The organism is Acinetobacter sp. YH12144 (genome assembly GCF_013418345.1).
Classification (GTDB): domain Bacteria; phylum Pseudomonadota; class Gammaproteobacteria; order Pseudomonadales; family Moraxellaceae; genus Acinetobacter; species Acinetobacter amyesii.
In genome coordinates, this window is sequence record NZ_VPCD01000024.1 from 1 (window position 1) to 53,289 (window position 53,289).

A 53,289-nucleotide genomic window follows, 5' to 3' on the forward strand; every position below is an offset into this window, starting at 1 on the left:
ACTCACCCGTCCGCCGCTAGAAATCGGTAGCAAGCTACCTATTCCCGCTCGACTTGCATGTGTTAAGCCTGCCGCCAGCGTTCAATCTGAGCCATGATCAAACTCTTCAGTTTAAAATCAATAGTACATATAGTGTACCAATCTTGGCTCATCAATTACTGACAAAAATTTGCTCAAATAAACTTCGAGTAATTTCTACCATCAATCAATGAAAATAATTTCGATCAATCAACCAGTAAAAATCCACACAAGTTGTTCTTCATAATCTCTTAATGATCTTTCTAACATCTCGTCAATGCTAGAAGCTGGACTTCGATAAACTCAACAACTCAACGCTTCGCGTTTCGTTCGTTTCCGTCTATCTCGTCGGTATGGTGCTCATTATAGGGCAATTTCTTACACGTGCAAGTGCTTTTCACTCACAAAGAACACGAGTGTTTTATTTTTATGCACCATTATGGTTCAAAAAAACACACTTTACTCACATAAATACATGATATTTATTACAAATATCATGTAAAATATTTTTCCTATTTTGTGTGCTTAGTTTTTTACAGGTGCTGCTTTAATCACCACACTCTGTATAACCACTGGGTTTACAGGGACATTTTGGTGCATTCCATAGTTCGCAGTTGGAACTTTTACGATTTTATCGACGATATCCATACCTTTAGTGACCTTACCAAAAACAGCATATCCCGCATTCATTGCACTTTTATTGAGAAAGTCATTGTCTGCAACATTAATAAAGAACTGACTACTTGCTGAATCAGGATGATTCATCCGTGCCATTGCCAATGTGCCGCGCTTATTGCTCAAGCCATTACTTGATTCATTCTTAATAGCCGCTTTTGTTGGCTTCTCCTGCATTTTGACATCCATGCCCCCACCCTGAACCATAAATCCAGGAATCACGCGATGAAAGATCGTGCCGTTATAAAATTTTTCTTTTGCATAGCTTTCAAAGTTTTTAGCTGAGATAGGTGCCTTGTCATTGAATAGCTCAATTTCAATATTGCCTTGAGAGGTTTTCATTTCGACAATAGTATTGGCAGCAAAACTGCTTAAGCTCACACAGCCAAGTGCTGCGGTAAATAAAATCTGTTTTAACATTTGCTAACTCTTCTGGTTGATCTCGTACTTGTTATTGACTGTATATTAGTCTTTGATGATTAAAAAGTAATTATTCTGCCATTATTAAAACGAGAACAATGATGACGCAAATAATACCGTCGGACACTGCATTGACACATTTACCGCCTTGGCAACTGCGTGGCGATGCTTTTATTTTGAATTATTGGATCTCTCCGAGTTTTATCCAACAAGCGCAGATGTTCCGTTTAGCGACATCAGCTTTGGGTCGTGTGGTTCAGGTGTTATTGGTCCGATACCATGATTCACCTGTGGGCCCTTATGACGAATTGCTGATTTTAGATCACCCTTTATGGAGTAAGAAAAGGTTAAGTTCGATTCCTAAGATTTATGTTTCGACAGATATCTCTGTCATTCATGGTCAAAAACTCTGGGGTATTCCTAAAGAGTTGGCAAAGTTTGAATGGCAACAACATGACAATGAAGTGGTCTGTACTATAGAAGTTGAACAACAAAAGATGCAGATCCGTTTAAAAAAATCACGTTTACAGCGTTCTTTCTATATTAATAGTCATCATATCCCTGTAGCGATGTTGCAAATCAGACAAGCGTGGGAAGGTAAGCGTTATCAATTTTCACCGAAGTTTCGTGGACGGCTCTCTAAACTGAAACAGGTAGAATGGCACAACACACAGGACATTTTTCCAAATTTTTCTGAAGCACGATTATTGCAAAGCTTTTATGTCCCAGAATTTAGCCTCGTTTTTCCTGCTGCAAAAATCCAAGATAAATAACCTAATAAATAAAAACCCAGTGTTTCACGTGAAACACTGGGTTTACTTTATATAAAGGAATGATTAGCTACGTTTATCCCAAAATTTACGGAACTTCGTACTGATCTCAATCACGTATTTTTTAGCTCGGTGCGAAACCGGGGTTAAATTGATAAAACCATGGGTTTGATCGGTATATTCTTGATAAAACACTTTCACCCCTTGCTGACGGAGTTTATGCGAATAAATTTCACCTTCGTCATGTAAAACATCATGCCCTGCCGTCACGATATACGCGGGTGCGATACCTGCCAATTTTCCATAGGTCGGTGAAATTAATGGATCATCCAAGGCCACTGCATGTTGTTCCGCATATAAAGCGGTTACGACATCAATATCTTTTTCAGTCAGAACCAGACCATCTTTATACGCATAGAAAGATGGGTGGCGACTCTTAAAATCCACTACTGGGTAAATTAATAGCTGAGCTTGCGGGGCAAAAACTTTTTGAGCACTGCGCTGTGCAACCGCAGTAGCAATATTGCCGCCTGCACTATCCCCTGCCACCGCAATTCGATTTTTTAGAATTTTAAACTGACGACTATTTTGATAAGTCCAAGCCAATGCATCTTCACAACTTTGCATTAATTGAGCTGGGCTGGCTTCTGGTGTTAAAGGATAATCAATACTTAAAACTTGTGTTTTGGCATGCACAGCCAATAAACGACAAACTTCATCATGCGTGTCTAAACCACCCACCACAAAACCACCACCATGATAAAACACGATCATCGGTAATTTTTTATTTGGAGCAGGATGATAATGACGCGCAAACAGCGTTGCACTTTGTAAAGGTAGACGTATATCTTGCACTTGTTTCACAAAGGTCGGCTTGGTCTTGATCGACTCCATCTGTAAATCAAATAATTTACGAGACTTCACATAGTCTTCGGTCACAAAGCCTGACTTACCTTGCTTGAGTTGAGCCGCCATCATGCATTTCACCAGCGGATCTAATTCTGGAAAAATAAACGGATAATCGAGACGTTTTGCGAGGCTTTCTTTGGCAAAGTTAGGAAGACGATCAAGTAACCGAGCAGCCGTACCTTGGCCTTTATCTTTCATATTTTTAAGTGATTCATTCAATGCAAACATGCTCTATCCTTCGAATTATGCTCTTCATACTTTCTACATGATCTAGGTCAAATGTGACCATATTCACATATAAGTCTCAACATCGACATACATAGTACAAACCTAGTTAAGCTAATCTTCTTTTATAGAGTTGTCATTGACAATTTACCCAAGTTTTATGGGTTGATTATGCTAACCCATTCTCGATAAAGGATACTCACCATGGCTAAAAAGATCATCCTTCTGTCTTTTGCGACTGCTTTTTTGGCTGTAGGCTGCGTAGCATTCCCTGAAGATGGTTACTACGATGGACGTTATGACCGCCGTTATGATAATAATGATCGACGCTATGACAATCGTTATGATCGCCGTTACGACAGTCGTTATGAACAAGACCGCCGTACATGGGAACGTCAGCAACAACAACGTAATCGTTTAGAGCTCGAACGTAGAAAGCAGCAACTTGACCAGCGTAACTGGGAACAGAATCGTAAAAATCAACAAGAGTGGGATCGTCGTAAAAACGAACTCGAACGTCAACGTCTAGAGCAACAGCGTAAATACTCTGAAGCTGAACGTCGTAAACGTGCTGAACAAGATCGTCAAAAAGTCAGCAAAGAGCGTCAGCGCTTAGAAGAACAGCGCCGTAAAGCCAGTCAAGATCGTAGAAAACAAATTGAGCAAGAGCGCAAAAAAAATATTCAAGATTTAAGAAAGGCATCAGATCAACAACGTAAAGCGGCTGAAGAACGTCGTCGCGCGTGGGAAAATCGCCGTTAATTGATGCTTTTTGCAGATCGGTTAGAAGTAAAAAGCTCATCTACATGATGGGCTTTTTTTTGCTCGCTAAAAATCGAAAAGGTAATATAAAAAGCAATAGAAAAGAAAATAGACAGAAGAGGCATCCTATCTTCTGTCTATTCTTGACTGCCTGTTGTTACAGGTCCGAGAGCATGAAACAATCTTATTGCTGAACTGTAGGTTGTGGTGCAGATTGAACTTCAGCACCTTGAGCTGATGGATCTGCTTGAACCACAGCACCCGATTGCTCTGTTGTTACAGATGCTTCAGTTGCAGACGTTACTTGTGCGGTTTCTGGAGATTCTACAGTTTCTTGAGACGTACAACCTACCGCAGCTAAACCAAAACCTAAAACTGCAACAGCGAATAAACCAATTTTTTTCATCTTCATTATTTCCTTCATTGAATCATTAAAAGCAAAGCTCAACTTTGCCCGCGTCATAATGGAAAATAATTCTGTGAAGTTCCCACCTTCTAAGTTGTACTTTGTACGAGGCACGGTACAGCTTATGAAACGTTTTATTAATCAGGCAGTTTTCATTCATTTTGAGGCTTTACATCATTTATTTAACTCAAGTGCTTTGTTTTTTATTAATAAAATAAATATAAATAGTTTTAAATAAAGCGTGATCAGAGCTTTTGAATACAACAAAGACCAACAAAACTTGCAGCTCAGTTACTTAAGTGGCTGTTTTTATAAATTTCATGCAAAAAAAAGCCTGCTTATGAGAGAAGCAGGCCATGAAAAACACATTCGAAATAAATTCGGAAACTACAGCGATAGAATCTGAAACAAAGAATACTGTGCTGATCATTTTTTGTGAAATATTTAATAAAACTGATACTAAGAGTTTTTATGTATAAATATTAACCACTATTTTTGAGGCAAAAAAAATGCTGATTCTTGGGAAATCAGCATGGAAAAGTGTTTCTAAAATCTAGAGGTAGTCACCATATCCCTCTCTCCAGTGGATATGGTCACTTCCGATAGATAAATTATGCAAATTTTCAGGCACAAAGAGAAACCGTTAAAATTTATGATGAAAATCTATAAATCCGATCAAAATGTGATTATACATTTAAATCAATAATTTATATTTTCATAGAATTTAATTTTGCAGTCGATATTTGGCTGAAAAACCATTTTTTTGAATAAAAAACTGCATTTAATCGCTGACTTCGCTTGAATTTTTATCCCCTGCCCCGATTTCTTCTATTAATCATGAATTCAAAACGCATGGCAGTTACGCATCGATGTCGTTTGAACGCACAGCTATAAGGACTGAACATGTTTAAGAACCCATTTAAACGGAGTAAATCAATGGCGACTGAGCAAAACCAAGACGCTCAAGATCTTCAACAAGAGCAAGCAGAACAGCAAACTCAAGCTGAAAACGAGCAAGCTGAAGTTTCAGTTGAAGATTTACAAGCACAAATCACCAATTTAGAAGAAAGCTTAAAACTTGAAAAAGCACGTACTGCAAATGCCGTATATGAAGCGCAAAAAAGTGTAGAGCGTATTCAACGCGAATCTGAAAAGCATAAAGACACTGTGCTGGAAAAATTTGCAAAACAATTGCTTGATTCGGTTGATAACCTTGAACGTGCCATCGCTGCGGCAGGTGATGAAAAATCAGGTTTATCTGAAGGTGTAGAACTTACACTGAAATCATTGCTCAGCACTTTAGAAAAATTTGGTGTGGTTGCTGTGGATACTGCAAATGGTTTCAATGCAGATCTTCACCAAGCTGTGGGCATCGATCCAAATGCCAAATCGAATGAAATCGGGACAGTATTGCAAAAAGGCTATAGCTTAAACGGTCGTCTATTACGTCCAGCTATGGTTATGGTTGGTGCATAAACCCAAATTTTCTGAGACGAATTAAAAATTTTAACCAATATTACTTGAAAATTTTTGATTGGCTCTCATATCGGATAACAAGTAAATCCCTTTTTATTTCCCTTTGAGAAAGGGAAGAGTTTGGGAATAAAAGAATTTTAGAGGAAACATCCAAATGGCGAAAATCATTGGTATTGACTTAGGTACTACAAACTCTTGCGTAGCAGTACTTGAAGGCGACAAAGTAAAAGTAATCGACAACGCTGAAGGCGCTCGTACAACTCCATCTATTATTGCGTATAAAGATGGCGAGATCCTTGTCGGTCAATCTGCTAAGCGTCAAGCAGTGACTAACCCTAAAAACACATTATTTGCAATCAAACGTTTGATCGGTCGTAAGTACCAAGACCAAGCTGTGCAAAAAGATATCGGCCTTGTACCTTACAAAATCATCAAAGCTGACAATGGCGATGCTTGGGTTGATGTAAATGACAAGAAACTTGCACCACAACAAATCTCTGCTGAAATCTTGAAAAAGATGAAAAAAACAGCTGAAGACTACCTTGGTGAAACAGTAACTGAAGCGGTAATTACTGTTCCTGCGTACTTTAACGATGCTCAACGTCAAGCGACTAAAGATGCAGGTAAAATTGCTGGTTTAGATGTTAAACGTATCATCAACGAACCAACAGCTGCTGCACTTGCGTTCGGTATGGACAAAAAAGAAGGCGACCGTAAAGTTGCGGTTTACGACTTAGGTGGTGGTACTTTCGACGTATCAATCATTGAAATCGCTGACCTTGATGGCGACCAACAAATCGAAGTATTGTCTACAAACGGTGATACATTCCTTGGTGGTGAAGACTTCGATAATGCATTAATTGAATACTTGGTTGAAGAGTTCAAGAAAGAACAAAGCGTAAACTTGAAACAAGATCCGCTTGCACTTCAACGTTTAAAAGAAGCTGCTGAAAAAGCAAAAATCGAGCTTTCTTCTTCGAATGCAACAGAAATCAACCTTCCATACATCACAGCAGATGCGACTGGTCCTAAACACTTAGTGATCAACGTGACTCGCTCTAAACTTGAAGGTTTAGTTGCTGAATTGGTTGCTCGTACAATTGAACCATGTAAGATTGCACTTAAAGATGCAGGTCTTTCAACCTCTGACATCTCTGACGTAATCTTGGTGGGTGGTCAGTCTCGTATGCCACTTGTACAACAAAAAGTACAAGAGTTCTTCGGCCGTGAGCCACGTAAAGACGTGAACCCAGATGAAGCTGTAGCGATGGGTGCTGCGATTCAAGGTGCAGTACTTTCAGGTGATAAAACTGACGTACTTCTTCTTGACGTAACTCCGCTTACACTTGGTATTGAAACAATGGGTGGCGTGTTAACAGCGATCATTGAGAAAAACACCACGATTCCTGCGAAGAAATCTCAAGTGTTCTCAACTGCTGCAGACAACCAACCAGCTGTAGACATTTCAGTTTACCAAGGTGAACGTAAAATGGCTCAACAAAACAAATTGTTGGGTAACTTCCAATTGGGCGATATTCCACCTGCTCCACGTGGTGTACCACAAATTGAAGTATCATTTGACATCAACGCTGATGGTATCTTGAAAGTATCTGCAAAAGATAAGAGCACAGGTAAAGAGCAATCAATTCAAATTAAAGCTAACTCTGGTTTGAGCGATGCTGAAATTGAAGCGATGATCAAAGATGCTGAAGCGAATGCTGAAGAAGATCGTAAATTTGAAGAATTAGCGAAAGCACGTAACGAAGCTGATGCACTTGTTTCTTCTGCTCAAAAAGCAGTAAAAGATCTTGGTGAACAGGTAACTGCTGATGAGAAATCTGCAATCGATGCTGCTGTAGCTGAGCTCGAAGCAGCGACTAAAGAAAACGATGTAGATGCAATCAAAGCGAAAACTGAAGCACTTCAAAACATCATTATGCCGATCACTCAACGTGCTTATGAAGCTGCACAAGGTCAAGGCGGTGCTGAAGGTTTTGATCCTAACGCTTTCCAAGGCGCTGAAGGTCAAGCTCAAAAAGCAGATGACGGCGTTGTAGATGCTGAGTTCACTGAAGTTAAAGATGACAAAAAATAATTTGTCGTTTTGAGTTAACTCGAAAGAGTGAATAAAAAAAGACCGCGCGAAAGCGCGGTTTTTTTATGTTATTTTTCATTATCTTTAAAATAAAACATAATTTACATGAAAAATTTTATCAAGCTGTTGCATTTAGCTGCGGGAATGTCCGTGATGTTGCATTATCCGATGGGTAATCTATTAATCATTCTGCCTTCAAACATACTATTATCCCCTCTCAATTATCTACAAATTTTGGGACTAGATGCGGCCTTCACACTTGGACTCCTCATAAGTTGCCTAATTTTATATATGTTTAATATTCAGCAGCGCTACACATGGAGCTTAGGATTTATCTCACTATTTATCGGCATTATTTTTTATACATTAGCTCAATGTTTTAAACTCGAAATATCGATCTATAGTTTGGAACACGTTAAAGAATATGGATTTAATTTCAAATATCTCATTGAATTGGTTTTTTTCATATTTATCTCTATAGGATTCATTCTTATTTATAAATCCAATTTACCAGCCAAATTAACTGGAAAAAAAGCTTAATGCTGTTGTTAAGACAATGCTAAAATTTCAAGATGGTATATATTTGACTATGACGTGGACAAAATTCAAGCTAAATTAAAACCCTATTATTGTGTTCATTTACTATGCGCTTTGTCTCAGCACTCATAACAGTGGGGATACTGTATTTAGCTTATTTACAGTTTCAAGTTAAATCCCATCCACAGCTTCGCTTTAATTCTGCGTGGGATCGAATATCCCATCCTTTTGACACACGATTACGCTTTCGGGTTGCTGATGTCGATCCGCGTTTTGGATTAAGCCAACAACAAGTCATTCAACTTAGCCAAGAAGCCGCAGAGATATGGCATAAAGGGACACTCAAACCGTTATTTATCTATGACCCAGATGCACAACTGGCGATCCATCTAATTTATGATGACCGCCAAGAACAATACAATGCCTATAAGCAAGTCCAAAAGACCTTAGCCGCAGATAAAGCCCGTAATGATTTATATGCCGAGAACTTAGCAAATTCGAGAAAAGGTCTGGAGATGAATGAGCAACAGCTCCGATCAAAACAAGCCATGATCCGTGCTGAAATAGTACAACTGTCGCAAGAACGTATGGGTTGGAGCCGAATCGAGCATGCGCAAGGCCCCAATATGCAACGCGTTGAAAAAGAACTTGCGCAAGTCAAAGCACAAGCGATGCAATTAGACCAAGAAATAGATCGATTTAATCAGCAAAATGATCAATTTAACCAACAAGTCTCAAGTTATAACCAGCAAATCGATCAATATAATGCGGGCGTGATACAAGCCAGTCAGCGCTTTCCTGCACGAGAGTTTCATAAAGGTGTCTTTATGGGCGATCAGATTCAGATTTATCAATTTGATGCCGAAGATGATTTACGCCTCACCCTTGCCCACGAACTCGGACATGCTCTCGGCTTATCTCACCATAATGACCCTACTGCATTAATGTACCCAATCTTGGGCGCGCAACAATTAGAAAACTTTAAACTGATGCCAGCAGACCAAAGCTTACTGTATTATCGCTAGTGTGCCCTGATCATAAAAAACCATACAATTTATAAGGATATTGCAGGATTCACCAACAAAAATCAGCATTTCATGTTATTGTTGATATGCAATAATTTCCTTATATCAATGACATCTTCCGTGGAGAGCAATGTGAGTTACTACCATATCTTAATTGAAGTGAATGACCACATCAGCACGATTGAACAAACCCGTGATATTGAACTTTTTGATATTACCGAAATTCAACCTTATCTCCATGCAGTACTTTTACCATTTTTTAATGAGCAACTCATCGAACTCGAAGACGAAAATCTTGAGTTTAAAGATGTCTTGCATTTACAAGTCAAACAAACCCTATTGCCGATCCGTGACCTCATCGAAGAAGAACAACGCCTGCTTCCGAGTGATACCGATATCACCATTACGGCTTATGAAATTTTTAATAATTATCAATTGAGTCAAGACGTGACCACAGTGATTTTAGATCTGTTAGAAGCGCTAAAATTTGAAGCCTAATATCGATTTTAAACATTAAAAAAGCCCTCAAAATGAGGGCTTTTTTATGGCTCAATTCATCATCGTGATTAGATCGAGAATGAAGATCCACATCCACACGTGGTTGTCGCATTCGGGTTTTGTACCACAAAACGAGAACCCTCTAAACCTTCAATATAGTCGACTGTTGAACCAACTAAATATTGATAACTAAGTGAATCCACCAACATTTTCACGTCTTCATTGATAAATTCAGCATCATCTTCGTTTTGGCTTTCTGCAAAATTAAATCCATATGAGAAACCTGAACAACCACCACCAGTCACATATACACGTAACATGAGGTCTTGATTACCTTCACTGTCACGCAATTGGCGTACTTTATTGGCAGCATTGTCAGTCAGCACAAGTGCTTGAGCATTCATGATGGATTCCTCTGAGTCATTGGGGTGTCTTTAAAAAGAAAAGACCATGTTTCAAGTATAACATACTCAATATATGGTCAGTCTTCACAGTTTAAAGTTAAATCAGAGTATTTTTCTCAAGATTCATTTAAAACTTATTTATAGTTTTCGTCCTGTAATGCACATTCGAAGTTTTTCGGGTCTTGTTTACAGCGGAATTGCCATAATAATTTCATCATTCGCTTGTCGTAGATATCACGTTTAGTCAAATCAATACGCGCTTCACGCATCATTTTTTGATAGCCAGCTTTGTCTGCCGTTGGAACATCCATCCAATATTTAGCTGGGATTTCTGACTTCATTTTGCCTAATATCGTGAATGCACGAGGTAATTGTGTTTTGACCCAATCACGTGATTTTTGCCCATATCCCGCTGGGAATTTATCTGGGCGAATAATGATATTACCCGTCACTTGTAAAATTGGATAATTAACAATTGCACCTTTACTACCTAAACCTTTATGTAACTCCAAGGGTTTAAACACCGCTGCAGGTGCACCAATAATATCCACCTGACCATTGTTAAATTTAGAGCCAAAATTGGTCACGTCAGCACTGACCGCTTGAGCCCCCACCTGTTGCACCATAATTTTCTGCGCTTCATCATAATCAAGCACCGCAATTTTTTTACCTGCTGCTTTAGCGACAGTATTGATACTACGGTCATTCACCAACAGGTAGGCATCACCTACAGGAATCACACCTACCACTTCATATTTACTATTGACCATGCTCTTTGCAAACGTTGGACTCGCAAGGCCTTGCATCACTTTAACCGCAAGTTTCAAATCTGGAATTGCACCAATCGCATCTAAAGAACCGGTAAAATTATTAAATTGACGACCACGCATACCTGTGACACTGATCCCATCACATTTACCGGCTTTAAAATCTTCCGCAATCACCGCTTCATTTTGACTGACGCGGAGCTCAATGTCTGCGCCCCAGTTTTTTGCCGCCAATTGGTAATCTCTCATCAGGGTAAAAACATCACCATTTTTACCCACCAAATCAAATACACACACCACTTGCTTTGCTTGAGCTACGCCATTCACCGCCATTAACGCAGCAGCAATACTCAATGCCTTTGTCCATTGTTTCATACTGACTTTCCTTGTTTTTTACTGTTTTTGTTTTAACCATTTTTTGATTTTTGGGTCATGCGGAGTATGATTAAATATACTCACAGCCCTCGATTTCAATTTAGATTACCTGAATATTTTGCTGACTCAATGGCGAAAATGACCTGTGCATTTGCGAAAAAAAGCCCGGATAAATCCAGGCTTTTTTCTTTAAATATCAGTTTATTCGCCGCTAAGTGAACATTCAAAATTGGCTTTATCGACAGAACAACGTGCCTTTTTCAATACTGACATCATGCCCGCATCATAAATGCCACGTTTCGTCATATCCATACGACCTTCACGCAATAATTTTTGATATTTGGTTTTATCTTCTGCACTTAAGTTAAGTTTATATTTCGCAGGAATACCCGCCTCTAAACGGTTAATCATCGCAATACTCTTCGGTAAATGTTTCACAAACCAATCACGAGATTTTTGACCAAAGCCTGCTGGGAACTGATCAGGACGAATAATAAAGTCCGCGGTCACTTGTAAAACTGGGAAGTTAAACATCGCACCATTGGTACCTAAACCCTTATAAATCTCTAATGGTTTGTAGGCATACGCAGGCGCACCCACCATATCGACCTGACCATTATTAAACTTCGCCACAAAGTTAGATACATCTGAAACCACAGCTTGAGCGCCGACACGTTGCACCATAATTTTTTGTGCTTCGTCATAGCCTAATACTGCAAACTTTTTACCTGCTGCTTTTTCAATTGAGTCAATTTTTTTGTCTTTGACAAAGATGAATGCTGAACCCAGTGGAGCAATACCCGCCACTTCGTATTTCTTACCACCTAGGTTGCTGACCATTTTTGCAGCATTACGTTGGTCTAATGCAAAGGTAATCGCACGTTGCGCAATTGCATTGCTCGGTGCGCCACCAAGCGCATCAATCGAACCTGCAAATTTATTGTATTGACGAGCACGCATTGCCGTCATAAATACGCCATCACATTTACCCGCTTTAAAATCATTGTCGGCTACTGCTTCATCTTGACGCGGAATTAAGTTAATTTCAGCACCCCAGCCTTTTGCTGCAAGCGCCCATTCCTGAGCCATTTGGTATGACTCACCTGACTTACCCAGTAAGTCAAATACACAGATATCTACTTTTGCTGCCTGAGCTGAACCAGCAAAGCCAATTGCAGCAAATGTAGCCAATGATAGGAGCGTTTTTTTCATTCTATTTTCCTTTCAAATCTTTTTATGGTTCAGAGGTGTCCTTACACAACGCCGATATTAAGCAAGTTAATTTAAAAAAAATAGAGCATTTACTCCATTTATTTATGTCATTTTGGCACATTCTGTTTTTTTGTGATTAATATCACTTTTTTATTTAAGGCAAAATTATAAATATAATCATCATGTTGTATGCAAAAAAGGCTTTTTGCATTTACAGCCTTTTTATGAAACTTTACAAAGAAATACAGAAAAAAGCTTATTCACCCGCCACTGAACACTCAAAATTGGTTCGCTCAATCGTACAACGTGCTTTTTTCAGTACCGTCATCATGGTGGAGTCGTAGATTCCTTGTTTGGTTAAATCCATCCGTCCTTCACGCAAAATTTTCTGATATTTCAACTGATCATCTTTGCTGAGATTCATCTTATATTTGGCAGGAATTTCAGCTTCCATGCGTTTTACCATGGCAAAACTTTTCGGTAATTGTTTAACGAACCATTGCCGAGAGGGTTCAGCAAAACCATCTGGGAATTTATTGTTACGAATAATCAGGTCTGCCGTGACATTCACCACAGGAAAATTAACCATCGCCCCAGTAGTGCCTAAGCCTTTTGAAATTTCGAGTGGCTTAAAGGCATAAGCCGGCGCAGCCACAATTTCAACTTCGGCCTGATTAAATTTGCGAATAAAATTGGAAATTTCCGACATGACTGGCACAGCGCCGACACGGTCGACCATCTCTTTTTGCGCATAGTCATAATGCAAAATGGCAAATTTTTTACCTTCAGCTTTTTCTAAATTATTGATATTGCGATCACGGACAAAAATATAGGCTGAACCAATTTGCCCAATCCCTGCCACTTCATAACTATCTTTACCTGAATTGGTAATCAGTCGCTTACTGTTCCGCTTATCTAAGACATAGGTAATGGCTTTTTGTGCGATAGTATTGTTCGGTACACCGCCAATGGCATCAATCGAACCGGCAAATTTGTTATACGCACGTGCCCGCATCGAGGTCATATAAAATGCGTCACATTTCCCTTCTTTAAAATCTTTATCGACTTTGGATTCATCTTGATATGAAATCAGTTGAACTTGTGCTCCCCATGCCTTACTGGCCAGAGACCACTCTTCCATCAGCTTATAAGATTCCCCCGCTTTTCCAAGTAAATCGAACACACAAACCTTCTGATTGGCATAGCTTTGTGCAGACATCACACCTGAAAGAAGCGATAAAATTAAAATTCCTTTTCTCATTTCTTATATTCCCAATATGTTTTATTAATCCATTTAAAACAATAACTTGAAATATTTTTTTAATACTAAAGCCCGTTCAATATACCTAAATACGTGGAATCTGTCACATTTTTTCAGATGGTTGCGATGCTTTGTTTTTTCTTTTGCAAAGCCATCCATTAGAATAGCCCCACATTCTTCTTGTTTAGTTAGTTCCATGATTCAGTTAGACCAACTTTCCATTCGTCGCGGTGGGCGTGTTTTATTTCAAAAAGCATCTATGCAATTGCATCCAGGCTGGAAAATCGGCTTAACCGGTGTAAATGGTGCGGGTAAATCGACTCTTTTTTCTGCGCTTTTAGGTGGAATGGAATCTGATGGCGGATCCTTAACTCGTCCTGCAGTATGGACCGTCGCTCATATGGCACAAGAAATCAAAGCGTTGGATATGAAAGCGATTGATTTCGTTCTTTCAGGCGATGAGGAATATTGGGATATACAACATAAACTTGAACATCCAGAACAATTAGACAATGAAGCATTGGCACACTTATATGGCCGATTTGATGAAATCCATGGCTATACAGCTCCATCCAAAGCCTCACAGCTGATGGCTGGCCTGGGATTCTTTGAACATCAGTCCCAGCTCAATGTTTCAAGCTTTTCAGGTGGTTGGCGTATGCGTTTAAACCTTGCGCGTACCCTGATGAGCCGTTCTGACCTGTTATTACTCGATGAGCCAACCAACCACTTAGACTTAGATGCGATTTTGTGGTTAGAAGATTGGTTAAAAGCTTACGAAGGCACACTGATCTTAATTTCACATGACCGTGATTTCTTAGATGCGGTGACTGATCATATTTTACACATCGAAAATCAAGAGCTGACGCTTTACACCGGTAACTATTCAACCTTTGAACGCACCCGTTCTGAGCGCTTGGCACAACAACAACAAGCCTATGAAAAACAACTCGAAACTCGTGCGCATCTCCAAAAATTTATTGACCGTTTTAAAGCCAAAGCGACTAAAGCTAAGCAGGCTCAAAGCCGTATTAAACAATTAGAACGTATGCAGGAACTTTCTGCCGCGCATGTCGATACGCCATTTACCTTTAGTTTCCGTGAGCCAACCAAAATGAGCTCGCCGCTGTTACAAATGGAACATGTCGATATTGGCTATGGTGACAAACTGATTGCCACCAATGTGAATTTACAGATTACCCCAAACAGTCGCATTGGTTTACTCGGGATGAATGGTGCGGGTAAATCAACCTTAATTAAATCCTTGGTTGGTGACCTTCCCTTATTACAAGGGACGCGCAAAGCCTCGGAACTGTTAAATATTGGCTATTTTGCACAGCATCAAATGGATGCTCTAGATGGCAATGCCAGCCCAATGTTGCAATTATCTCGAATCGCTGACAAAAAAATCAGTGAAGCGGTATTACGTTCATTCTTAGGTAGCTTTGGTTTTAGTGGCGAACGCATGGATACGCCAAGTGAAGGATTTTCAGGCGGTGAACGAGCACGATTGGCTTTAGCTTTGATTGTTTGGCAGCGCCCCAATGTTTTAATTCTAGATGAACCGACCAACCATTTAGACCTTGATATGCGTCATGCGCTAACTATGGCATTACAAGACTTTGAAGGCGCTGTGGTTTTGGTTTCGCATGAACGTCAATTGATTGCCAGTGTTTGTGACGAATTATTATTGGTACATCATGGGAAATGTCGCGAATTTGATGGTGACCTCGTGGCTTATGCCGATTGGCTGCGTCAAGCACGGATCGACATGATGAAAAATAGTCAACAAGCCCCGACTCCCATCAAATCTCAAGTTGAAACTAAACCGACGATTTCCAAAGTCGATAAAGAAGCGCAACGTAAAGAAGCTGCACGTCAGCGTGAATTGACCCGCCCGATTCGTAAAAACATTGAAAAAAATGAAGCGCAAATCAGCAAAATTCAGCCACGCTTAAACGAAATCGAGGAATTATTAGCAGACAGTGCTTTATATGAAGCCAGTCGTAAAGATGACTTACTCAAACTAATGAATGAGCAAACAGAATTAAAAGCCAAACTTGAATCTGTCGAAGAGCAAATGCTTGAATTAATGATGGAATTAGAAGAAATGGAAAGTAGTTTTGAAGCTTAATTTAAAAAGCAAAACCCTAGATTTGCATTATTAAGAAAACCTAACTTAAGCTCAAAAAATCAATCGCCGTGAAATTTAAATGTTCCACGGCGATTTTTTACTTAAACTTCACAATAATAATCACACTATAAATCTAAAAAATATTTAAAAAATCGAATGTTCATATCCAACTGGTTATTGCATCGTTAAGGCATTTCTATTCAGAAAGAATCTAAAAATTCAGCGATCGCTTTTACCCTAATTTTGTAAATGAATTCAAAAAAATATACTTCACATCAAACTCATTACCACAGTTATCCACAAAAGCCATTTTTAAATTCAAATCTTAGTTTTAAATTCATTTTTTATTTTTTAAATTCAAAATATCGAACCACCTTTTTTATGGATAAATATTTTTAAATGATGTTATCCACAATTATAAATGACTTTGATGTTGAACACTATTAAATGTGAAAATTCACAAAACTTATCCACATTTGCAAGATGGATGCATTTTATCTCCATTCACGACATCAATTTAAACTTTTTATTGTTTAAGATAAGGCAGAAGGATGGGCTTTTTTTGCCTTTAAAAAACGTAATTCTTGTATTTTCCAGGTCTGATCAAAATGCCAGATTTCCTGTATTTGCTGCTGTGTTTCGGCTAAACCAATTAAAATTTTGCACTCAGTTTGGTCACGATTAAACTCATATTCTTCAAATTCTACGTCTGGTTTTTGTGGTTTCCAAACCCCATTCTTCACTGCATGTGCAATACGTTCATAGCGGACATAATTACTTTCGACACGCCCGTCTTGCTCATAAACCACCTTAAAGTGCTCATCTTCGTATTTGGCAAGAACGGTATAATTTCCGGTAAAAAATGCATTTACCCAGATGTCACGAATGTGTTCAAGTTGATTGTCCATCATATATAGACCTCTTATTTTTAGCTGCTAAGTTCAAATAGATTTGAGCTTAGCATCAGAATAAGTCAATTTTATAAAACACAAATTGGCGATTTAATATTCGATTTTATTTAAGATAACACAAAAAAAAGCACTCCGAAGAGTGCTTTTTTGAATGATTCTGTAATCAGAATTTAGGCATCAATATCCGCATTTAACGCATTTTCTTCAATGAAAGCACGACGTGGTTCCACATCATCACCCATCAAGCAAGAGAACATACGATCAGCTTCAATCGCGTCCTGTACCGTTACTTGCAGCATGTTACGGTTCTCAGGATCCATCGTGGTTTCCCAAAGCTGCTCAGCATTCATCTCACCCAAACCTTTATAGCGCTGAATCATCATGCCACGGCGTGAGTCTTGTAAGATGTTTTGCCAAACCTGATGGAAGCTGCTCACTGGAATTTTGCGCTCGCCTTTTTGTAGGTAAGCACCTTCTTCCAATAAGGTGAACCAACTCTTCGAATTTTTGAGTAAACGCGCATATTCACCTGAACCCAATAGACCTGAATCTAACAAGTATTGGTGCGGTAAATTATGAACATAGATGGTAATACGCGGGAAATAGGTCGCTGACTTATTGCCTTCAGTATCTTCATGCTCAAACGTTTCTAAGCTTAATTCAGGACGTAAGCTAGGCTGAGTTTTCTCAATATTGGCACGTAGTTGCTCACCCCAAGTCTGTACATAGTCTTGGTTATTTGCTTGATCTAACTTAAAGCCTTCTACTGCCAATAAGCCATCCAATACACTTGCAGGATAACGTACAGTAAGACGATGCAAGCTCTTTTGAGAGGTTTGATAATCCGCAATCACACCAGCTAAAGCCTCACCACGAATGGCAGGTGCTTCTGCACTGATGTGTAATTCAAGCTCATCAATTGCATTTGAAATCAGGTAAGTCTCAAGTGCATCATTATCTTTAATGTACTGTTCTTGCTTGCCTTTTTTCAGCTTATACAACGGTGGCTGTGCAATATAAATATATCCACGTTCCACAAGTTCTGGCATTTGACGGAAGAAGAAAGTCAACAGTAGCGTACGAATGTGCGAACCATCGACATCGGCATCGGTCATGATGATGATTTTGTGATAACGCAGTTTGTCTGGGTTATATTCCTCACGGCCAATACCACAGCCTAAAGCGGTAATCAATGTTCCCACTTCTTGAGAAGAAATCATCTTGTCAAAACGTGCACGTTCCACGTTGAGGATTTTACCTTTAAGTGGCAAAATCGCTTGCATCTTACGGTTACGGCCCTGTTTTGCAGAACCACCCGCAGAGTCACCTTCGACTAAGTAAAGTTCAGACAACGCAGGATCTTTTTCTTGACAATCGGCCAATTTACCTGGCAGCCCTGCAATATCAAGCGCACTCTTACGACGTGTCATTTCACGTGCTTTACGCGCTGCATCACGCGCACGTGCTGCATCAATAATCTTACCTGCAATCGATTTAGCGGCTTGTGGGTTCTCTAAAAGATATTCAGAGAACGACTTATTCATTGCTTGCTCAACCGCAGTTTTCACTTCGCTCGACACCAATTTTTCTTTGGTTTGCGAAGAAAATTTTGGATCAGGCACTTTCACCGAAACAATTGCAGTTAAACCTTCACGTGCATCATCACCAGAAACTGCCACTTTCTCTTTTTTGAGTAAGTTTTCGCTTTCCATGTAGCTGTTTAAGCCACGAGTTAATGCAGCACGGAAACCCGCTAAATGCGTACCACCATCTTTTTGTGGAATGTTGTTGGTAAAGCAACGAACATTTTCCTGATAAGAATCATTCCACTGCAATGCAACTTCAACTCCAATCCCATTGTCCGCTTGAGTGGTGAAATGGAAGATATCGTTGAGATGTGTTTTACCTTGGTTGATATATTTTACAAACTCAGACAAACCACCTTCATAATCATAAACGTGCTCTAAATTGATACGTTCATCACGTAGGACAATTCGTACACCTGCATTCAGGAACGATAATTCACGTAAACGACGTGCCAAAATATCGACATTAAAAATCGTTTGACTGAAGGTTTCAGCACTTGGCCAGAAACGTACACGTGTACCGGTACGATCTGTCTCACCCACCACTTTTAATGGATACACGGAATCACCGTGTTTATATTCTTGCTGGTGGATTTGACCCGCACGATGAATGGTTAATTCGAGCTTGCTTGAAAGCGCATTCACCACGGATACACCTACACCGTGTAGACCGCCTGAAACTTTATAGCTGTTATCGTCAAATTTACCGCCCGCATGCAGAATCGTCAAAATCACTTCTGCAGCAGAAACACCTTCTTCTGGGTGAATGTCGGTAGGAATACCACGACCGTTATCCGATACGCTTACAGATTCATCTTCATGAATGGTTACATTGATCTCGTCACAATGACCTGCCAACGCTTCATCAATTGAGTTATCGACAACTTCAAACACCATGTGGTGTAGGCCAGTACCATCGTCAGTATCACCAATATACATGCCCGGACGCTTACGTACAGCGTCTAGACCACGTAATACTTTGATGCTAGAGGAATCATAAGCTTTTTCTATGGTTTGTTCTGTTTGAGAAGCAGCTTGATCTTCTGAACTCATGGTTTCTCCCTAGTGAAAAATAGGTCTATCCAAAGGTGGTATTTCATTGCACAACAGCCTGCACCGTACCATTTTCAACTTTGAATAATTGATAAGAAATAGATAAATCATGTAAGTGTTTTTGCACTGAATCATGGTCTAAAGTGGTAATAAAAACTTGACTACCAAGATGGCTTAAACGCTCAATTAAACGCTGTTGTGCGGTTAAATCTAATTCTGCTGTCAGATCATCTAATAATACCACAGTTTCCTTATTACAAGCATGTAGCATTGCAATCTGTGACAGTTTTAACGCCATGATCAATAACTTTTTTTGCCCACGAGAGAGCACAACATCTGCATCCCCCATAGCGGTTTTTAACCTTAAATCTGCACGGTGCGGACCATACTCAGTATAGCCACGTTCGCAGTCTTTAAAGTGCTGATTGGTCAGATCATTCAGCAGTCCTGTTTCAGCATGAAAGCCTGCACTATATTCCAATGTCACTGTTAAATGCGGCAATAATGCTTGGAGATCTTGTTGGAAATATCGCGTCCACTGTTCCACCACATTACTGCGCAGACTATGCAAGATCTCACCATAATCACTGAGCATTTTGTTCCACGGTTCTAGGTCAGACAAACTCAAATGACGTCGTGATTTCAGCAAACTATTCCGCTGTTTTAATGCCCGCGCATAATATTGCCATGCATGGTAAAACTCCGGTTCCACGTGGAACATCAACCAATCTAAAAGTTGACGTCGTGGCTTCGCACCATGATCAATAATATCGGTACTTTGTGGGTCGATGAGTTGTAGTGGTAAAATCTTAGCCAACTGCCCTTGTGTCCCCACAAGGTCGCCATTGACTTTAATCACTTGCTCGCCCGACTGCATTTTTTGCATACCAATGCGGTCTGTTGCAGACTGCGCAAAGACAACAGCGTCAGGGCTATTATTTTGAATATAGTTTTTCGGAATATGGGTTCGAAAAGAACGGCCGGTTGCCAGCAAATGTACTGCTTCTAATACAGAAGTTTTGCCAGAACCATTTTGCCCATAAAAGACATTAAACGGCTGCAACCCAGAGAGTGCAACCGTCTTTAAATTTCGAACACGTTCTACATGTAAACGCGTGATATGCATAATAATTGAGACGTCAGTCCGAATTAAACACGCATTGGCATCACAACATAGGTTTGATCTTGTTGTTGTGGATCTTGTACCAATACAGATTGGTTGGCTTCTGTCATGGTCATTGCAACATCATCACCATCCAACACATTCAGAACTTCCAATAAGTACTGTGCATTGAATGACATTTCCATCGGTGCATCAGCATATTGAATCGCGAGATCTTCGATCGCTTCATCTTGTTCAGGGTTATTGGCACGAAGTTGTAAAGTGTCCGCATCAAACTTCAAGAATACGCCGCGCAATTTTTCATTACTTAAAATCGCCACACGTTGTAGTGATTGTTTAAATACATCATGTGCAATGCGCACATTTTTATCACCACCACGTGGAATCACACGGCGGTAGTCAGGGAATTTACCATCGATCAATTTTGTGGTGAAACGTACGGTAATATCACCCTGCTCTTTATCACGGCTGGCAATGGTAATCGTTACATTTAATAATTCACGACCAATCAACAACGATAATTGCTCGTCTTCAACACTCAATAGACGCTGCAATTCACCTACAGCTTTACGTGGAACAATCGCTTGCATTGCTTGTGTCGCATTCGAGCTTGCCGCTGTTTCACACATCGCCAAACGGTGACCATCGGTCGTTACTGCACGCAATTGATTTTCATCAATTTCAAGCAAAGTACCTGTCAAATAGAAACGCACATCTTGAACCGCCATGGCAAAAGATGTTTTCTCAAATAAACGCTTTAACTCACGCTGAGTCACACCGACTTGAGTGCCTTGAGTATTTTCAGTGGTTAATAATGGATAGTCTTCTGCAGGCAAAGTACCCAATACAAAACGACTGTTTCCAGATTTTAAAATACAACGTTGATCTTCAGTAATTTGCAAATCAATCAATGCCGCTGACGGTAATGATTTACAGATATCCATCAATTTACGTGCAGGAACAGTCGTCACACCTGCTTGTAAACATGCACCTTCAGTAAGTGATGTGCTTGCAACCAGTTCCACTTCAAGATCCGACCCCGTAATGGTCAAAGCTTGCTCTGTTACCTGTACTTTGACATTGGATAAAATATTTAAGGTATGGCGACGTTCAACCGCTCCTACGACATGTGATAGAACATTCAGTAAGCTTTCTTTCGCGATTTTTAAACGCACGATACATTCCTCTAAAAACTGAAGACAGACAAAATAAATTAATTTTTTAGCAGTGTACTATGCGGCAGAATATACCGCATTGCAAGAACAGAATTTGAACGAAAAGACTTAACTTTGCAGCAGACGTTGCAAGTTTTTATAGTCCTCATTGAAGATTGGATCTTCTTCACGCAGGCTTTGTACTTTTTCACAGGCATGCATCACAGTACTGTGGTCACGATTACCAAAAGCCATACCAATTTCAGGAAAACTATCCCCTGTCAGCTCACGTGCTAGCCCCATAGCCAACTGACGTGGACGTGCATAAATGCGTGTACGTTTTGGACCAATCAATTCTTTCAGTGGAATACGGAAATACTCGCTGACCACACGCTGAATATTTTCCGTGCTGATGGTGCGCGCACGAATTGCCAACACATCTTTTAACGATTCACGCACCACATCTAGATCGATTGGGGTGCCTTTAAAACGAGAAATGGCTACGACTTTATTCAGCGCACCTTCTAGTTCACGGACATTGGCAACCACTTGTTGAGCAATAAACAACGCACAATTCCGTGGAAGTTCCACCCCATTGCTTTCCGCTTTTTTCAGTAAAATTTCAATACGGGTTTCAATATCAGGCGGTTCAACACCCACCGATAAGCCCCACGAAAAACGTGAAACCAAACGTGGATCAAGTTCAGTCAGTTCTTTTGGATAACGATCTGAGGTTAAAATGATTTGCTTAGATTCATCTAATAACGCGTTGAAGGTATAGAAAAACTCAACCAAGCTGGCCTCTTTACCCGCCAACAAATGAATATCATCCACCAATAACAAATCTAACGAACGACAGTTTTTCTTAAATTCCTCGACCTTACCTTGCTGTAACGAGCTCACAAAGTCTTGTACAAAACTTTCAGCCGTCATGTACATCACACGTGCATTCGGCTTCGCTTGCAATAATGCATTACCTACGGCTTGCATTAAATGGGTTTTACCTAAACCAGTCGGTCCATATAAAAATAACGGGTTATGCTGCGAAGCACCGGGCTGCGTCAAGACTTTACGACAGGTTTCTGCCGCCATCTGATTGGAACGGCCTTCAACAAACAAGGAAAAGGTAAATAATGGGTTAAGCTGACGCTTACGGTTATTCTTTGATGACGTCTCTTCTTTTTCTTTTTTAGGACGAGTCGGTGCCGACACTTGTGGTGTTGACTCTAAAGCTGCGGTGGTTGTTGCCGGTTGCTCAGCTGCAGATAAAATTGCACCAGGCCGTGAATCGACCAAAATCTCAACTTTACGTACCCGACCTTCAGACAACTGTTCCGCTAAAATTGAAATAAGTTCTAAATGGTGCTCTTGAATATAGCGTGTCCAATACGGATTCGGTGCATAGAGTTTTAGACTATCACCTGCATCTTCTGCCACCAGTGGGCGTATCCACATTGTATAGACATTTCCTGAAAGCTCTTGTCGCAAGCGAGTTAAGCAGTCTGTCCAAAGCATGTGAAACCCCTATTTCAGTCCATTGTACGTAAAAAAATAATTTAACCCCGCCTAAGCGGGCAGCCATTCTAACCATCTTATCCACATCTGTCATGAACAAATCAGTCGAAATCGATCAAAAAAACGCAAATTGAGTTTAAATTTAAATTTAAATCACGTGTGGATAAGTTTATCCGCAAGCTGTGGATAAATTGTAGCACAAAGTTATCCACAAACTATCAAAATTATAAAAACATCGTTATCCACAATATAATCATTTGTTTTTTAAATCTAAAAACACGTTTTCCACAAAAAATATCAACACTAATAGTAATAAATTTAAATTTTAAAATTTGAATTTATTTATAAGATCGACCCATTCTGGGGATAACTTGATGGTTAGTTTAAATTCAAATTTAAATTCATAAAAACCAATTCACAAATTCGAGATTGTGGATAAATCTGTGAGTAAACTTGAAGATAACTTAAATAATTAATATATACAATGATTTAGTTTGTGGATATTTTAATTTAAAACTTTCTGACTGATTTCTAATCCTTATATTATCTTGATGTATCACAGCCTAGATTTTGAAAGAAAGCGTGTTTTTCATTGACAGCTCAAGCAATGAGCACTAAAATCGCGAACCTTTACTGAAAGATCATTTTTGGAGTTTCGATATGAAACGTACTTTCCAACCTTCTGAGTTGAAACGTAAACGCGTTCATGGTTTCCGTGCTCGCATGGCTACTAAAGCTGGCCGTCAAGTATTAGCGCGTCGTCGTGCAAAAGGTCGTCACAGCTTAACTGTTTAATTTCAGTTAAGACTGTCAAGACTTGGGTGTTATGACAACACTTTACGGCTTTAGCACAGATGTGCGAATACACTGTGCTGCCGATTATAAAAGTGTGTTCGATGGTGCGCTTTTTAAAGTGCATCAACCCCATTTCTTATTTCTAGCAAAAATCTCCGAACAGCCGAATAGCCGTTTGGGTATTGTTGTTGCTAAGAAAAAAGTGCGCCGCGCACATGAAAGAAATCGAGTAAAACGACTTGCACGCGAAAGTTTTCGCCTGCATCAACAGCAGTCTAATGTATTAGATATTGTCGTTATGCCAAAAATGGGCATAGAGGCGGTACCGAATGCAGAGTTGCATCAGCAATTACAATTTGCTTGGCAAAAATTGCAGCGCCTTGCAAATAAGCATAAAAAAATAGCTACCTCCCCACAAGCGTAGAGATGACCAATGGTTCGTTTACTGCATTGGCTCATTCGTTTCTATCAGATTGCGATTAGTCCTTTATTGGGACCACGCTGTCGTTATATTCCAACATGTTCTCAATATTCTTTGGAAGCAGTCCATCAACATGGTGCTGTACGTGGAGTGTGTCTAGCTGTTCAGCGTATTTGCCGTTGTCATCCTTGGGGCGGTTCAGGCTATGATCCTGTTCCATCAAAAGCAATTCGTTTTATTTCATTTCAGCAAATAGATTCTCAAACGCTTCACGTTGCTGTACCCTTTCGTGAACGTTTATTGAACCAAAATCACTCTAACCACTTGGGGTAATACCTATGCAACAATGGGCCAGGATTGCAATTCTAGGGGCCATGTTTGTTGTCGCATATTTGCTCATTTTGGCTTGGCAGAAAGATTATGGACATGCGGAACAAAAACCTCAGCAAAATGCTGCGGTGGTAACGCATGAAGTATCTGCCGATTTACCAAATGGCCAGACAGCTACGGCTGCTACTGATGTGCCGCAAGCAAATAATGCTGCTACACAACAAACAACAGATGCCACTGCACCTGTTAGTCAACAGTTAATTTCAGTACAAACTGACCTTTACCATCTTTGGATTAATCCAAAGGGTGGCGATATTGTTCGTATTGAATTACTCAATCATGACAAAAATAAAGACAGCGACGAACCGTTTGTAATGCTTGAAAGCGATGCAAAACGGACTTATGTTGCTCAGTCTGGCTTAATTGGTCTTAATGGCCCTGACAGCAATCCGAAAGGACGTCCAACCTATGAGATTGAAAAATCTTCATATACGTTGAATGACGCAAAAGCTGTGAAGGGTAAAGATGGCCAAACAGCAAAAGTTTTGTCAGTACCAATGGTTTATAAAACAGCAGATGGTGTAGAGGTTATTAAAACCTTTAACTTCACTGAAGGTGAATACCCTGTTGTCGTGAATCATAAAATCGTGAACCGCAGTGCTCAGAACTGGCAAGGTCAGATGTTTGGTCAGCTTAAACGCGACAACTCTGAAGATCCAGGTAAATCTGATCAAGGTATTTTCACTTTAGGTACATTCCTTGGTGGTGCATGGGGTTCGCCTGAAGAACATTACAACAAACTTAAATTTGCTAACTTCAATGAAGAAAAATTGAATGTTGAAGCAACTGGCGGTTGGGTTGCAATGGTTCAGCATTACTTCGTGAGTGCGTGGATTCCTGGACAGATCAAATTAACGCAAGCCAATGGTCAACCTTATGCTGCGAAACTTGAGTCACGTAAATCTACCGATGATATGAACATTATTCAGTTCACTTCACCTGCAATCAATGTTCCTGCAGGAACTGTGGCAGAAGTAGATGCAACGTTCTATTCAGGTCCAAAAATCCAATCTGAATTAAAAGAATTGGCGGTTGGTTTAAACCAAACTGTAGACTACGGTTGGTTATGGCCTATTGCGAAATTATTGTTTGTCGGTCTTGAGTTTTTCCACGGTTTAGTGGGTAACTGGGGTTGGTCAATTATTCTATTGACGATTCTGGTGAAACTGATCTTGTGGCCATTGTCGTCGAAGAGCTACCGCTCTATGGCGAAAATGCGTGTGATTGCACCTGAAATGCAACGCATGAAAGAAGAGTTCGGTGAAGACCGTATGCGCTTCTCGCAAGAAATGATGGCATTGTATAAACGTGAACAAGTGAACCCACTATCAGGTTGCTTGCCGTTATTGCTCCAAATGCCGATCTTCCTTGCTTTGTACTGGGTATTGATGGAGTCTGTTGAACTACGTCATGCGCCATGGTTAGGTTGGATTCAAGATTTATCTGCGATGGATCCATGGTTTATTTTGCCGCTATTAATGGGCTTGACCATGTTCATTCAGCAAAGTTTGAACCCACAACCGGCTGATCCAATGCAGGCGAAAGTCTTCAAAATCATGCCAGTGATCTTTACGGTATTTATGTTGTTCTTCCCTGCAGGCCTTGTGCTTTACTGGATCTGTAACAACAGTATTACTATTCTTCAACAAGGTTTGATTAACAAATCTGTTGAAAAAGACCGTTTAAAACGTGAAGCAGCTGACTCAGCAAACTAAGCATTGCTGATGGGCTGAATAAATCCGCTTAAGATGGTAATCTTAGGCGGATTTTTCTTTATCTGTCGTTTGAAAATTTTTAGGTGAATTTTATGTTAAACCGAACCACCATCGCAGCAATTGCCACACCGCCGGGTCGTGGTGGTGTCGGCGTGATTCGCCTGTCTGGTCCCCAATCTTATGCCATTGCAGAAGCATTAACGCAGCAATCCTTACCACAAGCACGTTTTGCTGGTTTCCGTAAGTTTTATGATGCATCGAATGAAATCATGGATGAAGGTTTGGTGATTTGCTTTCCAAATCCGCACTCCTTTACGGGTGAGGATGTGGTGGAGCTTCAAGGTCATGGCGGCCCCGTTATTCAAAATGCATTATTGGCACGGTTACTTGAATTGGGTGCTATTGCTGCGAAAGCGGGCGAATTTTCAATGCGCGCCTTTGAAAATGGCAAAATGGACTTGGTGCAAGCCGAGGCGATTGCCGACCTGATTGATGCCACCTCACAAGCAGCAGCACGTTCTGCGGTACGTTCATTACAAGGTGCCTTTTCGAGCAAGGTCAATACGGTGCTAGAAAAACTTATCCATTTGCGTTTGCATGTGGAAGCAGCGATTGATTTTCCTGAAGAAGAAATCGACTTTTTGGCGGATGGTAAGATTTTGGGTTTATTAGATGAAGTGGCAAGCTCGGTCCATGCTGTACAGCAATCTGCTCGTCAAGGTCAGCTACTGCGTGAAGGTCTACAAGTGGTGATTGCCGGTAAACCCAATGCAGGTAAGTCTTCTCTACTTAATGCTTTGGCAGGTGTTGAACGTGCGATTGTGACGGATATTGCCGGTACGACACGAGATGTTTTACATGAAAAAATCAGCCTCAATGGTTTGCCGATTACCTTGACCGATACCGCAGGTTTACGTGAAACCGGTGATATCGTCGAAAAAGAAGGGATTCGTCGCGCAATTAAAGAAATTGAGCAAGCTGACTTGTTACTTTTGGTCTATGACTTGAGTCAGGGCGAAGATCCACTACAATTGGCTCAAGCGTACTTTGCCGATCATATTGAACCGAAGCGTTTGATGTTAATTGGTAATAAATGCGATTTGACGGGATCTACCGCGGAAATGACCGATTTAAACGGTTTTCGACATATTCGCGTTTCGGCTAAACAAGAAACTGGCGTTCAAGCGCTTATTGATGCGATTACAGCGCATGCAGGCTTTCAACCAGAGGAAGATACCTTTATTGCTCGAACACGCCATTTAGACGCAATGAAGCGCACTCAGCGCTATCTTGCAGAAGCACGTGAGCAGTTGGTGGTTTATCATGCGGGTGAGTTGGTGGCTGAATCTCTACGTTTGGCGCAAAATGCCTTAGGTGAAATTACCGGCGATTTCAGTGCGGATGATTTGCTAGGGAAGATTTTTGGATCATTCTGTATTGGCAAGTAATAAAACGATTGAGCTCCTCATTTCACCTATGGATAGATCCATCCAAAGCACGATATTCGAAAACATCGTGCTTTTTTTACATCGTTTAGCGTGGGTTTGAGCCAATAATGATTTTAAAGATTGTTCTCAGCACATCTTTTATTTTCATCCCATAAAAAGGATTGATTGCTGCTCTTTTCGATACAGCCTCAACTTTGACTTTGAGTGTTGCATAGTCTGGAAATTGTTGCTGTTGCGAGGATTTTTCGACCGCTGACAAAATATCAATTAAAAATGCACGATTAATTTTTGAACTTAATGGAATGGATTGATACCACTGTTTTTCAAAGCGACGATCTAAAAAGATATCGGGAATTTCGGGGCTAGTGGCATAAAACATGGCTTTGGTGCGCATACATTTACTGCATTGACCACAATTTTTTGGTCGAGCCCTATAGTCCACACAGATCGACAGGGTTTGTAAATCTAAGTCCCATTGGCTTAGAAGTGCGGTTTTTTGTGATCGCGTGACATCATCGTCGAGGGTGATTAAGACCCCGGATCGGTTCTTCATCAATCGGTTGGATGCCGTATTTGAGCCATAGGGATGAACGAATAATTGTTGATCTAAACGGTAATCGGCTGAAATTCGATATTGCTGGTAATGTTCAAAAATCGAAGCGCAGGAAAACAGCGAAAAGATATGTGTGACATGCGAACCTTTAGGGTTACAGCCATATTTACTGTACAGCGTGTAAGCATCGGTTTTTACCACGCGACTTTGCTTAAAAACTTGGCTTCTAAAGTCATGGGTCTGATCCATTAAGGCCTGAAATTTTTTATGGTCATCAAATTTATAATCCATTCCATGCACAGTGAGACAATCAGAGTCTTGCCCATTTTCAAGAAAAGCTTTGTATGTACTATAAGTGGAGTCAATCCCACCGCTAAAAAAGCTTAAATTTTGAGTGGGTTGGTTTGCCGGTGGTGTTTGGATAATCGATGCAGCACTGAGCATGACTGGTTGATATAAATCAGGTAACCAAGCGGCCCAGACCGTTGAAACCTCCCGTGCGGAGTGGAGGGTTTGTATTGAAATAGGTCCTTCTACATGCAGCGGGATGCCAAGGCGCATGGCAATGGGTAAAAAGCCCCAAACGATAAAATCATAGGTTTCTAATTGCGGTAAGGATTCAAACGGTAAAATATAGTGAATATTCCCGTATTTGCTGCTGGCGATGATTTGATTTTCCGCAGTGTTAATTTGACATTGAATTTTTAGCATTTTTTTAAATTTTTGAATCACATCACACAAGATCTTAATTTAATTTGATTGATTTTTATAGGGTTTCTTAATTGCTTTTGGGTTTAAGAAGCACCCAATACAAGATGCTTCTTGAATAAGTTCAATGGTTAATTGGTGTTCAGACTGCGGTGCCAAAACAATAAGCCGATACACAATAAGCCTACGCCAATACAAAAACCTAAAACACCGACCATTAAGCCGAAATGATCAGATAAATAGCCGGCTGCAATAATTGGAATAATGGTGCCTAGATATCCAATAAATAAATAGGTCGAGATCACCGCAGCACGGTTTTGATTGTTGGTCATTTGATGAACTAAGCCAAATGCGCCTAAAAGCCCCAGACCATGCCCGACACCGACTAAAACATCGCTAATAAAAAACAATGCGCTCCAATGTTGGGTCATACATAGCGCAAGGAGCGCATAGCTCAGTATTAACACTATTAAGCCGGCATTGACACATTTTGCAGAAGGAATCGATTTCGCCATAAATTGCACGACAGCGGAAACCAGCAAGATACTTGCAATGGCACTACCACTGACCAAAGGGCCATGCCATGGGATTGCATCTTTGACGAAAGAGGGTGCGAGTGATGCAAATAAGCTAAAAGAGCCAAAGGCACAAAAGGCAGTTAGTCCGGCGATATAAAATCGTGAATGATCACGCTTTTCAGGCAATTCCAAATGTGGTGCCACTGAAAAAGGCTGTGGCTCAAAATTCGGTGTGCGAATAAAAAATAACCCTATTAAACACGCCAACCCCCCAAAGATCACAGGGATATAAGGGGTAATTAAAGGCTGTTCAGAGAACTGAGCGATCACCCCACCAATAAATGGGCCAAGACCAAAACCAATCACAGTTATGATTGAACTCAGCTGCGGAGCATTATTTTTATGCTGTTCAGGAATGGTATAGACCATGCCAAGCATAGCTGAGGTACTAATTAAACCCGAGGCAATGCCGATAATAAAGCGCCCGATAGATAACCACAGCGCATTACTGGCAAACACCGACAAGCTTAAACCCAAGATGATGCACGCCATACCGATTTGCAGGGTTCTTAAAAAACCAAAACTATTACTGGTACGACCTAAAAACAGCAAGGTCGCTAGGCAACCAAACATGTAGGCAACAAAGATATAGGTGATATGACTCGGCAGCAGTCCCCAAAGTTGTTGATAAATGGGATACAGAGGACTAGCTAGCGCTGTACCAATAGTGCCCATACAGAGTGCAAGGCTCACCATGATAAATGGTCGCCAAGAGGGAGATGTGGTCATTTTAAAGTCGCAGAGGTACAGTCAATAGGGTCAATATTGTGCTGCATGAGAAAGAAGGAAATATGGGCTCAGTTTAATGCCGATTGTTTTCTATGGTCAAATCACAGTTGTAACTTTATCCATAGCGTTTAAGCAGTTTTACAAATTCTTCCAGTTCTGCTTCATTAATTTCAGCATCTTGAGGCAATACATGATGGCGTAAATGTGCTTCGATTAATTCATTCATTAATCCATTCACTGCACCCTTGATGGCCGCAACCTGTTGTAAAACCTCGATACACCCTGCTTCGGGTTGCTGTAAAGCCAGTTCGACCGCATTGACCTGACCTTGTAGACGTTTAACCCGATTTAAAATCTTTTTGTCCTGATGTAAATGACTCAACACTTTCTCCCGAAAATAAATATACTATGGGGGAGTATATTTAAGCATAGAACCTAATGAAAACTTCCCCATCCATCCGAATTCATCATCATCAATTTGATGAAGGTAATCCACTCGCACAAAAACGGATCTTAATTGCCACTATTTTAACGGCAGTCATGATGTTGTTAGAAGTTATTGGCGGATGGATTTTTAATTCGATGGCATTATTGGCTGATGGTTGGCATATGAGTTCACATATGTTGGCATTAGGCTTGGCCTATTTTGCCTATCGTGCGGCACGCCACTATGCCCAAGACGCTCGTTTTAGCTTTGGAACTTGGAAAATTGAAATTTTAGCGGGCTATAGCAGCGCGATATTATTGATGGTCGTTGCTGCATTTATGGCTTTTCATTCGGTGGAACGCTTATTCAACCCGGTCCAAATTCATTATAACGAAGCAATCCCTATTGCGATTTTAGGTCTGGTGGTGAACTTGATCTGTGCTTGGTTATTGCATGATGACCATCACCATCAACATCATAGCCATGAGGAGCAGCATGATCATCATCACGACCTCAATCAGAAAGCAGCCTCCATGCATGTAGTTGCTGATGCGGTGACTTCAGTGTTGGCCATTGTGGCTTTATTTGCTGGAAAATGGATGGGCTGGGGATTTTTAGATGCGCTATTGGGGATTGTTGGTGCGGTACTTGTTGGTAAGTGGGCCATTGGCTTGATGAAAGAAACAGGACAAACATTACTGGATGCGGAAATGGATCACCCTGTCGTTGATGAGATTCGAGAGATTTTAATGCAATTACCTGTCGACGTCGATGTAACTGATTTACATGTATGGAAAGTGGGTAAAGGTCAGTTTTCATGTATTGTGGCTTTAGAAACAAGTCAGGCATTGAGTGCAGATGAAGTGCGTCAAGCGCTGTCGATTCATGAAGAAATTGTACATGTGTCTGTTGAAATTAATTCACCTGATGCAGCTTAATATGTTCCACGTGAAACGGCATGTAGCTATTGCGTAATGAACTGAAAAATGCCCAAGACTTTCACGTGTTAAGGCTTAGAATGCTGAATCAATTAAATGTTGAAGTTGTTCGGTCTATGTTGAAAAAAATATGTGCGTTGGCGTTGAGTACCACCCTTTCGGCTTTTGCTTTGGCAGATGCGGCACAGGTTCAAAAGCTCTTGGTAGAAAAGCACCCCAGTTTAAAAATTGAAAATATTCAAAGTACCGAAATGCCGGGCATATATAGCGGTTTTGTTGAAGATCAAGTTTTGTATTTGAGTGAAAATGCGGATTATGTGATTGCAGGATCTATGATCCGTTTAAAAGATCAAAAAAATCTGACCAAACAATTGATCCTCGATCAGCAGAAAACTGAGTGGAATAAACTTCCATTACAAGATGCGATTAAAACAGTCAGGGGGAATGGGAAGCGCCAAATCGCGATCTTTTCTGACCCAAATTGCCCATATTGTAAGAAGCTTGAAGTAGAACTGGCAAAACTCAATGATGTGACCATTTATACTTTTGTCACAGCCATAAAACCACAGTCGTTGGCGCCATCGAAGCAGATTTTTTGTGAGTCAAACCCTGTTATGGCCTGGGATAATTTAATCAATAAGGGAATTCAACCGAAGTCAGCGAAAAGTTGTGCAAACCCCATTGATCGAAATTTAAAATTAGCTAAAAGCTTAAAACTAAGTGGTACACCGGGAATCGTATTTGCCAATGGTTCGATCTTAACCGGTGCTTACCCTGCTGCTGAATTAGAATCGATGTTAAAAGAGATCAAATAATTTCAGCTGTACGTCATGAATAAAATATAAATAAAAAAATACCCGTCTACAGGCGGGTATTTTAATGGCGCTATAAAAATTAGACGCGGGTTTTTTTCGTTACAAGGTTATAGATAAACAACACGATGATCGCACCAATGACGGAAGCGATAAATCCTGCAGCAGAATTTTCTCCATACAGACCTAATAAACGTCCGCCATAGGTCGCAAGTAAGGAACCTGCTATCCCGAGAATGGTGGTCATGATGAAACCGGCTTTGTCATCTCCAGGATGGATCGCACGTGCAATTAAACCAGCAATAAAACCAACAACAATCGCAACAATGAGTGACCACATAGTAACTCTCCTTTTGTTATCATGTATTTGTTTTTTACGACATGTTCAATCTTTATCTTTAATCAAAACTAAGCTGAGCTACAGCCTAAACATGCAAAAAACTGTTGTTTTTTTGTTCTGAAATAGCCAGAAAAGTAAAAAAAAAGTGGCCTTAGGCCACTCTTAAGTATCTGATCTTGCTTAGAGACCAATTTCGCCAATAAATGGAATGTGACGATATTTTTGATCATAGTCCAGACCATAACCTACGATAAATTTATCTTCGACTTCAAAACCTAAAAATTTCACTTCGAGTTCAATCTCACGACGTGAAGGCTTGCTAACCAAAGTACAAAGCTCGATTGAATTTGGATTGCGCGTCTGTAAAATTTCTAAAACTTTGCTTAAGGTATTGCCTGAGTCAATAATATCTTCAACCACCAAGACATCTTTATCTTTAATGTCGCCATCTAAATCTTTTAAGATTTTTACATCACGAGTAGATACGGTCCCACCGCCATAACTTGAAACGGTCATGAAGTCGAGTTCATGCGGTTTTGAAATTGCGCGGCAAAGGTCAGCCATAAAAATAACAGAACCGCGTAAAAGACCGATTAACACCAACTCTTTGTCGCTGTTAGCATAGTGTGCATCAATTTTTGCGCCAAGCTCTTTCACTTTAGCTTGAATTTCTTCAGTGGAAATCAGTACGCTCATTTGAACAGACATGGGTAGATACCTAAAAAAGCAAATCAAAAAATAAAAAAGGTGTTGACTTGCAACACCTCTAAAGATGAACCAATTTTAATACATCTGGCGCGCAGATGCATCTTTTTTGCCGTTGAAAATGTAATCAGTTTTTCTTGGAAGTGCTGTCACGCTTGAGTAAGCACAAACAAGCGACGGCAATCAGTCCAATTTTCAACGCTGTTTTTCGTCTCGGTCGAGCCGTTTTATGCTTTGACATACGCACATTGTCCAAACACATAGGTGGCATGGATATTACGATCATCACCCATCAGCATGAGGGCAAATAAAGCATCTTCCAGATTTTTGGTATGTTGTTGACGTAGGGCTTGTAGCGCAGTGGCTTTTAAATCGAGCACCACAAAATCTGCTTCTTTGCCCAAATCAAAGTTTCCAAGTTTGTCCTCTAGATCTAAGGCTTTTGCTCCACCTAAAGTGGCATGGTACAGCGCTTCAAATGCGGATAGTTTATCGCCTTGAAGTTGTTGAACTTTGTAGGCTTCATTGATGGTTTGCAGTTGGTTAAATGATGTGCCTGCGCCAATGTCTGTGCCTAAGCCGACTTTCACCTGTTTTTCCCATGTTTTCTTTAATGGAAATAAACCACTGCCTAAGAACAAATTCGAGGTTGGACAAAACGCAATGGCAGAGTTGGTCTGATGCATACAGTCCCATTCAGCATCTTCCAAATGCACACAGTGCGCAAACACGGAACGTGATCCGGTCAGACCATAATGATGATAAACGTCCAAATAGCCGTTTTGCTCAGGGAATAATGATTTGACCCACGCAATTTCATTTTTATTTTCACTCAAATGTGTATGCACATAAACATCAGGATACTCGGTTTTTAGCTCCCCTGCCCGTGCCAATTGTTCAGGCGTTGAGGTTGGGGCAAAGCGAGGCGTGATGGCATACAGGTTACGGCCCTTGCCATGCCACTTCTCAATCAGTGCTTTGGAGTCGTTATAGCCACTCTCCGCGGTGTCACATAACGCTTCAGGTGCATGCCGATCCATCATCACTTTACCAGCAATTAAGCGCATTTGATGCTGTTCTGCAGCCTTAAATAAAGCATCAACCGATTGAGGATGAACGGTACAAAAAACAAGAGCTGTTGTGGTTCCGTTTTTGAGTAACTCGTTTACGAAGAACTGTGCAATTTGCTCTGCATAAGCCGGATCTTTAAATTGGATTTCGGTTGGGAAGGTATAGGTATCAAGCCATTCCAGTAGCTGTTCACCATAAGCCCCCATCATTTCAGTTTGAGGATAATGAATGTGGGTGTCGATGAAACCCGGAACTATCAATTGATCAGGATAATGCTGTATTTCAACCTGATCTGGGAGATGGTGTTGGCCCTCAGACCATGGACCGAACCATTGAATTTTTCCGGCTTGCGTAATCAGCAAACCATCTTCGAAATAGCGCACTTGGTCGTGAATTTCACGTGCTTGGGCAACTGTATTCTGAATATCTAGAAAGCGACCACGGATCGCTGTAGATGCGATAACAGAAGACATGACATACCTGCAGTTTAGAATTTTTTCGATTGATTGTAGCTTAATTTGGTTCAAAATACCGTTAGAGTAATTGTGAAAATGTGTTCTAAAAAATAGAACAACTGTTTATGAGTGATTCTGTTTTTTTGTTCATTGTATTTGATTTGAATAATACAAAAGCATTGAGCTGTATACATTGCATCGATGAATGAATAAAGACCATGAGTCGCAACGCTTGCTATATTGATCTCAAGAGCGCCCTTTAAAAAACGATAATGAACCCTTTAGTGAACATGAGCTATTCAGACCAATTAAAGCATAACCTGCTTCAGCATCAAGGCATCATGCAGATTTTACATGCCCTGTATGCCATAGATACACAGGCTTATTTGGCTGCAGGCGTGGTTCGTAATTTGATTTGGTCACAGCGACATCAACAACTCTATGTACTGGAAGGCACAGAAGTGGATGTGATTTATTATGCGGAACATGATGATGGAACACAGGGTCAAAGAATTCAACAGCAGATGCAGTTGAATTTTCCTCACATTCATTGGGATGTCACCAACCAAGCGACAGTACATCAGTGGTATCGTTTGGAAAATGGTGAGCCGATACAGGCGCTCAAGTCGATTGAGCATGCGCTATCTTTGTGGCCAGAAACTGCCACTGCCATCGCCGTTAAATTGGATGATCAACAACAAATACAGCTGATTGCTCCTTTGGGTTTAGATGATTTATTTGAGTTAAATGTCCGTTGGAACCCACGTTTAGTCAGTCAGGCGACTTTTTTGCAGCGTGTGCAGCAAAAACAATTTTTACAACGCTGGCCGAAACTCAAACTCTTGATGACGCCTGAAGCTTAGCTCATGGCTTTATTACAGAATAAAAAAGCCTTCTCGAAAGAAGGCTTTTAATCATCTAAGTGTTTTAAAGCATGGTTTCATTGTACTTCTTGCTGTGTCGGATCGATAACCACGCGGTGATGGTTAAGGTCACCACAATAAAGCCGAGTGAAATCCAAATTGGCATGTGGAACACATCAAGCAACAGCATCTTAGCGCCAATAAATACCAGGATAATGCCCAGACCATATGGTAAGTAATGCATTTTCGATGCAGCACCAGACAAGAGGAAGAACATGGCACGTAGACCCAAAATCGCCATCAAGTTTGCCGTCAGTACAATGAATGGGTCAGAGGTAACCGCAAAGATTGCTGGGATTGAGTCAACCGCAAAAATGACGTCCGAAGCTTCAACCAAGATCAACACTAAAAAGAGCGGCGTTGCCCACAAGACACCATTTTGACGAACGAAGAATTTATCTTCATGCATTTGAGGAGTAATACGCATGTGTTTACGTAGCCACTTCAAAATTGCCATATCTTCGATATCTTTGTCGTCTTCGTCTGAACCCTTAAGGAATTTAAAGCCGGTATACACTAGGAATGCGCCGAAGATGTACAGTACCCAAGAGAATTCTTGAACGAACCATGCCCCAATAAAAATAAAGATGGTACGCAGCACAATTGCACCAAGGACACCGTAGAGTAACAGTTTACGCTGCAAAGCAGGTGGAATGGCAAAGGCAGCAAAGATCATGAGCCAGACAAAAACGTTATCAATTGCGAGTGATTTTTCGAGCAGATAACCAGCGAAATATTCCATGACTTTGGTGTTTGCAACAGCGACACCAGCGGTTTGCTGTAAGTAGAGCCACAGTGCACCACCGAATAAGGTAGCCACAGAGACCCATGCAATACTCCAATAGGCAGCGGTTTTGACTTTGATTTCTTGGCCTTTGTTATTTTTAAAGCCTAAAAAGTCGATGAGTAGCATGATGGTGACTAAACCGAAAAATGCCAGATATAGCCATAATGAGCCAATCGTTTCCATGTGTATTCTCCACATCTAACAACCAGCCATAAAAAAACCTAGACCAGTTGCCAGACGAAATAAAACGCCTGAGACAACATGATCAAGGTCTTGCCTACATCGTACTGTAATGATTTGCAGCAGCGATGCTCAGATACCGACTTTTTGCAAAGTGTAATGACGATATTCTGACACGTAAAACAAGGTTTACGTTTGGAGGAGGCTACTCCCCTTGTTCAAATTTTGTTTTGGACACTGTCCAAATATGCGGCAAAGCATGACAGTTTTTAGTACAAAGTGCAATCGGCAATTTGCGAATTCATTTAATGTGCCACAGGAGGGTTAAAATCACCACGGTGTACTAACGCTAAGGCTAAAAGTGTGCCGATCACGGCGATGATTCCTCCGATCACACCAATATAACTCAAACCGAAATGAACGCTGACGATACCGCCCAAGAGTGCACCACCGCCAATCCCGACATTATAAAGTCCTGAATAGATAGCCATGGCGACATCGGTGGCGTCGGATGCGAGATGTAGTGTCTTTGACTGTAATGCGAGACTAAATCCAATGATACTCATGCCCCACAATAAGCACACTGCACTTACACCTGCAAAACTGAAAGAAACAGGAAGCAACAGCAGCATGGATAAAGCCAGTGTGGCTGTACTCAAAGGAATCGCAACTTTGGGATATTTCCCACCAAATTTTCCAAAGAGATAAGAACCTAGAAAGCCTGCTGCACCAAAGATTAATAACAACGTGGTGGTTTGCATGGAGCTGAATGCAGCAATGTTGAGCGAGAACGGTTCGATATAGCTATATGCGGTAAATTGCGCGCTAATTACGATAATGGTTAATGCAAAGACCATCATTAAGCTTGGACGGCGAATAAACTGTTTTAGGCTGCTCAGCGAGCCAGAGTTCAAACTCGGCAGTATCGGCAGCGTTTTGGCTAAAATCAGGCAAACGATACTGGCGCCAATGCCAATCAGAGCAAAGGTATTTCGCCAACCATAAGCTTCTCCAACCATCCGCCCAAACGGAATACCGAGAACCATTGCCAAAGCTGTGCCTGTGGCCAAAAGACCCAAGGCCTGAAATTCTTTGCCTTTCGGCGCAACACGAACTGCCAGCGACGCAGTAATGGACCAAAAAAGTGCATGCGAGAAAGCAATGCCAATTCGACTGAGCAATAAAGTATTAAAGCTCCATGCGAAATACGACAGAATATGGCTGACAATAAACACCATAAATAAGCAAATCAGGAGCGAGTGACGTTCAATATTTTTGGTCAATAACATGATCGGCAAAGAAATCGGCGCAACCACCCATGCATAGAGCGTAATCATGATGCCGACATCGGTCGCGGCTAAATTAAAGGTTTTGCCAATATCGCTGAGCAACGCGACAGGTACAAATTCAGTGGTATTAAAAATAAATGCTGCGAAAGCCAAAGCAATCACAGCCGTCCAAGAGCCAGAAGAAGCCGTTTCGGAGGGAGAGGCAGACATGAGTGTCTTCAAATAAAAAAAGTGGCATATTTTACTATGCTCTATACACAAGCAGGAACCGATTTAAGCCCTGTACATGCGGTTTAAATTAATACAAAAACAACAGAGTTGACCTGCATTACATGCCAATTTATAAAAAAATGGAGGAAATTTAAGATGTTTGTACAACAAGATGATGATCAAAAAAAAGGAGCTTTCTTTGTTGAGCAAGATGGGGAGCGTTTGGCAGAGATGACTTACTCATGGGCAGGCGATGATAAATTTATTATTGATCATACCGATGTCAGTGATAGCTTGCGAGGACAAGGTGTTGGACGACATCTCCTCGATGCAGCAGTGAATTTTGCTCGGGAAAAGAACGTGAAAATTATTCCGCTCTGCCCTTTTGCAAAATCTGTATTTGATAAAGATGAATCGATTCGTGATGTTCTGCGCTAATACGCTAAATTGTATAGCGTGATGTGAATTAATCATTTGGATAAATAAAAAAAACAGCCTGATGGTATTGCAATCAGGCTGTTTTATTTGAAATCTAGTTGTGAAGTTGAATTAAGATCGTGATTTATACAGCGATACAACCAAGCATGCTGCAGCAATGAGCAATACAAAGATAGCGACAAGATAAAGGTCCATAATAAAAATATCCGGCAAGTGTGATTTAATTGTTTTTTAATTAATGTGAAAGGTGTACGGATTTATTATCACCTACAGTTGAATATAGGTCGTTTAAGTTCTGTACCAATCACTTTCTCGTTTGTTACACGGTGTATTTTTTCATAAAAAGGAAGAAAAAACAGTGACTATGCAACATCAAGATAATGGTCAAAAAGGTGAATTTTTTCAGTTAAATGCTGAGGGTGTACGCCTCGCAGAAATGAGTTATCTATGGCGTGATGAACACAGCATTGTGGCAAATCACACGTGGGTAGATGATTCCTTACGTGGGCAAGGGGTTGCTCGTGTACTATTGGATCATTTGGTGGAATTCGCTCGTGAGAAACACTTAATAATTATTCCAACCTGTTCTTATGTAGAGGTGATGTTTCGCCGAGACAAGACATTAGCCGATGTTCAAGCCTAAAAAAGCCCGCGATGCGGGCGTTTTATCAGTATGAAAATTTAAAAACTGCTTTGTGCTCAATTGAGCTTGAGTTTCAACACCGTTGATGGTGTTTTGACGATATGTGGCCACAATTGTAACAAAATCGAGCAGATCAATATTCCTAAAACCAAGCTTAAACACATGATATTTAATAAAGCAAAATCATTCAGCACGAAATAAATACTGCCAATGGTCATCATCATTAGTAAATAAATAAGATAGTGAGGAATCACGGTGCCGCAGTGTTATTCCTAAAATAAATGAGCAAATAACGACATTAAAAAAATCTGAAACGCCAAAATTATTCAGTATGATCAAGGCAGCAAAATATACACAAGTGATCGATAAAAAAATGAGTAAATTTTTAAGCATGGTCGGCCTCTTTATTCATCTTCAAATGGAAATAATTTCATTGTTTTAATATGTATAAGTTTAAAAAAATGAAGGTGATATCGGTATACGTGATCTTGGTTTTGTGTTGTAAGTTAAAAAGCACATTTGATTAAAAAATATACAAATATTTACTCATCCTGTAGCGCTTTCTACGTTAAAATCGTGCAAATACTTTAAGAATAAACACAATGATACAACTCTGTTATGCCAGTACACGTGTAGAACAACAATTTGATTTAATACAAGATTTAAGTGATATTTTGGTAAGAGCCCGCAGCTTCAATAACGAACAGCGTATTTTTGGCGTGCTGTACTATGCCGAAGGCCGGTTCTTCCAATGCCTGCAAGGTGAGCAAGCGGCTCTCGAACAGCTTTTTCAGCATATTGCGAAAGATACTCGCCATAGGGATATTGTGCGTTATCCTGATCAAAATATTGATCAAATCGATTTTTCAAAATGGTCGATGAAATATGTCAACCGACATAGTGAAATTGCTAGTTTGTTTCAGCGCTTTGGATATTCAAGCTTTCAACCCGACGTGCTCAATCTAGAACAAATTCAGGCGTTTTTAACGACATTGTTAAGATTAGAGAATGTTGAACAGCCGGTTAAGCTGGATTTAGGCTATAAAAACCGAGGCTATCAGCATTATTTTTAAGCTGAGTGTGAATAAAAAAAAAGCCCGCGCAGCGGGCTTTTTTTTATTTTATCTAGTGGGTTTAGGCTTTTAATGCACTGATCAACTTCTGATGTAAACCACCAAAACCGCCATTCGACATAATCACCACAGCATCGCCCTCGCCTGCCTCGCTTACGATGGTTTGAATGATGTCATCCAGTGAACGAGCCACCACAGCTTTATTCGTAGCAGCTTCAATCACAGGCTGTAGATCCCAATCCAAACCTTCAGGTTGATACCAAATCACTTCATCCGCTAAGCGTGCAGAATGTGCAAGGCCATCTTTATGGCTACCCATGCGCATGGTGTTAGAACGTGGTTCGATTACCGCCCAAAGCTTACGTTGACCCAGACGCTTACGCGCACCTTCTAACGTGGTATCAATCGCCGTTGGGTGATGTGCAAAGTCGTCATACACTTCAATGCCACGGATTGTGCCCAAAAGCTCCATACGACGTTTTACACCGCCAAAGTTTGAAAGTGCTTCGCACGCCGTTTCAATCGAAACACCGACATGTTCAGCCGCAGCAATGGTTGCCAAAGCATTGGCTACACTGTGTTGCCCAGTCATATTCCATTTGACTTCGCCTTTTACCACACCGTGTTGTAATACTTTGAAGTGAGAACCATCGTTCGATAGTTGTTCTGCGTACAGTTCAGACTTTTCATTGGCATCTAAAGATGTACGCACTACAGGTGTCCAGCAGCCCATTTCCAAGACTTCATCAATATTTGTCTCTGTGATGGGCGCAATGATACGGCCTTCACTTGGAATAGTACGCACTAGATGATGGAATTGTTTTTGAATCGCCGCCAAGTTGTCGAAGATATCGGCATGGTCAAATTCAAGGTTATTTAAAATCGCCGTTTTTGGATGATAATGCACGAACTTCGAACGTTTGTCGAAGAATGCAGAATCGTATTCATCGGCTTCTACACAGAAGTATTTTCCACCGCCTAAACGTGCACTCTCAGTGAAACCCAATGGCACACCGCCAATCAAAAAGCCTGGTTCTAAACCTGCTTGATCGAGGACCCAAGCGAGCATGGTCGTTGTTGTCGTTTTACCATGGGTGCCTGCAACACCTAAGACATGTTTACCTTGTAGCACGTGGTCTGCAAGGAACTGTGGGCCAGAAATATAAGGCAGGCCTTCGTTCAGCATGTATTCCACTGCATCAATGCCACGTTTCATTGCATTGCCGACAATCACGAGATCTGGGTGTGGTTGAAGGTGGCTACGGTCATAGCCTTGCATTAAGGTAATGCCTGCATTTTCCAATTGGGTAGACATTGGTGGGTAAACGTTTTGGTCTGAACCCGTCACCTTATGTCCTAAATCACGCGCCAAGAGCGCCAATGAACCCATAAAGGTGCCACAAATACCCAAGATATGCAGATGCATTCGTTCTAACTCCACTGCTTTTATCGACACATCACTTTGTTATTGTGGTGTTGTCATTATAGATTTGGTTGAAAAGGTTAATTTCATTTGAGAGCAACCATAGCAAGGGTCTTAGCGAAAAGATAGATTTTTTTGTATGAGATCGTGCAAAAAGATTGAGCACGTAACTGATCAAATGTACGCAATTTTCTTGAGGATAAAAACACGGAAAATAGGCGCGAAATCATGATGAAAAACGTACAATAAGCGCAATTTTTTGCGATCTTGATTGCTTATGTCACTTGCCCTATTTTTATTGATTATCTCCAACTGTTTTATGACTTTGGCCTGGTATGGACATCTGAAATTTCTACATGATGCGCCGCTCTGGCAAGCGATTTTATTTGGATGGGCTATAGCATTACTCGAATATAGTTTTATGATCCCAGCAACGCGACTGTTGGCCAAACATGGGTGGTCTTTGGGTCAAATGAAAATCACACAAGAAGTCGTGACGCTATTGGTCTTCGTTCCATTTATGATTTTCCTTTTTAAACAAACCTTTAAGTTGGACTATTTGTGGGCAGGTTTATGCCTTTTTGGATGTGTCTATTTCGTGTTTCGCAGTGCTTAACTGATCCAATGCTGCATGGCTCTGATCATTTAAGTGAGGCGTGTTTGCAGGCATTTTTGAGGACTTTACTAAACTCACGGTCTCGTGGAGTGGGATCTTCATAGTCAAAGGCATAATCACTTTCACTGGTCAGTACAGTCATTTGACCGTCTGCTTCAAAGTCCATGAGTGCAAAAACATAGCTTTGGTCATCACAATACACACGATATTTTGAACTTGAATACATTTTATCACGGCCATCATCTGCTTTGTAATAGCCTGTCATCTTGACCGACTCACGTTTATCAATGATCGATTTGCCAGTGACTAAAAATTTTTCGTGGATGTAGCCATTACTCTTAATTTGGCCGTTATAGTCTTTTTGTTGCTGTAAAAGGTTAAATTCTTTCACAAATTGGTTCGTATTGAGTTGAACGAGTTGGGCAAAACTTTGAGAGCTTAGGGCTAGAGTAAGTAGGATAAACATCTGTTTCATATTTAAAGTGTTGTTATAAATATTGATTTAATAAAAGTTTTTATAAAATTGAAAAAAATAAAAATATTTTCATCAAAATATTATGGAGTTTTCTCTTTAAAGACAACCGTTAAATTTTATTGAGATGAATTTTCAGTCTATAATATGGGGCTCTTATTAAAGCTTGGCTCTAGTCGAGATTTACTCTCTCTTACTTTAATCTCTGGAAACATTGCAATGAATGCGGCCGCTTCACAAGACACTCCTCTCGTTGGAATTATCATGGGTTCTCAATCGGATTGGGCAACGCTAGAAAACACTGCCAATATGCTGAAACAGCTTGGCGTCCCATTTGAAGCGGAAGTTGTATCTGCACACCGAACTCCAGATCGATTATTCGAATATGCTGAAACCGCACGTGATCGTGGTATTCAAGTGATTATTGCCGGTGCTGGCGGTGCAGCGCATTTACCAGGTATGTGTGCAGCCAAGACTGACCTACCTGTACTTGGTGTACCGGTAAAATCTTCCATTTTAAACGGCGTGGATTCATTACTGTCTATCGTGCAAATGCCAGCAGGTATTGCAGTTGGTACTTTGGCGATTGGCCCAGCGGGTGCGACCAATGCAGCGATCATGGCGGCACAAATTTTAGGTTTAACACGTCCTGAAATTGCAAAGAATGTTGCAGATTTCCGTGCTGCGCAAACCGATAAAGTGGCGAGTAAAAATATTCCGGGTCAAGCTTAATTAAGGGGCATTTCTCATGGATAAAACCATTGGTATTTTTGGTGGTGGCCAGCTTGGTCGCATGATGGCGCAAGCGGCATTGCCTTTAAACATTCAATGCACCTTCTTTGAAGCGAGTACCGACTGCCCTTCTGCAGCGCTGGGTCCAGTGATTTCGACTCAAGCTGAAAATGGTTTGCAAGATTTCATTCAGAGCGCAGATGTTTTCAGCTTAGAGTTTGAAAATACTCCGTTAGCAGATGTTGATGTGTTGACCAAGAACAAAGCATTGCACCCACCGCGCCAAGCTTTAGCGATTGCACAGCATCGTTTGTCCGAAAAGGCTTTGTTTGATGAATTGGCTATCCCAGTTGCACCTTATAAGGCCGTGACATCTTTCGAGGGTTTACAAGCTGCTGTTGCTGAGTTGGGTTTACCCATCGTACTGAAAACATCGCGTGGCGGTTATGACGGTAAAGGTCAATTTGTGCTACGTAGCGCTGAGCAAATGGATCAAGCATGGGCTGAACTGGGCCCTGCTGGTGAATTGATTGCGGAAAGCTTTGTAACCTTCTCACGTGAAGTCTCAATTATTGCGGTGCGCGGTCAAGACGGTGATGTGAAAACATGGCCATTGGCGGAAAATCACCACCACAACGGTATTTTGTCGCATTCAATTGTGCCTGCGCCAAACAGCGCAGACTTGCAGCCGGTTGCGCAAGACTACATTACCCGCCTGCTCAATCATTTGAATTATGTCGGTGTTTTGACGCTAGAACTGTTTGTGACCGATAAAGGCTTATATGCCAATGAGATGGCACCACGTGTGCATAACTCGGGGCATTGGTCGATTGAAGGTGCAGTGTGTTCACAGTTTGAAAACCACATTCGTGCTGTAGCAGGTTTGCCTTTGGGTTCGACTGAAGTTGTTCGTCCAACGGTCATGGTAAACATCATTGGCCAACATCCGAAGTCTAAAGATGTATTGGCACTGAATGGCGCGCATTTGCATCTGTATAACAAAACAGAACGTGAAGGTCGCAAGATTGGTCACATCACTTTGATGCCCACAGACAGCGCTCAGCTGACCACTTTATGCCGTCAACTGGCGAAGATTTTACCGAATCCATTGGCATTGAGCGAAGATATGACCATCTAAGCTTTAAGCTGCTGATAAAAAAAGCGATCACTTCGGTGATCGCTTTTTTATTTGTCCAGATTCAGGCATGATTGCGCCTATTTAAAAATCCCCTGCCATTGGTCGGATCATTTTTAAAATCAATTGCTTATAAACTGATCAATTGAGTATAAATATAATAATTTAATTCGCTGCTATTTTGGGCTGAATTCTGGGTTATTCACTTGTGGATAAACTTAATATTGAGTTTGAATTTAAAACTGGAAATAGATTTTGAATTTAAATTCATAAAAATAAATTCAAATTTAAAAATGAACTTTGAATTTAAACTTCGCTGCTTAAATTTAAATTCAAAAATATGAATTCAAATTTAAAAGCTGATCAATGAATTCAAAGTTCTGAATTTAAATATAGTTACTTCTAATAAAAATGAATTTAAAATAGAAATACTATATACTAGAAGCCTTTGGCTGATTGAGCAGTCCTGATCTAAAGACAAGTTATCCACAATCATTTTTTAAATTCAAAAGTAATTTCCTGAGTTTTGAATTTAAATTTAAAAAATGAGCCTGATTTGAATTTAAAATGGACTTGTGGATAAGTTTTTAAATTTAAAAGCTACAAAATGAATTCAAAAGTGTAGGAATTATGAATTTAAATTTACGCATTGGCGCTTTAATTTTCATCATGAGCTGTTAAGGTAGAAACATAATTCAAAATCTAAATATTTAAGGGTCTTATGCAACGGCTTGCACTTTTTGTTGGTTCTTTGGTTTTAGCTGCTACACAGGCACAGGCAGAACTGATTATTAATGGTCAGCGTGTGACATCAACGGATATATCCTCTGTTCCGAGCAGCCCCGTCAATTATGCGTCCCAAAATAATTTTCAGAATTGTCTTGCCAATTTGCGCAGTCAGGCGATTGCACAAGGCGTAAGTGGTTCAACCTACGATCGTTATACGCAAAATTTAACACCCGATTATTCTGTGATTGAAAAGCTGAATTATCAGCCTGAGTTTTCGACTCCGATCTGGGATTATCTGTCCGGACTGGTGGATGAAGAACGTGTACAACTGGGTCGACAAAAACTGCAGCAACATCGTGAGGTATTAAACCGGATTAGCACAGCCTATGGAGTACCGGCAGAAACCATCGTAGCCGTATGGGGCGTAGAAAGTAATTTTGGTGATATTGCGGGTAGCTATCCTTTATTACAGTCATTGGGCACTTTAAGTTGTGAAGGACGCCGTCAAAGCTATTTCCGTGGCGAGTTTTTTGCAGCCATGCGGATTTTGCAGCGTGGTGATTTAAATGAATCACAATTGAAAGGTTCGTGGGCAGGTGCATTTGGTCATACCCAATTTATGCCGAGTACTTATGAAGAACTGGCCGTGGATTTTGATGGTGATGGCCGCCGTGATTTGGTATCGAGCACCACGGATGCGTTGGCATCTACAGCCAACTTCCTGAAAAAGCGTGGTTGGCAAACTGGTCAGCCGTGGGGCTTTGAAGTCAAAATTCCGGATGGCATGTCGATCAGTGGAGAAAGTCGCCGTAATAAAAAGTCATTAGACAGCTGGATGAATCGTGGTTTGCAGCGTGCCGATGGTACGCCGTTAATTCAAGGTAACCTTTCTGGATCAAGCCAAGCAGGTTTAATGGCACCGGCTGGGGCAAGTGGGCCTGTGTTCTTAGTGTTTAAAAATTTCGATGCAATCTACAGCTATAATGCGGCAGAGAGTTATGCATTAGCGATTGCGCATTTATCCGATCGCTTGCAAGGCAAGGGTGGCTTTAGTACGACATGGCCAACCGATGATCCTGGGACTTCACGTGCGGAACGACGTGAGATTCAACAATTTTTACTTAACCGCGGCTATGACATCGGTAAAGTGGATGGATTAATTGGAGATAAAACCCGTCAAGCCATTCGACAAGAGCAAAATCGACTGGGTTTAAGTCCAACAGGTCGGGCGGGACAGCAGATTTTACGGGCATTTCGTAATGAAAATGCGAAAAATATGATGCGTTAATTCATCAATAATAAAAAGGTCTGCAATTGCAGACCTTTTTTATATGTTTTTGACTCTTAAACCGCAGTGATTGTACCTAAGATACGATAGCCAGCAGCACCCGTCACACTTGGTAAATTTGCACTAAGCTGATTGACAAAGCGCATCGCCAACCAAGCAAAGGCTGTGGCTTCCACCCATGTTGGGCTTAAGCCTAAATCTGCGGTACTTTGCACCGTCCATTCATGTTTACGTAAACGCCAGCGCAGTTGCTCTAATAGGTGCGAATTGTATGCACCACCACCACAGACATAGACTTCACCAGTATCCATATCAGAACGGTAAATGGCTTTTTTAATGGCGCGTGTGGTGAGTTTCATTAAGGTTGCTTGAATGTTTTCTGGCGTATCTTCGAGTTCGTCATATTCGAGATCTCCACGCCAATCGAGAATCTGTTCATCTAACCATTCTAGATTGAAGTCTTCACGACCTGTGCTTTTAGGTGGTTCCTTAGAGAAAAACTCATGCGCTTGTAAGCGGTCGAGCAGACTGCGAATAGGTTGACCATAAGCTGCCCAGTTGCCATTTTCATCATAGGGCTGACCAGTATAACGTTCGCACCAAGCATCCATTAAAATGTTGGCAGGGCCTGTATCAAAGCCATAGACATCTTCAGGTTTGCCTGCAGGTAACATGCTGACATTGGCAATTCCGCCCAAGTTTAAAATCACACGGTGAATAGTATCATGTTGGAAAAGCGCTTGATGAAACGCAGGAACTAAAGGTGCGCCTTGACCGCCTGCAGCCATATCACGGCGGCGGAAGTCTGAAATCACCGGGATTTTAGTGAGTTCGGTGATAATGTTTGGGTCGCCAATTTGTAGGGTAAAACCATGTTCAGGGCGATGACGGATGGTTTGTCCATGCGAGCCAATCGCCTTGATTTGACTACGATCTAGCTCATTCTTCTCGATCAACTCATTGATGCCATGACCGATCATTTGAGCTAAAGCAACGTCTGCCTTACCCATGCGATCAATTTCGTTATCATCAGGCAAGGTGAGGGCCATCAGTTCATCACGAAGGTCTGGGTCAAAGGGAAGTGTGAGCGTCGCATGAATCTCTAAAGGATCAAAAGAAGCAGCAACAATATCGACACCATCCATGCTCGTGCCGGTCATTACCCCAATGTAGATCGCTGTCATGATGATTCTTAAGCCTGCAATGTGCTGAAAAAGTGTTAGTATATCGCACAAATTGTATAACTGATCTATTTGGATTTTGTGATGTCAAATTTCCTGCCGGCTGAAGAACAACTTGCCCTCATCCAACGAGGCACACATGAGATTATTTCTGAAGAAGATCTTCTTAAGAAATTAAAGCAGAATCGCCCATTAAAAATTAAAGCGGGTTTTGACCCGACTGCACCGGACCTGCACCTAGGTCATACAGTTTTAATCAATAAATTAAAAGTATTCCAGGACCTGGGTCATGAAGTGTACTTCCTGATCGGCGACTACACTGCGATGATCGGTGACCCAACGGGTAAGAGCGCAACCCGCCCGCCATTGTCACGTGAGCAGGTGCTAGAAAACGCAAAAACTTATCAAGAACAAGTATTTAAAATTCTTGATCCAAACAAAACCAAAGTCGTGTTTAACTCGGAATGGTTTGCACAAAAAACTGCAGCTGATTTGATTCAATTGGCATCACAACAAACAGTTGCACGTATGTTAGAGCGTGATGACTTCACTAAACGTTATAACAGCCATCAACCGATTGCGATTCACGAATTTTTATATCCATTGGTACAAGGTTATGACTCAGTTGCACTAGAAGCGGATGTAGAGTTAGGTGGTACAGACCAAACCTTTAACTTGCTGATGGGTCGTACATTACAAAGCCGTTATGACCAAGAATCTCAAGTGTGCATTACTGTGCCAATTCTTGAAGGTTTAGACGGCGTAAATAAAATGTCTAAATCTTTGGGTAACTATATTGCTGTATTTGATGCACCGGGTGCGATGTACCAAAAAGTGTTGTCAATGCCAGATGATTTGATCGAACGTTACTTTGACTTATTGAGCTTTAAATCGATTGAAGAAATTCAACAGTTGCTCAAAGAAGTGGCTGATGGCCGTAATCCACAAGAAGTGAAGAAAATTCTTGCACTTGAATTGGTTGAGCGTTTCCATGGCGCAGAAGCTGCGGCAAATGCACACAAAGGTGCAGGCAACTTGATTACTGAAGGCGAACTTCCAGAAGGTACACCAGAAGTGACTATTTCTCGTGGTGCATTTGGTGGTGAGATTTTCATTACTTCTATTTTGCGTGAAGCGGGTTTGACTAAAAATGCTGCTCAAGCAAAAGATGCAATTGGTCGTGGCGCGGTGAAAGTGGATTGGGAAGTGGTTGATGCAGGTTATGCTGTGTCAGAAAACAAAACTTTGATTATCCAAGCGAGCAAAAAAGCGATCGCAAAAGTAACTTTTACCGACTAATAAATTCTTGAATTTTTAGTTAAGTTATTGAATTAAAAGCAGGCTTCGGCCTGCTTTTTTTTACCAATTAATATATTAATAACATAAATAAGCAAATTCAAAAAAAACCTTATAAAAACAACACTTAAATTTTGCCAAATGTGTTGCATTTCTTGAATTTTATGTATAAGATTTATTCATCTAGAGAGATATATACCATCTAGAGGGTACATAACGATAGCTCCACTTTTTATAAGTCTCTTCCCCAAGGGACTCTTTTTTTAGTGAGTTAACAAATAACTATAATAACTACACGATGGATCGACTAAAGATTCAATTCTAAGGGAAAGATTTTGGGAGAGATCTTTCCCTTTTTTATTTGTAAAATTGAGCTATTCCTTTCAAAAATCACATTCATTTCTGTATTAAAGACTTTAATTGCGCCAGAAAAAAAGCCCGATTCAATCGAGCTTTAAAATGTCTTTACTCAGATAGATGTTCATGGAGCTTGGTTTTAGGGCTTAGAGCCAAATTGAATGAAGCTTAATTTAGGTAAAATCCGCTTGACTAAAGTCCCCACTAAAAGTGCGGTAATAATGGTGCCTTCACGTACTCCGATGACTTGATGTAAGACTAGCCAACTGCTGATAACAGCAATACTGACCAAGAGGATGTCGCCATAGGTTTTACAGTTGCCAAAATCAAGGCGATAACGAATAGCAATGGCTTGATAGAGACCTTCTGCGGCCAAGAGGACTAGACTGGCTTTGACCACTAAGCTCACACCTAAAGCGGTAATCAGGCAACTTGCCAAGCAAGCCAGGAGTTGAAGTGGGTAACTTTCTATGCTCCAGCCTTGGGTGAGCCACATTAAACCGTCAATAAATGCACCAAACAAAATTCCCACGGGTAATTGCAGCCACTGTATCCACTGAAAGCGTGATTTTAAGATCAGCATTTGCAGCAGTATCATGACGATGTGCATCAATACTGTTAATGTGCCGACGGTGAGTGGAAAGATATAGCTAAAGCTGTAGGGCACCGAGGAAATAGGGGATGTCCCTAAATTTGAATGTATAGAGAGTACGACACCAAAAGCCAATAATCCTAATCCGCTTAATAGTAAGAATAAGCGTGGAAAAAACTGTGTTGGCATCCTGCACCTAAAAAATAAAAAGAGTGTACGTAAAACGCAGCCTGCACTCTATGCGTCTAAAGCCCAAAAATAGTGGCTTTTTATGACTGTGATCGTTAATAGTGATTATTCAAATAAAATAGGCTGTATTTTTATCAGCAAAAATGACTAAGCATGTAATTAAAATGATTTTTGCAAAAACAGGCCTTATGGAACAATGGTCAAAAATCAAAAAAGAGCAACAACATGGCGTATTACAATACCGATAATCATGATGAACAGATTGATCGAATCTTGAGGTATTTATTTGACTACCAAACTACACAGCATAAAAGAGCATTATTTTGTGAGGCGCAGCAACAATTACATGATTTGGATATCGCAGCACAGTACCAACTATTTGCATTGGTACGAGAACAACTCCCTCGGCGTGCCAAGCTGCTATTTTCTGCCGAGGATTTCAGTGGAAAGCAACAAGTCATCTTGGAAGTCATGCAACATTTAGCATATGAACGTTAAAAGAATGTTGGTAAATATAAAAATGCAAGCTAAAAAATGTCTATGAAGCTTGAATCGGTGTGATGACAGAAAAAAATGATGTGCTTTGAGGAAGAAAAGTAGACTAATGATTAATAAATAATCAAAGTCACTTTTATTAGACTTAAAAGCGCTGAAAAAGATTTGCTAGATATAAGAAATTTACTTAATTAAATATCGACTATTTGCTAAATATTTATAAAAAATGCCTCTGTACACGACAAATTTCATAGGATCCTTGTCCTATCAGGCTTTTTCTTTCTTAAAATTGCTAGCACTTTCTTAAATTCTTCTTTTTTTCCAAAACCAATCAAACGTAGAATAGCCATTTGAACATAGTCCAAACCGTAGCGAAATAAACTTACTGAAAGTCGTCCATGCTTCTTTATTTTTATCGCTTTTTTCCGATCATGTTGCCATTCACCTGTTAAATAGCACCAACAGAAACCGATAGCTAGCACTGCTATCAATTTCTTGACTCGTCTAGGGTCTGTTAAACGAGTATTTTCAAGATTGAATCCACGTCCTTTGAGACAACTAAATAACGTTTCGATTTCCCAGCGTAATGCATAATCACGAATAGCAGAAGCATTAAACATAGGAGAAACAACAAGTAAAAGTTCTCCATCTTCTAATCGTAGCGCACTAATATACAGTTTCACTCGACCAACCCAAATACGTCGTTTACGACATTCAGTTTGACCAACTTGAAGATGACGAAATAAATCACTAATTTTATGATTCTTGGCTAAGTGATTGGTCACAATAAAGTTTTTTTAACACGTATACAGAAGTTAATGTCATTTTCAATTAACTATGTAAACCATTTCTCACCGATAAATTCTCTGTCTGCAAACACATTCACAATACGATCTTTACCAAAAATGGAGATAAAGCGTTGAATCAAAGCAATACGCTCTTTTGTATCTGAATTTCCACGTTTATTGAGCAATGTCCAAACAATAGGTATCGCTATTCCACGATAGACGATGGCTAACATCAAGATATTAATATCTCGTTTTCCCTATTTCCAATTAGTTCTATCCAAAGTTAATTGGACTTTATCGAATGAAAATATATTGAAAATTAACTGAGAAATTTGACGATAATCGAAATACTGATCTGCAAAGAAGCGTTGTATACGTCGATAAAATGATTGTGGTAAGCACTTGATGGGTAAGGCTTTAGATGCAGAAGAAAGATTACATGTCTGTTTTACAATTAATGCAAGCATAATCAGTGTAAAACATTTTGCATGTGACTTGTTCCACTTTAGATATTTGTTTAAGATGAGATGTAACTCATTGAAATGTGTCATCATATTCGTTGTCAGAAAACAAGTACTATGCCATTATTTCAATGAGTTATCTTTTTTTGTCGTGTACAAAGAAAAAATGCTTAAAAAATAGGTAAAAGTGCAATTTTTTTAGCAAAAACGCTTATAAAAAATACATACGTGAAAAATATAGTGAATTGGGGGTTGCAATGATTCTGAAATGCTCTAGAATGCACCCCATACCGACGAGATAGACGGAAACGAACGAAACGCGAAGCGTTGAATTGTTAAGTTTATCGAAGTCCAGCTTCTAGCATTGACGAGATGTTAGAAAGATCATTAAGAGATTATGAAGAACAACTTGTGTGGATTTTTACTGATTGATCGATCGAAATTATTTTCATTGATTAATGGTAGAAAATACTCGAAGTTTATTTGAGCAAATTTTTGTCAGTAATTGATGAGCCAAGATTGGTACCCTTTAAGGTACTATTGATTTTAAACTGAAGAGTTTGATCATGGCTCAGATTGAACGCTGGCGGCAGGCT

The 53,289-nt window shown here is 40.5% G+C and carries 48 protein-coding genes, 1 rRNA gene and 1 pseudogene; 24 read left to right on the forward strand and 26 right to left on the reverse strand.

The window, feature by feature from the left end; all coding sequences use genetic code 11:
* Together FTU79_RS14260 and FTU79_RS14265 are read right to left on the reverse strand one after the other, a co-directional pair.
* Nucleotides 1–113 (reverse strand): 16S ribosomal RNA (locus tag FTU79_RS14260); the annotation flags it as partial.
* A gap of 430 nt (nt 114–543) precedes the next feature.
* The gene (locus FTU79_RS14265; protein WP_180005529.1) at nt 544–1,113 is read right to left on the reverse strand and encodes a peptidylprolyl isomerase; all 570 of its coding nucleotides are present in this window, start codon (nt 1,111–1,113) and stop codon (nt 544–546) included.
* A 101-nt stretch (nt 1,114–1,214) separates the two neighbouring features.
* On the opposite strand from FTU79_RS14265, the gene FTU79_RS14270 reads away from it, so the two are divergent.
* Entirely contained in the window at nt 1,215–1,886 is a 672-nt protein-coding gene (locus FTU79_RS14270) for an acetoacetate decarboxylase family protein (RefSeq protein WP_180050966.1), read from the forward strand.
* Nucleotides 1,887–1,949: 63 nt separating this feature from the next.
* Here the strand turns inward: FTU79_RS14270 and FTU79_RS14275 are convergent, their stop codons facing one another.
* Nucleotides 1,950–3,020 carry an alpha/beta hydrolase gene (locus FTU79_RS14275; RefSeq protein ID WP_180027164.1) on the reverse strand — a complete coding sequence of 357 codons (1,071 nt, stop codon included), beginning with the start codon at nt 3,018–3,020 and terminating at the stop codon, nt 1,950–1,952.
* Between the two features lie 201 nt (nt 3,021–3,221).
* Here FTU79_RS14275 and FTU79_RS14280 point away from each other — a divergent pair, with 201 nt between their 5' ends.
* Nucleotides 3,222–3,779 (forward strand): hypothetical protein, encoded by a 558-nt coding sequence (locus FTU79_RS14280; RefSeq protein WP_180022965.1) that lies wholly within the window; start codon nt 3,222–3,224, stop codon nt 3,777–3,779.
* Between the two features lie 184 nt (nt 3,780–3,963).
* Here the strand turns inward: FTU79_RS14280 and FTU79_RS14285 are convergent, their stop codons facing one another.
* The gene (locus tag FTU79_RS14285) at nt 3,964–4,185 is read right to left on the reverse strand and encodes a hypothetical protein (protein ID WP_257224324.1); all 222 of its coding nucleotides are present in this window, start codon (nt 4,183–4,185) and stop codon (nt 3,964–3,966) included.
* A 936-nt stretch (nt 4,186–5,121) separates the two neighbouring features.
* Here FTU79_RS14285 and grpE point away from each other — a divergent pair.
* The 4 genes from grpE to FTU79_RS14305 all read left to right on the forward strand — a co-directional run bounded on the left by grpE (nt 5,122) and on the right by FTU79_RS14305 (nt 9,816).
* Nucleotides 5,122–5,661: a nucleotide exchange factor GrpE gene (gene grpE / locus FTU79_RS14290; protein WP_078189495.1), complete on the forward strand. Its 540-nt coding sequence runs from the start codon at nt 5,122–5,124 to the stop codon at nt 5,659–5,661.
* Between the two features lie 154 nt (nt 5,662–5,815).
* Nucleotides 5,816–7,756 carry a molecular chaperone DnaK gene (dnaK, locus tag FTU79_RS14295; RefSeq protein ID WP_078194438.1) on the forward strand — a complete coding sequence of 647 codons (1,941 nt, stop codon included), beginning with the start codon at nt 5,816–5,818 and terminating at the stop codon, nt 7,754–7,756.
* A gap of 644 nt (nt 7,757–8,400) precedes the next feature.
* Nucleotides 8,401–9,318: a matrixin family metalloprotease gene (locus FTU79_RS14300; RefSeq protein WP_180050913.1), complete on the forward strand. Its 918-nt coding sequence runs from the start codon at nt 8,401–8,403 to the stop codon at nt 9,316–9,318.
* 120 nt (nt 9,319–9,438) lie between these two features.
* Nucleotides 9,439–9,816: a hypothetical protein gene (locus FTU79_RS14305; RefSeq protein ID WP_180005534.1), complete on the forward strand. Its 378-nt coding sequence runs from the start codon at nt 9,439–9,441 to the stop codon at nt 9,814–9,816.
* A 68-nt stretch (nt 9,817–9,884) separates the two neighbouring features.
* Here FTU79_RS14305 and erpA read toward each other — a convergent pair whose 3' ends face one another.
* The 4 genes from erpA to FTU79_RS14325 form a co-directional block, all read right to left on the reverse strand.
* Nucleotides 9,885–10,220 (reverse strand): iron-sulfur cluster insertion protein ErpA, encoded by a 336-nt coding sequence (gene erpA / locus FTU79_RS14310; RefSeq protein ID WP_078189499.1) that lies wholly within the window; start codon nt 10,218–10,220, stop codon nt 9,885–9,887.
* Between the two features lie 134 nt (nt 10,221–10,354).
* Complete coding sequence (locus FTU79_RS14315; RefSeq protein ID WP_180005535.1) at nt 10,355–11,362, reverse strand: putative solute-binding protein; 1,008 nt, start codon at nt 11,360–11,362, stop codon at nt 10,355–10,357.
* Between the two features lie 201 nt (nt 11,363–11,563).
* Nucleotides 11,564–12,574 (reverse strand): putative solute-binding protein, encoded by a 1,011-nt coding sequence (locus FTU79_RS14320; protein WP_180005536.1) that lies wholly within the window; start codon nt 12,572–12,574, stop codon nt 11,564–11,566.
* 256 nt (nt 12,575–12,830) lie between these two features.
* Entirely contained in the window at nt 12,831–13,835 is a 1,005-nt protein-coding gene (locus tag FTU79_RS14325; protein ID WP_180022815.1) for a putative solute-binding protein, read from the reverse strand.
* 196 nt (nt 13,836–14,031) lie between these two features.
* On the opposite strand from FTU79_RS14325, the gene FTU79_RS14330 reads away from it, so the two are divergent.
* On the forward strand, nt 14,032–15,969 hold the full coding sequence (locus FTU79_RS14330) for an ATP-binding cassette domain-containing protein (protein WP_180050916.1): 1,938 nt from the start codon (nt 14,032–14,034) through the stop codon (nt 15,967–15,969).
* A gap of 533 nt (nt 15,970–16,502) precedes the next feature.
* Here the strand turns inward: FTU79_RS14330 and FTU79_RS14335 are convergent.
* From FTU79_RS14335 to dnaA, 5 genes are all read right to left on the reverse strand, one after another.
* Complete coding sequence (locus FTU79_RS14335) at nt 16,503–16,880, reverse strand: hypothetical protein (protein ID WP_180009124.1); 378 nt, start codon at nt 16,878–16,880, stop codon at nt 16,503–16,505.
* A 170-nt stretch (nt 16,881–17,050) separates the two neighbouring features.
* Nucleotides 17,051–19,519 (reverse strand): DNA topoisomerase (ATP-hydrolyzing) subunit B, encoded by a 2,469-nt coding sequence (gene gyrB, locus FTU79_RS14340; protein WP_180005501.1) that lies wholly within the window; start codon nt 19,517–19,519, stop codon nt 17,051–17,053.
* A 43-nt stretch (nt 19,520–19,562) separates the two neighbouring features.
* Nucleotides 19,563–20,645 carry a DNA replication/repair protein RecF gene (gene recF, locus FTU79_RS14345; RefSeq protein WP_180009130.1) on the reverse strand — a complete coding sequence of 361 codons (1,083 nt, stop codon included), beginning with the start codon at nt 20,643–20,645 and terminating at the stop codon, nt 19,563–19,565.
* A 23-nt stretch (nt 20,646–20,668) separates the two neighbouring features.
* Complete coding sequence (gene dnaN, locus FTU79_RS14350; RefSeq protein WP_168379516.1) at nt 20,669–21,817, reverse strand: DNA polymerase III subunit beta; 1,149 nt, start codon at nt 21,815–21,817, stop codon at nt 20,669–20,671.
* Nucleotides 21,818–21,925: 108 nt separating this feature from the next.
* Nucleotides 21,926–23,311 (reverse strand): chromosomal replication initiator protein DnaA, encoded by a 1,386-nt coding sequence (dnaA, locus tag FTU79_RS14355; protein ID WP_168379515.1) that lies wholly within the window; start codon nt 23,309–23,311, stop codon nt 21,926–21,928.
* A gap of 660 nt (nt 23,312–23,971) precedes the next feature.
* Here dnaA and rpmH point away from each other — a divergent pair.
* The 5 genes from rpmH to mnmE all read left to right on the forward strand — a co-directional run bounded on the left by rpmH (nt 23,972) and on the right by mnmE (nt 28,080).
* Nucleotides 23,972–24,106, forward strand: coding sequence for a 50S ribosomal protein L34 (gene rpmH, locus FTU79_RS14360; RefSeq protein ID WP_000831329.1), 135 nt, complete (start codon nt 23,972–23,974; stop codon nt 24,104–24,106).
* A 31-nt stretch (nt 24,107–24,137) separates the two neighbouring features.
* Nucleotides 24,138–24,530 carry a ribonuclease P protein component gene (gene rnpA, locus FTU79_RS14365; protein ID WP_078189509.1) on the forward strand — a complete coding sequence of 131 codons (393 nt, stop codon included), beginning with the start codon at nt 24,138–24,140 and terminating at the stop codon, nt 24,528–24,530.
* A 9-nt stretch (nt 24,531–24,539) separates the two neighbouring features.
* Entirely contained in the window at nt 24,540–24,860 is a 321-nt protein-coding gene (gene yidD, locus FTU79_RS14370; protein WP_078189510.1) for a membrane protein insertion efficiency factor YidD, read from the forward strand.
* A gap of 5 nt (nt 24,861–24,865) precedes the next feature.
* Complete coding sequence (gene yidC / locus FTU79_RS14375) at nt 24,866–26,632, forward strand: membrane protein insertase YidC (protein ID WP_180050921.1); 1,767 nt, start codon at nt 24,866–24,868, stop codon at nt 26,630–26,632.
* Between the two features lie 92 nt (nt 26,633–26,724).
* On the forward strand, nt 26,725–28,080 hold the full coding sequence (mnmE, locus tag FTU79_RS14380; RefSeq protein ID WP_180050926.1) for a tRNA uridine-5-carboxymethylaminomethyl(34) synthesis GTPase MnmE: 1,356 nt from the start codon (nt 26,725–26,727) through the stop codon (nt 28,078–28,080).
* 85 nt (nt 28,081–28,165) lie between these two features.
* On the opposite strand, the gene FTU79_RS14385 is transcribed toward mnmE, so the two are convergent.
* The 3 genes from FTU79_RS14385 to FTU79_RS14395 form a co-directional block, all read right to left on the reverse strand.
* Nucleotides 28,166–29,344, reverse strand: coding sequence for a hypothetical protein (locus FTU79_RS14385; protein WP_180050929.1), 1,179 nt, complete (start codon nt 29,342–29,344; stop codon nt 28,166–28,168).
* 128 nt (nt 29,345–29,472) lie between these two features.
* Entirely contained in the window at nt 29,473–30,648 is a 1,176-nt protein-coding gene (locus FTU79_RS14390; RefSeq protein WP_257224326.1) for an MFS transporter, read from the reverse strand.
* Nucleotides 30,649–30,763: 115 nt separating this feature from the next.
* Nucleotides 30,764–31,030 carry a metal/formaldehyde-sensitive transcriptional repressor gene (locus tag FTU79_RS14395; RefSeq protein WP_078194474.1) on the reverse strand — a complete coding sequence of 89 codons (267 nt, stop codon included), beginning with the start codon at nt 31,028–31,030 and terminating at the stop codon, nt 30,764–30,766.
* Between the two features lie 56 nt (nt 31,031–31,086).
* Between FTU79_RS14395 and dmeF the strand changes: the two genes are divergently transcribed.
* Entirely contained in the window at nt 31,087–32,013 is a 927-nt protein-coding gene (gene dmeF / locus FTU79_RS14400) for a CDF family Co(II)/Ni(II) efflux transporter DmeF (protein ID WP_180050932.1), read from the forward strand.
* 116 nt (nt 32,014–32,129) lie between these two features.
* Nucleotides 32,130–32,828 (forward strand): DsbC family protein, encoded by a 699-nt coding sequence (locus tag FTU79_RS14405; RefSeq protein WP_180050972.1) that lies wholly within the window; start codon nt 32,130–32,132, stop codon nt 32,826–32,828.
* 79 nt (nt 32,829–32,907) lie between these two features.
* Here FTU79_RS14405 and FTU79_RS14410 read toward each other — a convergent pair whose 3' ends face one another.
* From FTU79_RS14410 to guaD, 3 genes are all read right to left on the reverse strand, one after another.
* On the reverse strand, nt 32,908–33,165 hold the full coding sequence (locus tag FTU79_RS14410) for a GlsB/YeaQ/YmgE family stress response membrane protein (protein ID WP_078189516.1): 258 nt from the start codon (nt 33,163–33,165) through the stop codon (nt 32,908–32,910).
* A 180-nt stretch (nt 33,166–33,345) separates the two neighbouring features.
* On the reverse strand, nt 33,346–33,873 hold the full coding sequence (hpt, locus tag FTU79_RS14415; protein ID WP_078194457.1) for a hypoxanthine phosphoribosyltransferase: 528 nt from the start codon (nt 33,871–33,873) through the stop codon (nt 33,346–33,348).
* A 224-nt stretch (nt 33,874–34,097) separates the two neighbouring features.
* Nucleotides 34,098–35,414, reverse strand: coding sequence for a guanine deaminase (gene guaD, locus FTU79_RS14420; protein ID WP_180050937.1), 1,317 nt, complete (start codon nt 35,412–35,414; stop codon nt 34,098–34,100).
* A 272-nt stretch (nt 35,415–35,686) separates the two neighbouring features.
* On the opposite strand from guaD, the gene FTU79_RS14425 reads away from it, so the two are divergent.
* Nucleotides 35,687–36,259 carry a nucleotidyltransferase family protein gene (locus tag FTU79_RS14425; protein WP_257224327.1) on the forward strand — a complete coding sequence of 191 codons (573 nt, stop codon included), beginning with the start codon at nt 35,687–35,689 and terminating at the stop codon, nt 36,257–36,259.
* 64 nt (nt 36,260–36,323) lie between these two features.
* Here the strand turns inward: FTU79_RS14425 and FTU79_RS14430 are convergent, their stop codons facing one another.
* Together FTU79_RS14430 and FTU79_RS14435 are read right to left on the reverse strand one after the other, a co-directional pair.
* Complete coding sequence (locus FTU79_RS14430; RefSeq protein WP_180050943.1) at nt 36,324–37,289, reverse strand: TerC family protein; 966 nt, start codon at nt 37,287–37,289, stop codon at nt 36,324–36,326.
* Nucleotides 37,290–37,591: 302 nt separating this feature from the next.
* Complete coding sequence (locus tag FTU79_RS14435) at nt 37,592–38,785, reverse strand: sugar transporter (protein WP_180050946.1); 1,194 nt, start codon at nt 38,783–38,785, stop codon at nt 37,592–37,594.
* A 132-nt stretch (nt 38,786–38,917) separates the two neighbouring features.
* Here FTU79_RS14435 and FTU79_RS14440 point away from each other — a divergent pair, with 132 nt between their 5' ends.
* From FTU79_RS14440 to FTU79_RS14450, 3 genes are all read left to right on the forward strand, one after another.
* Nucleotides 38,918–39,223 (forward strand): GNAT family N-acetyltransferase, encoded by a 306-nt coding sequence (locus FTU79_RS14440; protein ID WP_347269446.1) that lies wholly within the window; start codon nt 38,918–38,920, stop codon nt 39,221–39,223.
* Between the two features lie 316 nt (nt 39,224–39,539).
* The gene (locus FTU79_RS14445; protein WP_257224328.1) at nt 39,540–39,866 is read left to right on the forward strand and encodes a GNAT family N-acetyltransferase; all 327 of its coding nucleotides are present in this window, start codon (nt 39,540–39,542) and stop codon (nt 39,864–39,866) included.
* A 602-nt stretch (nt 39,867–40,468) separates the two neighbouring features.
* Nucleotides 40,469–40,939 (forward strand): BLUF domain-containing protein, encoded by a 471-nt coding sequence (locus FTU79_RS14450; protein WP_180050952.1) that lies wholly within the window; start codon nt 40,469–40,471, stop codon nt 40,937–40,939.
* A gap of 61 nt (nt 40,940–41,000) precedes the next feature.
* On the opposite strand, the gene mpl is transcribed toward FTU79_RS14450, so the two are convergent.
* Nucleotides 41,001–42,365 carry a UDP-N-acetylmuramate:L-alanyl-gamma-D-glutamyl-meso-diaminopimelate ligase gene (gene mpl, locus FTU79_RS14455; protein ID WP_180022934.1) on the reverse strand — a complete coding sequence of 455 codons (1,365 nt, stop codon included), beginning with the start codon at nt 42,363–42,365 and terminating at the stop codon, nt 41,001–41,003.
* A 274-nt stretch (nt 42,366–42,639) separates the two neighbouring features.
* Between mpl and FTU79_RS14460 the strand changes: the two genes are divergently transcribed.
* Nucleotides 42,640–42,978, forward strand: a complete 339-nt coding sequence (locus tag FTU79_RS14460) for a DMT family protein (protein WP_180050955.1) — start codon at nt 42,640–42,642, stop codon at nt 42,976–42,978.
* A 25-nt stretch (nt 42,979–43,003) separates the two neighbouring features.
* On the opposite strand, the gene FTU79_RS14465 is transcribed toward FTU79_RS14460, so the two are convergent.
* Nucleotides 43,004–43,453, reverse strand: a complete 450-nt coding sequence (locus FTU79_RS14465; RefSeq protein ID WP_180022933.1) for a hypothetical protein — start codon at nt 43,451–43,453, stop codon at nt 43,004–43,006.
* A gap of 216 nt (nt 43,454–43,669) precedes the next feature.
* Here FTU79_RS14465 and purE point away from each other — a divergent pair, with 216 nt between their 5' ends.
* From purE to FTU79_RS14480, 3 genes are all read left to right on the forward strand, one after another.
* A complete protein-coding gene (gene purE, locus FTU79_RS14470; RefSeq protein ID WP_078189531.1) occupies nt 43,670–44,182 on the forward strand; it encodes a 5-(carboxyamino)imidazole ribonucleotide mutase in 513 nt (170 codons plus the stop codon).
* Between the two features lie 16 nt (nt 44,183–44,198).
* Nucleotides 44,199–45,320 (forward strand): 5-(carboxyamino)imidazole ribonucleotide synthase, encoded by a 1,122-nt coding sequence (locus FTU79_RS14475; protein WP_180050957.1) that lies wholly within the window; start codon nt 44,199–44,201, stop codon nt 45,318–45,320.
* 718 nt (nt 45,321–46,038) lie between these two features.
* The gene (locus FTU79_RS14480) at nt 46,039–47,334 is read left to right on the forward strand and encodes a lytic murein transglycosylase (RefSeq protein ID WP_218945482.1); all 1,296 of its coding nucleotides are present in this window, start codon (nt 46,039–46,041) and stop codon (nt 47,332–47,334) included.
* Between the two features lie 56 nt (nt 47,335–47,390).
* Here the strand turns inward: FTU79_RS14480 and FTU79_RS14485 are convergent, their stop codons facing one another.
* Nucleotides 47,391–48,518, reverse strand: coding sequence for an anhydro-N-acetylmuramic acid kinase (locus FTU79_RS14485; protein WP_180050960.1), 1,128 nt, complete (start codon nt 48,516–48,518; stop codon nt 47,391–47,393).
* 63 nt (nt 48,519–48,581) lie between these two features.
* Here FTU79_RS14485 and tyrS point away from each other — a divergent pair, with 63 nt between their 5' ends.
* Nucleotides 48,582–49,814: a tyrosine--tRNA ligase gene (gene tyrS, locus FTU79_RS14490; RefSeq protein ID WP_180050978.1), complete on the forward strand. Its 1,233-nt coding sequence runs from the start codon at nt 48,582–48,584 to the stop codon at nt 49,812–49,814.
* A 493-nt stretch (nt 49,815–50,307) separates the two neighbouring features.
* Here the strand turns inward: tyrS and FTU79_RS14495 are convergent, their stop codons facing one another.
* A complete protein-coding gene (locus tag FTU79_RS14495) occupies nt 50,308–50,949 on the reverse strand; it encodes a YitT family protein (RefSeq protein ID WP_180050963.1) in 642 nt (213 codons plus the stop codon).
* 225 nt (nt 50,950–51,174) lie between these two features.
* On the opposite strand from FTU79_RS14495, the gene FTU79_RS14500 reads away from it, so the two are divergent.
* A complete protein-coding gene (locus tag FTU79_RS14500; RefSeq protein ID WP_180042222.1) occupies nt 51,175–51,447 on the forward strand; it encodes a hypothetical protein in 273 nt (90 codons plus the stop codon).
* 245 nt (nt 51,448–51,692) lie between these two features.
* Here FTU79_RS14500 and FTU79_RS14505 read toward each other — a convergent pair.
* A pseudogene (locus FTU79_RS14505) lies at nt 51,693–52,783 on the reverse strand (IS4-like element ISAba33 family transposase).
* Nucleotides 52,784–53,289 lie beyond the last annotated feature (506 nt).

Bases quoted from the DNA above. Each gene is read 5' to 3' on its own strand.
- FTU79_RS14270 (WP_180050966.1), top strand. From the start codon at position 1,215: ATGACGCAAATAATACCGTCGGACACTGCATTGACACATTTACCGCCT.
- FTU79_RS14280 (WP_180022965.1), top strand. From the start codon at position 3,222: ATGGCTAAAAAGATCATCCTTCTGTCTTTTGCGACTGCTTTTTTGGCT.
- FTU79_RS14480 (WP_218945482.1), top strand. From the start codon at position 46,039: ATGCAACGGCTTGCACTTTTTGTTGGTTCTTTGGTTTTAGCTGCTACA.
- FTU79_RS14405 (WP_180050972.1), top strand. From the start codon at position 32,130: ATGTTGAAAAAAATATGTGCGTTGGCGTTGAGTACCACCCTTTCGGCT.
- mpl (WP_180022934.1), bottom strand. From the start codon at position 42,365: ATGCATCTGCATATCTTGGGTATTTGTGGCACCTTTATGGGTTCATTG.
- FTU79_RS14320 (WP_180005536.1), bottom strand. From the start codon at position 12,574: ATGAAAAAAACGCTCCTATCATTGGCTACATTTGCTGCAATTGGCTTT.
- grpE (WP_078189495.1), top strand. From the start codon at position 5,122: ATGGCGACTGAGCAAAACCAAGACGCTCAAGATCTTCAACAAGAGCAA.
- FTU79_RS14335 (WP_180009124.1), bottom strand. From the start codon at position 16,880: ATGATGGACAATCAACTTGAACACATTCGTGACATCTGGGTAAATGCA.
- FTU79_RS14460 (WP_180050955.1), top strand. From the start codon at position 42,640: ATGTCACTTGCCCTATTTTTATTGATTATCTCCAACTGTTTTATGACT.
- hpt (WP_078194457.1), bottom strand. From the start codon at position 33,873: ATGTCTGTTCAAATGAGCGTACTGATTTCCACTGAAGAAATTCAAGCT.
- FTU79_RS14475 (WP_180050957.1), top strand. From the start codon at position 44,199: ATGGATAAAACCATTGGTATTTTTGGTGGTGGCCAGCTTGGTCGCATG.
- FTU79_RS14435 (WP_180050946.1), bottom strand. From the start codon at position 38,785: ATGTCTGCCTCTCCCTCCGAAACGGCTTCTTCTGGCTCTTGGACGGCT.
- gyrB (WP_180005501.1), bottom strand. From the start codon at position 19,519: ATGAGTTCAGAAGATCAAGCTGCTTCTCAAACAGAACAAACCATAGAA.
- yidD (WP_078189510.1), top strand. From the start codon at position 24,540: ATGGTTCGTTTACTGCATTGGCTCATTCGTTTCTATCAGATTGCGATT.
- FTU79_RS14410 (WP_078189516.1), bottom strand. From the start codon at position 33,165: ATGTGGTCACTCATTGTTGCGATTGTTGTTGGTTTTATTGCTGGTTTA.
- FTU79_RS14430 (WP_180050943.1), bottom strand. From the start codon at position 37,289: ATGGAAACGATTGGCTCATTATGGCTATATCTGGCATTTTTCGGTTTA.
- dnaA (WP_168379515.1), bottom strand. From the start codon at position 23,311: ATGCTTTGGACAGACTGCTTAACTCGCTTGCGACAAGAGCTTTCAGGA.
- FTU79_RS14300 (WP_180050913.1), top strand. From the start codon at position 8,401: ATGCGCTTTGTCTCAGCACTCATAACAGTGGGGATACTGTATTTAGCT.
- rnpA (WP_078189509.1), top strand. From the start codon at position 24,138: ATGACAACACTTTACGGCTTTAGCACAGATGTGCGAATACACTGTGCT.
- FTU79_RS14265 (WP_180005529.1), bottom strand. From the start codon at position 1,113: ATGTTAAAACAGATTTTATTTACCGCAGCACTTGGCTGTGTGAGCTTA.
- FTU79_RS14275 (WP_180027164.1), bottom strand. From the start codon at position 3,020: ATGTTTGCATTGAATGAATCACTTAAAAATATGAAAGATAAAGGCCAA.
- yidC (WP_180050921.1), top strand. From the start codon at position 24,866: ATGCAACAATGGGCCAGGATTGCAATTCTAGGGGCCATGTTTGTTGTC.
- dmeF (WP_180050932.1), top strand. From the start codon at position 31,087: ATGAAAACTTCCCCATCCATCCGAATTCATCATCATCAATTTGATGAA.
- FTU79_RS14285 (WP_257224324.1), bottom strand. From the start codon at position 4,185: ATGAAAAAAATTGGTTTATTCGCTGTTGCAGTTTTAGGTTTTGGTTTA.
- rpmH (WP_000831329.1), top strand. From the start codon at position 23,972: ATGAAACGTACTTTCCAACCTTCTGAGTTGAAACGTAAACGCGTTCAT.
- mnmE (WP_180050926.1), top strand. From the start codon at position 26,725: ATGTTAAACCGAACCACCATCGCAGCAATTGCCACACCGCCGGGTCGT.
- FTU79_RS14450 (WP_180050952.1), top strand. From the start codon at position 40,469: ATGATACAACTCTGTTATGCCAGTACACGTGTAGAACAACAATTTGAT.
- FTU79_RS14325 (WP_180022815.1), bottom strand. From the start codon at position 13,835: ATGAGAAAAGGAATTTTAATTTTATCGCTTCTTTCAGGTGTGATGTCT.
- FTU79_RS14315 (WP_180005535.1), bottom strand. From the start codon at position 11,362: ATGAAACAATGGACAAAGGCATTGAGTATTGCTGCTGCGTTAATGGCG.
- purE (WP_078189531.1), top strand. From the start codon at position 43,670: ATGAATGCGGCCGCTTCACAAGACACTCCTCTCGTTGGAATTATCATG.
- FTU79_RS14330 (WP_180050916.1), top strand. From the start codon at position 14,032: ATGATTCAGTTAGACCAACTTTCCATTCGTCGCGGTGGGCGTGTTTTA.
- FTU79_RS14390 (WP_257224326.1), bottom strand. From the start codon at position 30,648: ATGACCACATCTCCCTCTTGGCGACCATTTATCATGGTGAGCCTTGCA.
- FTU79_RS14500 (WP_180042222.1), top strand. From the start codon at position 51,175: ATGGCGTATTACAATACCGATAATCATGATGAACAGATTGATCGAATC.
- FTU79_RS14465 (WP_180022933.1), bottom strand. From the start codon at position 43,453: ATGAAACAGATGTTTATCCTACTTACTCTAGCCCTAAGCTCTCAAAGT.
- recF (WP_180009130.1), bottom strand. From the start codon at position 20,645: ATGCATATCACGCGTTTACATGTAGAACGTGTTCGAAATTTAAAGACG.
- guaD (WP_180050937.1), bottom strand. From the start codon at position 35,414: ATGTCTTCTGTTATCGCATCTACAGCGATCCGTGGTCGCTTTCTAGAT.
- FTU79_RS14425 (WP_257224327.1), top strand. From the start codon at position 35,687: ATGAGCTATTCAGACCAATTAAAGCATAACCTGCTTCAGCATCAAGGC.
- erpA (WP_078189499.1), bottom strand. From the start codon at position 10,220: ATGAATGCTCAAGCACTTGTGCTGACTGACAATGCTGCCAATAAAGTA.
- FTU79_RS14495 (WP_180050963.1), bottom strand. From the start codon at position 50,949: ATGCCAACACAGTTTTTTCCACGCTTATTCTTACTATTAAGCGGATTA.
- FTU79_RS14385 (WP_180050929.1), bottom strand. From the start codon at position 29,344: ATGCTAAAAATTCAATGTCAAATTAACACTGCGGAAAATCAAATCATC.
- dnaK (WP_078194438.1), top strand. From the start codon at position 5,816: ATGGCGAAAATCATTGGTATTGACTTAGGTACTACAAACTCTTGCGTA.
- FTU79_RS14485 (WP_180050960.1), bottom strand. From the start codon at position 48,518: ATGACAGCGATCTACATTGGGGTAATGACCGGCACGAGCATGGATGGT.